Genomic DNA, 57671 nt, shown 5'->3' on the forward strand with positions numbered 1-57671 from the left:
CACCGGCGCGCGCGTCGCAGTCGCGCCGCAGGCGGCGCACCTCTCGGCCGTGGCCGACACCGGCGTCGAGACGTGGGCCCAACACGTCTCGCCGGTCGAGCACGGCAGTCACACCGGGTCGACGCTCGCGGAGGCGGTCTCCGACGCGGGCGCGACGGGCACGCTGATCAACCACTCCGAGAACCGGCTGAAGCTGGCCGACATCGACGCCTCGCTCGCGGCCGCCGAGCGCGCCGACCTCGAGACGGTCGTGTGCGCGAACAACCCCACGCAGTGCGGCGCGGCCGCGGCGCTCGGGCCCGACGCAGTCGCCGTCGAGCCGCCCGAACTCATCGGCGGGGACGTGTCGGTTGCGACCGCGGACCCGGCGATCGTGGAGGACTCCGTCGCCGCGGTGGAGGCGGTCGACGCCGACGTCGACCTGTTCTGTGGCGCCGGCGTCTCCACGGGAGAGGACGTCGCCGCCGCGGGCGAGTTGGGCGCGACCGGCGTACTGCTCGCTTCGGGTGTGGCGAAGGCGGACGACCCCGAGGCGGTGCTTCGGGACCTCGTTTCGGGACTGTAGATCGGCCCCGGAGAGGGGAGAGCTGTCGGTCGTGTTCCGACCGCTGTCATTCCCACCGAGCCCCGATCGGGGCTCAGCCCTGCCGAACCTCGTGGTCGAGGACGCCGACGCCCTCGACCTCCACCTCGACGCGGTCGCCGTCCGACAGCGGGCCGACGCCCGCCGGCGTCCCGGTCGCGACCACGTCGCCCGGCTCCAGCGTCATGTACGTCGTGATCTCCTCGACGAGTTCGGGGATGGAGAACATGAAGTAGTCGCGCGATGACGACTGCCTCGTCTCGCCGTTCACGCGGAGTTCGACCGCGGCGTCGTCGGGGACGTGTTCGGGATCGGCGATACAGGGGCCGATCGGCGCGGCGCCGTCGAACGCCTTGCCCCGCACCCAGTTCTGCTCCTCGTTCTGGTCGTCGCGGTTCGACACGTCGTCGAGGCAGGTGAAGCCCGCCACGTAGTCCATGGCGTCCGCGGCGGCGACGTCGCGCGCCTGCTCGCCGATCACGAACGCGATCTCCGCCTCGTGGTCGACGCGCTCCTTCCCGGCCGGCAGCGTGACCGTCGAGCCCGGGGTGGCGACGGCGTTCGGCGGCTTGAGGAACAGCAGCGGACGGTCGGGAACCTCGTTGCCGAGCTCCTCGGCGTGGTCGGCGTAGTTGCGACCGACGCAGACGATCTTCGACGGCTCGCAGGGCGCGAGCAGGTCGACGGCGTCGGCGTCGACGTCGTACGTCTCGCCGCCCGCGGTCACGGTGCCGTCTTCGTACGCGCCGCGGCGAACGCTGCCCGCCGGGTCGCGGATCCGTGCGTAGCGCATCGTCGGCCACTCGACTGGGCGGGGCTTATGCGTTGTGAGTCGAGCCCCCCTCGCGGCGAGGCCGCGAGGGGAACGCGAGAAACGAGAGAACCGAGAGAACCGCGGTGACCGTCGTGCTTACAGTTCGACCGCTTCCTTCTGTCCGAGCGACTCGGGGACGGTGAAGCGGATGGTCGTGGTCGCGCCGGCCATCGTGTTGATCTTGATCGTCACCTCGTCACCCTCGTTGAGGTTATTCGGTGCGTTCGTGTCACCGAACCCGTTGTCGTTCAGTTGGAACTCGATGTTGAACCGATCATCGGCGTCGTTGAGGACTGTGTTAGAGTTATCGGTGTTCTTGACTTGATAGGTCGAGAACTGCCAGTCCGTTCCGCTGGAACTGTCATGCGTCAGGGTCTCAGTCCCCTGCGGGCCGATCCAGTTGATCGTCGCGTTCGCGAGATCGATCTCGCCGGCACCGGGTGCCTGCGTCACGGTCACGTTGACGCTCTTGATCGTATCGTCGGTCGTATTGACTGTGCCCGTCGTGACGACCTCCTGCAGTCGGTTGCTGACCTGCTTACTGCTCTGTTGTCCCGTTTCCTGCGACTTGCTCTGGAGGAAGCCGGCGGTGTTGATGAGGACGCCGGCGGCGATCGCCGCCACCAGCACCATCGCGATGAACACGATGAGCGTCCCGATCCCAACCTGCCCGCGCTCTTCCTCGTCCGTGATGAACTCGAACATCTGTGGTTGTACTCCCGCGCGCCTTCACGCGCCGGTTATCGGACGGAAAGCGATTCTTCCACATATATCTCCGCCGCCAAGAATCAAGTCTGAATATCGGCGGCGGCGGAGGACGAGCGTTCACCGGACGGTCGCGTCCGTGATCCGCGCGAGCCGATCCGCGACGGCGTCGTCGAGACCCGACTCGGTGACGCGCCACCGCCAGTTTCCGTCGGTCGTCCCCGGCGTGTTGAAACGGGCGTGGCTGTCCAGCCCGAGCAGGTCCTGCAACGTCGTCACGGCGAGCGTCGCCTCGGAGTTCCACACCGCCTCGACGAGATCCCACTCGATCTCGACGCCGTCGGTGCCGAGGTTGTAGTGGAGGCAGTCACGCTGTCGGTCGCCGAGCGAGTCGTAGTAGCCGACGACGGTGTCGGTGTCGTGGGTGGAGGTGTAGGCGACGCAGTCCTCCGGGTAGTGCATCGGCTGATACAGGTGCCCCTGCTGGCACCAGTCGGCGTAGAGGGGAACGCGCATCCCCGGGAGATCGAACGCCTCCCGGAGCGCCGTGCTCCCGGCGTCGAGGAAGCCGAGGTCCTCGGCGACGAACGGGAGGCGATCGAACTCCCCGCGGACGGCCTCGAAGAACGCGTCCCCGGGCCCCTCGCGCCACTCGCCGTCGGCCGGGTCGTCGCTGTCGTCCGGGATCGCCCAGAACTCGTCGAAGCCCTTGAAGTGGTCGAGGCGGGCGTAATCGACGAGGTCGAACAGGCGGCGGAGCCGGTCGAGCCACCACTCGTACCCGGTCTCGGCGAGGTGGTCCCAGTCGTACACCGGGTTCCCCCAGCGCTGTCCGGAGTCCCCCGCGTTCGGCGGAACGCCCGCGACGGCGGCAGGACGACCGTCGTCGGTCAGGTCGAACGCCTCGGGCGCGGCCCACACGTCCGCGGAGTCGAGCGCGACGTAGATCGGGAGGTCGCCGAGGATCTCGATACCCCGGTCGGCGGCGTCCGCGCGCAGGTCGCGCCACTGCCGGTCGAACGTCCACTGGCAGAACGCCCGGAACTCGATCTCGTCGGCGAGGTCCTCGCGAAACTCCGCGAGCGCGTCAGGGTCGCGCGTCCGAGCCGGCTCGGGCCACTCCGTCCACAGCGTCCCGTCGAATTCGGCTTTGAGCGCGCGAAACAGCGTGTAGTCGGCGAGCCAGTCACCCTCGCGGTCGCGGAACTCGGCGAACCCCGAACGCTCGTTCTCGCTCGCGGTCTCGCGGAAGCGCTCGAAGGCCGCGCGCAGGCGTTCGAGCGTGAACGACTCGACGGCGTCGTAGCGCACCTCGTGGAGCGAGAAGTCGGCCTCGTCGCCGGCGTCCGGGTCGACCTCTTCCCCGGTCAGATACCCCCGGTCCGCGAGGTCGACGAGGTCGATCAACAGCGGGTTCCCGGCGAACCCGGAGAACGTCTGGTACGGGGAGTGGCCGTGGATCCCGACGGTGGGACCCAGGGGACACACCTGCCAGATCGACTGGTCCGCACGGTCGAGGAAATCGAGGAACGAGCGCGCGCCCGCGCCGAGATCCCCGATCCCGTGGCGACCGGGCAGCGCGGTTGGGTGGAGCAGGACGCCGCTTCGTCTGTCGAACCGCATCGGCTGTGCACTCACGCGCGATCGGTATCAACTATCGGGTTGTCACGCGGGCAGTCCGGAGTGTTCCGACGGATCGATCCTCCCGATCGACGCCAAGTGACTAAGTGTCGCACCCGCATTGTCCGACTCGATGCCGTATACCGTCCTGATGCTCGGGTGGGGGTTCCCGCCGAACGTGACCGGGGGACTGGACACGGCGGTCGGCGAACTGTTCGAGCGCCTCGGCGGTCGGGAGGGCGTGGAGGTGGAGCTTGTGTTGCCGGCGGAGTACGCCCCCGAGGGACGCGACGGGATCCACGGCGTTCCGACCGGCGACGGCGACATCATCACCCGGATCGGCCGCCTCTCGGGCACGTTCGTCGAGCGCGCGGCAGACGCCGACATCGTCCACACGAACGACTGGTTCGGCTACAACCCCGGATCGCGCGCGCAGTCGACCCACGACGTCGAGTGGGTGACGACGTTCCACTCGCTGTCGTCTGACCGCAACGCCGATCCGCCCGAACGCGAGAAGCGCACCGAGGAACGGGTGGTGAACCGCTCGGATCACCTCCTGGCGGTGAGCGAGTTCACCGCCCGCAAGATCGCCCACGAGTACGGCGGCGACGCGGAGGTCATCTACAACGGGTTCTCGCGGGTCGAGCCGACGGGGCGCGACCTGAAGGCCGAACTGGGGATCGACGGGGAGATGCTGTTCTTCGTCGGCCGCCACACCGACCAGAAGGGGCTGGCGTACCTCCTGTACGCGCTGCCGAAGGTCCGCCGGAACGACGTGACCCTCGTCATCGGTGGCACCGGTCACCTCACCGACCAGCTGAAGCGGTTCGTCGAGCTGCTCGGGCTCGGGGATCGCGTCGAGTTCGTCGGCTACGTCCCGGAGGAGGAGCTGGGCGATTACTACGCGAGCGCGGATCTGTTCGTCTCACCGTCGCTCGCGGAGCCGTTCGGTATCACCATCGTCGAGGCGCTGTCCGTCGGCACGCGCGTCGTCGCGGGCCCGAGCGGCGCCGCCGAGGTGCTCCCCGAGGACTGCCTCATCGAGGTCGAGCCGAACTCCGAGGCGATCGCCGCCGGCATCGAGCACGCGCTCTCGCTCGATACGCCGATCGAGTACGAGGACCGGACGTGGGACCAAGTCGCGGACGAGCACATGGCGTTCTACGAGCGGGTCCTGGACGGGGAACGCGACGATCGCGACGAGAAACAGTGACCCCTCGGGCCCTCACCTGAGCAGGCGGAAATCGGTGACGGGTTCGGGGTGGACGATCCGGAATCCGTCGGCGGTCGGTTCGAGTCCCACCCGGTCGGTCGCCGGGCCGCCTCGCTGGTACGGACTGTCGGACTGGCCGGGCGACTGGTAGGGGCTGTCCGTGTCGACCGACTGGTACGGGCTGTCGGTGCTCGCCGACTGGTAGGGGCTGTCCGACGATCGAGTACCCGTCCCACGGGCGTCCTGTCCCCCGGCGCCCGCCGACTCGGGCGGCCGGTCGAAGTCCTCCGGCGGGAGGTAGATCCGCTCGCCGGAGGCCGACTGGACCACGACCGCGGCGTCCCTGTCGCCCTCGACGACGATGACGGTCCGGCCGTCGGCGATCTCCACGTCGACGGAGACCGGACGGTCGCCCACAGCGTCGGCTCCGCGCTCGGAGTCTCCTCCGTGCTCGCCCCCTCCCGCGTCCCCGGCGTTCGCGTCCATACCGGAGGATCCACGGGCGGGCACTTAGCGATTCCCCGGAACCGATTGGAGCGGAACCGCCCTCCCGACGGCGAAGACCACGGCGGTCGACGACCGAACCGGACGACGAGAGAGCGAACCGGACGGCGAAAGAGCGAAACGGCTCCCGTTCGAGCGGCCTGCCATGGAACACCCGGGGCAACCGCGCGTGTGCGCGGCGGGCGAGGCCGTGGAACTCGCGCCGCGAGATCCGGACCCGAGCGTCGACTACGAGTGGAGCGTCGTCACCGCGCCGTCCGGGTCGAGGGCGGAACTCGGCGACGAGCCCGTCCAGTGGTTCGAGCCGGACGTTCCCGGCACGTACCTGCTTCGCCTCGCGGACGGTCGAACGACCCACGATCTCACCGTCCGGGCGTTCGGCGAGGGAACCGCCCCGAGCGCCGACGACGGCCGGTCCGCCAGCGGGAACGCCGGCGGCGACGAGCGAACGGAACGGCGCGAGGACGGGGCCGGCTCCGGCGACGAGGCCGGATCCGCGAGGCACGCGGGAGCCGTCAGCCGCGAGGGGGAGCCGGACCGCCCCCGCGTCCGCTTGGAGACCGCCGTCGACGGGGAGGAGGTCCGGATCCACGCGAGGCTCGATCCGGCGTCCACGAGCCGTGTCGAGTTCCTGCTCGACGACCGGGACGACATCGAGGAGTCCGACGTGACCGTCGAGGGGCGGACGCTCACATTCGAGCGATCCGTGCTCGCGGAGCGCGCTCGGGTGTACGCCGTCCCCCTCACCGACGACGCGTACGGCGTCCCCGACGCCGTCGACGTGCGGCAGTCTCCGTCCGCCGGTGATGACGACGGTGCCGTCGACAGCGCTCGCGGCACCGGAACCGTGAGCGTCGACCGACCGTACGACCCGCCGTCGTGGGCGCTCGACTCGACCATCTACGAGGTGTACGTGCGCACGTTCGGGGACGCGGACGCCGAGCGGTCTCGGTTCGCGGCGATCCGTGAGCGGCTCGACGAGCTCGACGAGCTGGGGGTCGAGACGCTGTGGCTCACGCCCGTCCTCCAACACGACGGGGCGCCACACGGCTACAACATCACCGACTTCCTCGCGATCGCGTCGGACCTGGGCGACCGCGAGGAGTATCGGGCGCTGATCGAGGCGGCCCACGACCGCGACATGCGGGTTCTCTTCGATCTGGTATGCAACCACTCCGCGCGCGACCACCCGTTCTTCGAGGACGCCTACGTCGACCCCGACAGCCCGTACCGCTCGTGGTACGAGTGGCAGGAGAACGGCGAGCCCGGGACCTACTTCGACTGGGAACTGATCGCCAACTTCGACTTCACCACGCTCGCGGTGCGCCGGCACCTCCTCGACGTGGTCGACGAGTGGGCGCCGCTCGTCGACGGCTTCCGCTGCGACATGGCGTGGGCGGTTCCGGACGGCTTCTGGCGGGAGGTGCACGACCGGGTGAAGGCGCACGACTCGGAGTTCTTCCTCCTCGACGAGACGATCCCGTACATCCCGGACTTCCAGGCCGGCCTCTTCGACATGCACTTCGACTCGACGACGGCCTTCTGTCTCCGGGAGGTCGGCGACGGCAACAAGCGGGCCGAGGAGGTCCTCGACGCCGTCGAGCAGCGCCGCCGCGTCGGGTTTCCGGACCACGCCTCGTTCATGCTGTACCACGAGAACCACGACGAGTCGCGCTATCTCGCCTCCTACGGCGAGGACGCGGCGTTCGCGTCGGCCGGCGCGCTGGCGACGCTCCCCGGCGCGCCGATGGTGTACGCCGGCCAGGAGACCGGCCAACTCGGGAAGCGCGACCGCCTGGACTACGAGAACGCCCGCGAGGACCTCGCCGAGCACTACCGCCGCCTGCTCGCCCTCCGCGACGAGCACTCGGCGCTCCAGCACCGAGCCGACCTGTCGCGAGTCGACTACGACGTTCGGACGGGAGCCGATGAGGCCGTCGTCGCCTACCGCCGCGAGGCCGCCGACGGCGAGGCGGTCGTCGTCGCGCTCAACTTCGCCGGCGGCGTCGCGACGGTCGCCGTCGACGCCGCCGTCGGGGACGAGGACCTCGTGACTGGGTCGACGGTCGGGACGGGCGACGGGGCGGTGGCTGTCGACGACGTGGTCGTCGTTCCGGTCCACGGGTAAGGAACGCGAGGATCGTCCCCCGTCGGTCGGTTCGGGGTGGCTCCGGTCGGTTCGGGCGGGTTCGCGACCCGATCAGAGGGGAGGGGAAGGAGTGTGAACTGCTCACGTACCGCGGAGACTTTAACCACGCGAGTAGTTTCACGGGTGAATGCGGCTGCGAACGGCACTCAACGACTACAAGCGCGACCGGGGTCACGGCTCGGCCGGCACCGCCAGCACCGTCCACGGCGCGCTGTCCGGACGCGGCGACCGGCTGGTCCACGTCGCCCCGACCGGCGGGATACGCGACTTCTCGTCGGCGCTGTCCGGCCTCTCGGGCATCGACCGCTCCCGGTTCGGGATCGAGACGGGCGAGCGAACGTACTGGTTCGACGAGCTGGAGACGGTCCGCCAGCACTACTACCGGGAGACGACCCTGGTGGAGACGGAGTACGACGCCGGCGAGTTCACCGTCCACCAGTACGACCTCACCCTCGGGCGCGAGCACGTCACACACGTCGAGTTGCGCGGGTCGATTCCGCCCGAGGCGCACCTCGTCGCCTTCCTCACGCTCGCGCCGGAGGGCCAGGAGACGCGCGTCGGCCGGCTCATCCACGAGGGCGACGGCCCGGTCGACGGCGACGCGGTGGAGGTGTTCCACCGCGAGGAACACGACTTCGTCACCGCCTCCACGGGCCTGGAGGACGTGCGCGCGCAGATCCCCGAGCGGTTCGAGGAGCTGCTCGATCCCGACCCCATCGCGCTCCCGCGCGAGGGCGCGCTCAACCGCTACGAGGACACGCACCTCAGCGGCGACGTGGTCGTCGCCGCCCCCCTGGAGCGCGCGGGTCGCGGGCTCCGAACGACGCTCGTGACCGCGCTGACCGACGGCGATGTCGAGCGCGAGCGGGCCCTCGCGGACCTCCGGGAGTGCGCGAGCGACCACGCCGACGCCGACGAGCTTCGGACCGTGGCGCGCGAGCGCGCCGCAGCCGCCGCGGTCGCCGACGCCGGTCCGCGGCGGGCGACGGTCCGCGCCGACATGCGGGCGCTGTCGCTGCTCGAGGCGCCCAGCGGCGCTCGCATCGCCGGCCCGGAGTTCGACCCGTTCTTCCGTAACTCCGGGGGGTACGGCTACACCTGGTTCCGCGACGACGCGCGGATCTCCCGCCACCTGCTGGAGACGAACGAGCCGCTCGGGCTGGAGCTGGACCCCGAGTCGCTCGTGCGGAGCGCCCGGTTCTACTGCGGGGCACAACAGCCCGACGGCTCCTGGCCACACCGGGTGTGGGCCGTCGACGGGTCGCTCGCGCCCGGGTGGGCAAACGCGCGCGTCGAGGGGCGCGAGGGATCCGACGAGTACCAGGCCGACCAGACCGCGATCGTCGTCGGGTTCCTCGCGGCGCTCCTTCGCGAGCACGGCGACGCGCTGTCGGCCGATGACGAGCGGCTGATCCGCGAAAGCGTCGCCGCCGGCGTCGACGCGCTCGACGACGCCCGTGGCGACGACGGACTCCCCCGGCGCTGTCAGAACCTCTGGGAGGACATGTCGGGGCGGTTCGCCCACACCGCCGCGACGTTCGTGGAGGCGTACGCCGCCGTCGCACGCGCGCCGGTGGACGACGCGCTCGCGGAGCGCTCGCGGGCGGCCGCGGAGGAGACGTTCGACGCGCTCGACGCGCTGTGGGTGGCCGACCGCGGGGCGTACGCGGTCCGGCTCGCCGACGGCGAACGGGACGACCGGCTGGACGCCTCGACGTTCTCGCTCGTCGACGCTCTCGCGGCCGTCGATGCCGTCGACGGGATCGACGTCGGGGACGGGACCCTCGACCGCGTGACAGAGCACGTCCGGACGTCGATCGAGGAACTGTATCGCGACCCGAGCGAGTCGGCCGTCGAGGGACTGATCCGCTACGAGGGCGACGAGTGGCGGACCGACGGCCAGGACGGCGAGAAGGTGTGGACGCTCGCGACCGCGATGGGCGCCGACGCGGCCGCGACGCTCGGGGGACTACTGGGCGACCGCGGCCGCGAGGAGACCGGCGCGGGGCTGCTCGACCGCGCGGCGGAGCTGTACGGGCTGCTCGAGGACGGCGGGCCCCTGACGACGGCGATGGGCTACCTCCCGGAGCAGTGGTACGACGACGGCACGCCCGACAGCGCGACGCCGCTGGGGTACGCCCACTGCTTCCGGCTGGGCGCGACAGCCGCGCTCGCCGAGCGGGACGCGTTGCCGAGCGCGGCCGCGGCGCCGTCGGCGCCCACCGACCGGCCGCGCTGGACCACCGGCGAGAAGTTCGGCGTCGGCACCGTCGCCGACCACGGCGAGCCTGACGCCTCCCGCGTCTGGTACACGCTGACGGAGGGGGCGCTCACCGAGGTCCGGTTCCCCCGCGTGGACCTGATGAACCTGCGCACGCTGGATTTCATCGTCTCGGCGGCCGACGACGACTACACGGTTCGGACGCACGTCGAGGGCCGGCGCAGCGACGAGGACACCGTCGATCGACGCGTTCGTCCGACCGCGGACGACGCGCTGGCGTACGAACACGTGATCACCGAGACGGGCGACGGTCGCGGCCACGAGTGGGAGCTCCGCGTCGAGTACGCGGTCGACCCGTCCCACGACGCGCTCGTCGCGGACGTGGACTTCCGCGCCGACGACGGGACCGAGTACCACGTGTTCGCGGCCGCGGACACCGCGCTCACGAACACGGGCACGCGCGACCGCGGCCTGCGCCTCGGCCAGCCCGGGAGCCACCACCTGGTCGCCCGCGACCCCGGCGCCTACACCGGCGAGCGGGACGACGCGCGGCTCGTCGACGAGGACGGCGACGGCTACTCCGTCGCCGTCGCGATGGCGACGGCCGACCGCTTCGACTGGGCGACCGTCTGCGCGGCCGGCAGCGACGAGCTGTCGGCGCTGTTCGCGACCGGCGAGGTGCCGCGGACGCGCTCGTCGATCGACGACGACAACGTCGTCCTCGTGGGGCGCCTCGGCGCCGGCAGACACACCAGCGAGACGCTCGCGCTCGGGTTCGCACGACAGGCGGACGCCTCGGCGGCGCTGGGCGAGGCGGTCGGGTCGCTCGCGACCGGGTACGAGTCGGTCGCGACGGCGTACCGCGAGTCGTGGCGGACGTTCCTCGCGGACCGGCCCCTGCCCGAGGCCGTCGCCGGCGACGACGACCTCGCGAACCAGTACCGCGCGGCGCTGATGACGCTGCGCGCCGTCGAGGACAAGACGTACCACGGCGCCTCCGTGGCGTCGCCGTCCGTCCCGTGGGGCGAGGCGGTCCACGCGGACGAGCAGAAGGGGTACGGCTACAACTTCGTGTGGGCGCGGGACCTGTATCAGGTGTTCACCGCGTCGCTGCTCACCGACGACCTCGACACCGCCGTCGACCAGCTGGGGTACATCTACGAGTACCAGCAGGACGAGGACGGCTTCATCCCCCAGAACACCTACCTGAACGGCATCACCCGGTGGGGCGGCGAACAGATGGACAACATCTCGTTCCCGGCGGTGATGGCCTACCAGCTGTGGGCGGCGGGCGTCGACTTCGCGGACACGCCGTACGACTACGAGCACGTCCGCCGGTCGGCCGACTACGTCGCCCGCAACGGTCCCGCCAGCGGGCAGGAGCGCTGGGAGGAGGAGGCCGGCTACTCGCCGTCGTCGATCGCCGCCGAGATCGCGGGACTGGCGTGTGCGGGGAAGCTCGCGCTGGAGGTCGGCGACGACGCCGACGCGCTCGTGTGGCTCGCGCTGGCCGACCGCTGGACCGACGAGGTGGAGACGTGGACGGCCACCGACTCGGGCACCGCCCGGCACACGCACACGCCGTACTACGTTCGGGTCACCCAGGACGGCGATCCGGAGGCCGGCCACCTGCGGACGCTCGCCAACGACGGCCCGCGCCTCGACGAGCGGGACGTCATCGACGCCGGCTTCCTCGAGCTCGTTCGCCTCGGGATCAAGCCGTGGGACGACGAGACGGTCCGCAACTCCGTGCGCGAGGTCGACGACACGATCCGGGTCGACCTCCCCGTCGGGGTCGCCTTCTACCGCTACAACGGCGACGGCTACGGCGAGCGCGACGAGGGCGACGTGGGCGCGCCGTGGTCGGTCGACAACCACGGGAAGGGCCGCCTGTGGCCCCTCCTGACCGGCGAGCGCGGCGAGTACGAACTCCGGGCGGACCCCGCGGAGACCGACCGTGAGCCGGAGTTGGAGCCGACCGCCCTCCTGCGAACGATGGAGCGGTTCGCCAACTCCGGCCGGATGATCGCGGAGCAGGTCTGGGACCGCGACTACCGGACGGAGTACGACTGGGGCTACGGTGAGGGAACCGGGAGCGCGACGCCGCTGGCGTGGTCGATGGCGCAGTTCGTCCGCCTCGCGCACGGCGTGGAGGCCGGCGAGCCGGTCGAGACGCCGGCGTTCGTTCGCGAGCGCTTCCTCGACAGGCGGCTCCACGACAGCGACGCGAAGCCCGCGCTGCGCGTCGACACGAACTTCCAGGGCAACACCGTCGTCGTCTCCGGCGAGACCACCGGCGTGCGCGTCGCCGTGACGACGCCCGTCGACTCCGCGGTCGTCACCCCCGAGGAGGGGGAGTTCGAGGCGACGCTCGACATCGGCTACGGCGAGAACGACATCACCGTCGCCGCCGCGGGCGACGAGGATCTGGAGACGGCCGCGACCACGGTCACCCGGTTCACGGTCTGAGCGTCGCGTCCGGCGGTCCTTCCCGCTTCGATTCTCGGTCCCGCCTCCGACCCCCGGTCGCCTCTCGGATCGGCGATCTGTCGTCCGTCCACCGCGATCACCTAGTAGGTGTTTATACACCCTCAGGGGTACCTTTACCACCGAACGAGTCAACCGACTCATATGACCGAGCCGGAGACCACGTACGTCGGGAAGGCGTGCGCGTACATCACCCGCGGCGGCTCGCAGCTACTGGTGTTCGAGGGACCGGGGCACGACGGGTTGCAGATACCGAAGGGAACGATCGAACCCGGCGAGCGTCCGCGGAGCGCGCTGTTCAGGGAGGTGCGCGAGGAGAGCGGGCTGGCGACGCTTTCGAGCGTCGACAGGGTGGCGACGGACGTATGGAACCGGCGCGAGTCGCCCCCGAAGGCGTACGTGCGGCACTTCTACCACGCGAGCGTCCACGAACCCCGCGACAGCTGGACGCACGTCGTCCGTGACGGCGGCGACGAGCACGGCAGCGAGTTCGAGTTCTCGTGGGTGGACATCGACGAGGCGCGCGACCGGCAGTTCGCGCTGGCGCTGGACGACTACGTCCACCGACTCTCCGAGCGGCCGAGCGCCGTCCGGGTCGCCGAGGCCGCCGACTGAACGTGGCCGGCTCGCGGGTCGCGGAGAACCGGCCGCGGGCGGACCGCCGCAACCGGCGGGTTCCGCCGACGGCGAACGGATTTATGTGTAATTCGACCGAACACACGGGTGCATGACACCCATGGACCTCACCTGGCACGGTCACTCCACCTGGACGGTCGAGATCGAGGACACCACCTTCCTGATCGACCCGTTCTTCGACAACCCGCACACCGACACCGACCCCGAGGAGGTCGACCCGGACCACGTCCTCCTCACCCACGGCCACGCCGACCACATCGGCGACGTGGACCGCTTCCGCGGCGCCCACGTTGTCGGGACGCCGGAAGTCACCGGCTACGTGACCGACGAGTACGGCGTCGAGGACACGACGGGGATGAACCTCGGCGGGACCGTCGAGCTGGGCGACGCGTTCGTGACCATGGTCCGCGCGGACCACACGAACGGCCTCGACACCGGGTACGGCGCCTCCGGCGGCACGCCGGGGGGCTACGTCATCTCCGAGACGAAGCCCACACAGGAGGCCGACCCCGACAGCACGACGTTCTACCACGCCGGCGACACCGCCCTGATGTCGGAGATGAGGGACGTGATCGCGCCGTTCCTCGAGCCCGACGCGGCGGCGGTGCCGGCGGGCGACCACTTCACGATGGGTCCGGCGCAGGCGGCCATCGCCGTCGACTGGCTCGACGTCGACTACGCGTTCCCGATGCACTACGACTCGTTCCCGCCGATCGAGATCGAGACGGACGACTTCGTCCGTGAGGTGCGCGCGACCGGCAGCGACGCCGAGCCCGTCGTCCTCGACGGCGACGAGACGTTCACGATCGGGGAGTAGTCGGTCGACTTCCCGGTCCGCGGCAGCTCTGCTCCCCGGTCCGTGGGTCCCGACTCTCCGGCCCCCGAAGGGTAGACCGTTCCTGCGTGGGTCACACACCGCAGTAACAAGGTTTACGCGCGAACCGCCCGTGGTCTCGGACGCATGTCAGACATCGAAACCTCAACCGTCAGCGAAGAGGGCTTCACCAGCACGAGCGAGGTCGGCGACTTCTCGCTCACCATCGACGCGCTCGGCGAGGACGGCCCCGATCCCAACTCGGTTCTGGTTGCCGACTACGCCTCCTGCTTCCTGCCCGCCTTCCGCGTCGGCGCCAAGCAGCGCGGGCACGAGGACCTCGGGAAGGTCCAGATCGACGCCGAGGCCGACCTCGACGACGACGACGACCTCGCCGCGATCCGCTTCGACATCCACGTCGAGGCCGACCTCGACGACGAGACGCTCGCCGACGTCGTCGAGCGTGCCGAGGGCATCTGTCACGTCCACGCGGCGCTGCGCGAGGAGCTCCACGCCGACATCAGGGCCCGCGCGGACGCCTTCTGAGGCGAGCGCTCCCGCTGAGGCGAGCGCTCCCGCTCGCGAACGTTTCCCGGTTTTTCGGAGATCGACCGTCCGAGAGCGACCCGTGCCGCCTGCGGACTCAGCGGCGGACGTCGTCGTCCCGGTAGGACCGGTACGTCATCGCGCGGCCGTCGATGATCACGACCTCCTCGTCGGTGTGGTCGCTCACGACCCCGATGGGGTCGTCAGGCTCGTCACGGAAGACGTACGGTGAGTCGCGCTCTTCCATGTCAACAAATAACACGCTATCTCATATAAACCTTCGTCAGACAGTACCACACATGATTCTCGGCGAGGCGACTGTTCACGGTTCCGCGAGCGGGTTCGATCGCGGGTGGACGGCTCGGCTCACGGGCCTCCCGTCGTCCTCCCGAGATCCTCCCGAGAACGCCCGGTCGCTCTATTCGTCCGCGGCGGCGGGCTCGACCCCGTGGTCGATGTCGGTGCCAAGCACGTCCAGGAACGCCGCGAGCCACTCGGCGTGGTCGGGCCACGCCTGCCCCGTGACGAGGTTCCCGTCGACGACGACCTCGTCGACCCACGAACAGCCAGCGGCCTTCATTTCCGGCTCGAGCGCGGGGTAGGCGGTGATCTCTCGACCGTCGAGCACGCCCGCGGCCGCGAGGATCTGCGGGCCGTGACACAGGGCCGCGACGGGCTTGTCCGCCTCGAAGAAGTGCCGAACCACGTCGAGCACGTCCGGGTTCGTCCGGAGGTACTCCGGGGCGCGCCCGCCGGGGACGACGAGCGCGTCGTAGTCGGCCGGGTCCACGTCCCCGACCGCGCCGTCGACGACGAAGTCGTGACCGCGCTCCTCGAGGTACGTCTGGTCGCCGCGGAAGTCGTGGATCGCCGTCTTCACCGACTCCCCCTCGTCCTTCTCCGGCGCGACGGCGTGGACCTCGTGGCCCACCGTCTCCAGCGCCTGGTACGGTACCATGACCTCGTAGTCCTCCACGAAGTCGCCCGCGAGTTCGAGGACGGTTCTGCCGCTCATGATCGGATCCCGTTCGATCGTATCAATCGAGCAATCAAAACTGTATCGGCGGGTCGGCCGCGGCTCGCTCGCGGATCGACTCCCGGCCGTCCACGGGTCGCCGGGGGATCGACTACCTGTCGTCCGCAACTGACGACCCGTCGAGCGAGCGGTCAGCTCCGGCGTCCGCCGCCGCCTCCGCGTCGAGCACGCGGTCGAGTTCGCTGAGGTCGTCGAGGACGTAGTCCGGGTCGTACGACGAGTCGGCGACGTCGGCGCGGTCGGTGACGCCCGTGAGGACGACCGCGGTCGTCATCCCGGCGTCGGCGCCGAGAGCGACGTCCGTGTCGAGCCGGTCGCCGACGACGAGGCACTCCTCGGCCGGGCGACCGATCCGGTCGAGGACCAGTTCGCGGGCGGCCGCCGAGGGCTTGCCCAGCACCGCCTCGGGGTCGTGGTCGAGCACGCCACGGACGGCGTTGATCACCGCACCCGACCCGGGGACGAACGCGTCGGACCCCGGGATCACCCGGTCCGGGTCGCTGCCGACGTAGGGCGTGCCGTCCTCGAGCGCCCACAGCGCCCGCGAGAGGTCGTCGTAGTCGAACTCGCGGTCGACGGAGATCACGCCCGCCTCCGCGTCGGCGTGGTCGTCGACGACCGTCAGGCCCGCCGCCTCGAGCTGCTCGACGAACCCGGACTCGCCGAGCACGTACAGCGCGTCGTCGGGGTGGTGCTCACGGAGGTACGCGACGGTGCTGTCGGCGGCGGTCACCACCTCCGTCTCGTCCGCGTCGATGCCGGCGGCGTCGAGGCGGTCGACGTACGCCGCCGGTCCCTTCGTCGGGTTGTTCGAGCAGAAGCAGACGTCGAACCCCGCATCGCGCAGGCGCCCCATCGCCGCCGGCGCTCCGGGGATCGGGTCGCGCCCCCGGACCACGGTCCCGTCCACGTCGAGCACGACTCCGCGTATCACGATCGCTCCTTCGGACGGGACGATCATGAAGCCGTCGCCGGGGGAACGGGGCGACGGCGGGTCGACGACCGGGGCGCACGCCCGGCGGGGGCGAGCGTCGGGGACCGGACCGTCACGGATCCGTGAACGGTAACGCGTATGTGTCGCCGCCCCCGGGATCGGAACACAGTGACCGCCGCGCAGCTGACGTTGGTGCAGATCGACAACTACGGCCCGTGGACAGTGACGCCGGAGCCCCGTCGGGAGATGGACCTCCAGACCCTCCAGTCGCGTCTCTTCGCGGACCTGGCACAGTACATCGGCAACCGCGGCGGGTACGTCTTCTTCACCCGCTTCGACAACATGGTCGCCGTGACGAACGGGCTCGACCGGCGGGACCACGAACTGCTTCAGGAGTCCGTGGGGAACCGATACCCCGTCACCGTGAGCCTCGGCGTCGGCGTCGACGAGGTGCCGATCGAGGCTCTGGAGACCGCGACCGAGCGCGTGCAGGCGGCCGGCTCCGCGCAGTCGTCGGACCGCAGCGAGGCGCTCGCCGGCGAGTTCCGCGACGGCGACGACGAGGGCGAGGGGGACGTGCACGTCGCGCACTTCGACGTGAACGACGCGACCGGCAAGTACACCGACCGGCTCAACGAGTTCGACTCGTTCATCAACATCGAGCAGGGGTACGCCTCGCTGATGAAGTACATGCGCGAGGAGCACGGCGCGCTCTCCTTCTTCGTCGGCGGCGACAACGTCATCGCCGCGTGCCCGGACCTCTCACACGACGAGTACATGGGCGCCATCGACCACGTGGCCGCGGACGCCGACGTCCAACTCAAGGTCGGCGTCGGCTCGGGCGAGACCCCCCACGAGGCCGGCTACGCCGCGAAACACGCCCTCGAGGACTGCCGGTACGAGGGCACGCTCGTCGAGTTCGCCTGAATCCCCGTTCTGCCGACCCTACTCGTCCGAGCGCCGCCCGCCCGATCCTCCTCTCCCGAGAACCCGCCCGTCCGGCACCGACACGGTTGTGTCCCCGGAACCCCGAGCCACCGGCCATGAGCGATCCCGACTCCGAACCGCCGCCGGCGATGGACCCGTCTGAGGCCCGCCGCGACCGCGCTCGGGCGAGTCTGCTCGGGCTGGCCTGCGGCGACGCGCTCGGCCGCCCCGTCGCCGGGGAACCCGCGGCAGCCGTCCGCGACCGCTACGGCCGCGTGACCGAGATGCTCGGCGCGGACGGCCGTCGGGCGGGGACGACCACCGCTCCCACGGCCGCCGCCGTCGCGGCCGCCGACCGACTTCTCGACCGATCCGGGGGTCCCCAGTCGATCCCTCCGACTGGCTCCGGATCGGCGACGGATGCCGCGTCGCTCCTCGCCGGCGTCCCCTACGGCGTTCTCACGGGGGACGCCGAGGACCGGGCGGCAGCGGCAGCCGAGGGCGCCGCCTCGACCGGGGCGGCCGTCGGAGCCGACGCGACGGAACCGGCAGCTGCGCTCGCGGTGATCGTCGGCGAACTCGTCGACGGCGAGTCGGTCGCGGATGCGGTGTCGACGGCGATGGCCGTCGCCGTGGCGCGCGACGCCCCGGTCACGCTGCGGGAGAGCCTGTCGGTCGTCGGCGACCGCGGCGCCGTCGCCATCGATCCTCACGGCGACCGGTCGGCGACGTTCGAGACCGCGCTCCACGAGGCGGTCGCCGCGGACGACGCGGAGGAGGCGATCGTCTCGGCGGTGAGCCGCGGGGGCAACGCGAGCGCGCTCGGCGCCGTCGCCGGCGCGGTCGCGGGTGCGCGCTTCGGCACGGACGCGGACGCGATCCCCCCGCGCTGGCTGAACGAGCTCGACGCGACGGAGGAGTACGCCGCGCTCGCCGACGCGCTCGTGGAGTCCGAAGTCGCGGCCCTGATCGGCACCGACGTGGACACGGACCTCTGAGGATCGGGCGGTCGTGAAGCGGTGGCACGGGTCCCGAAGATTCGTGAGGGGGGCCGCCCTCGACCCCGTCGTGTACCACGACTACCACGTCCACTCGACGTACTCGGACGGGTACTTCATCGAGTTCATGGCGGACGCCGCCGCGGAGGCGGGGCTGTCCGGGATCGGCATCGCGGACCACTGCGTCGTCTCGGAGGAGTCGGCGGAGGACCGCTACCGCCGCGAGATGGGGTTCAACCTCGATCTCACCTACGAACGCCGCCGCGACGCGATCGAGCGACTGCGCGACCGCGTTGACGTGCGCCTGTTCGACGCTGTGGAGTTGGACTACGAGCCCCGCGACGAGGCCGCGATCGCGTCGTTTCTCGACGAGGCGGGGTTCGACTACGCGATCGGGAGCGTCCACGACCTGGAGGACGTGAACGTCCACGTTCGCGACTACTTCGCGGACAAGTCCGAACCGGAGCGTCGCGCCCTCGTCGACGAGTACTTCGAGAAGTTGGTCGCGCTCGCCGAGTCGGAGCTGTTCGCGATCGCGGCGCATCCGGACCTCGTGGAGCGCAATCCCGCCCTGCGCGGGCTCGCGACCCGCGAGCACTACGAGCGCGCGGCCGCGGCGTTCGCGGAGTCGCGGACCGTCCCCGAACTCAACGCCGGGCGGGTGCTCGACGAGTACGGCGAGTTCCATCCCACGCCGGGGTTCCTCGACGCGCTGGCCGACCACGACGTCGCCGTCGCGGTGGGGACGGACAGCCATCGGCCCGACGTGATCGCCCCCCGCGTGGAGCGCATCGAGGCGGAGCTGTCGGAGCGCGGACTGGAGCCGGTACGGGTGGTTGACGGAGCGGAAACGGCCTGAAAAACCGGGTCGCCGGCGTTACTGGATGTGGCCTTCCTCGCGAAGCTGCTGGGCGTCGTCGGACTCGTAGCGCCAGACGACCTCGGCCTTCTCGTCCTGCCAGTCCCACGGCTCGGCGATGACGATGTCGCCCTCCTTGACCCACGTTCGGAACCGCATCCGGCCGGGGATCCGGCCCATGCGCTCCTCTCCGTCCGCACAGCGAAGCGTGACGCGCCGGCCGCCGAGCATGTCGGTGACGGTGGCGAACACCTGGTTGTCGTCGGGCATCCTGAGTGGCTTCCGGTTTCCTGTGTCGTCGCTCATGGCCATCGGTAGGTGACCGAGTGGGATAAGTACGTGTATTCGATCGGCGCCCGACGCCGGCGTCGGTGGTCGGTTACCCCGTTCCCGACCGCCTGAATCCCTCGGTGGACACGGCGATCGACGGGTGGAGGAGCCGGGTGAGGCCGAGTCGGTGGGTGTTGGTGAGAGCCGAGTCGACGGGCGGCGGTCGGCGATGGGTCGGTTCCATGAGAGCGGATCGCCGGCCGCGAGGAACCGAGTCGGCGGCCGAGTCCCGCGGTTTTCGCTCGTCCGCTAAAACTCCGTTTAGGGAGGCTTTTTCCCGCGTGGACCCATACCGGTAAGTGATGACCGCACTCGCGACGACGATTCACGTCGGTGATGACCGATGAGGGGGAACGACCAGCAGGCCTACGACCGCGGTACGTCGCTGTTCTCCCCCGACGGCCGGATCTATCAGGTCGAGTACGCCCGCGAGGCCGTCTCGCGCGGCGCGCCCTCGGTCGGCGTTCGAACGAGCGAGGGTGTCGTGCTCGCAGCGCAGGCGCAGGCGTCCTCCTCGCTGATGGAGTCGGAATCGATCGAGAAGCTCCACAAGCTCGACGAGCACGTCGGGACCGCCAGCGCCGGCCACGTCGCCGACGCCCGTCAGCTCATCGACTACGCGCGTCGGATGGCGCAGGGGAACCGCCTGCGGTTCCAGGAGCCGGTCGGCGTCGAGACGCTGACGAAGTACATCACCGACCACATTCAGGAGAACACCCAGCGCGGCGGCACGCGCCCGTACGGCGCCGCGCTCCTCATCGGCGGCTTCGAGGACGGTGTCCCGCGCCTGTTCGGCGCCGACCCCTCGGGGACGCCCCACGAGTGGAAGGCGACCGCCATCGGCGGCTCCAGACAGGAGATCCAGGAGCTGCTGGAGGACGAGTGGGACGAGGACCTCACGCTCGACGACGGCATCGGGCTCGCGCTGCGCGCGCTGTTCGAGATCAACGACGAGCTCACCGCGGACGACGTGTCGCTCTCGACGGTCTCGGCCGACGGCTACACCGCCTTCACCGCGGACGAGATCGCGGACCTCGTCGAGGGTCTCGACCTGGCCACCGACGAGGACGCGGACGGCGACGAAGACGACGAGGAGTAACGCGACCTCCGCCGACCCGACCGCGACGCGGTCCGATCCGGTTCCCGTTCTTCCGATCCGCGCCCCGTAGACGGCGACGGCGCTGTCGGCGCTTGAGATCACGCTGTCGACAGCGACGGCTCCATTGTCGCCGGCAACAGCGACGACCCCATCGCCGCCGACCGACCGATTCAACCGCGACGGCGTCGTACAGCGGACGATGACCGAGGACGCGCTCGCGACGACGCTCGATCGGATCCGGGTGTTCCCGATCAAGTCGCTCGACGGAGTCGACGTGGACGCCGCCGAGCTTGCGCCGGGAGGCGGGCTCTCGCGGGACCGGGAGTTCGCCCTGGTCGACGCCGACGGCGACTACGTGAACGGAAAGAACGAGCGGCGGATCCACCGCGTGTCCGCGTCGTTCGACCTCGACGCGCGGACCGTCACGCTGGACGCCCCGCACGACGCCGACGCCCCCGCGGCCGCGGCGTTCGACCTCGACGACCCCGTCGACCGGGAGGAGATCGCGTCGTGGGTCGGGGAGTTCCTCGGCTACGACGTGGATCTGATCGGCGAGCGAACGGGCGGCTACCCTGACGACACGAAGCTGACGGGACCGACGGTGGTATCGCTTGGGACGCTCCGCGAGGTCGCCTCGTGGTTCGACGGCGTGGGCGTCGACTCGATGCGCCGGCGCCTCCGCGCGAACGTCGAACTCGCGAGCGATGAGCCGTTCGCCGAGGACCGACTCGTCGCCGACCTCGGCGAGCGGGTTCGCGTCCGCGTCGGCGACGCCGAGCTGTTCGGGGTGAACCCCTGCCAGCGCTGCGTCGTCCCCTCTCGAAACCCCGACACAGGGACGGAACTCGACGGCTTCCGAACCCGATTCATCGAGCGACGCGAGGAGACGATGCCCGACTGGAGCGGCGGCGACCGCTTCGACCACGCCTTCCGGCTGATGGTGAACACGGTCGTTCCCGAGGGGAGCGTGGGCGGGTCGCTCCGCGTCGGCGACGACGTTCGGACCCTCGGCACCGAGGCCGAGTAGCGTCGACCGCCGATCGGTGGGGCCGCGACGGGTGCCTACTGTGTGGCCGAGACGGGTGCCTATTGCCCGTGCTTCTCGTACTCCTCGGGCGTGTACGTTTTGATCTCCAGAGCGTGCACTTCCTGCGTCATCGCGTCGCCGACGGCGTCGTACACCAACTCGTGCTGGTCGACGAGCGACTTCCCCTCGAAGGCGGGCGAGACGACGACCGCGGCGAAGTGCGCGTCCTCGTGGTCCTCGTCGGGCACCCGCGGCGTCGTGACCGTCGCCTCGCAGTTCTCGATGCCCGCCTCGATGGCCGCCTCGACCTCGTCCGTGCTCATGCTCATGCCTCGAAGTCGGCGTCGCCGCGGCAAAAAGTGGTCGGTGGCGGCGGACGCCGCGGCGCCCCGTCGCGGTACCCCGGTGCCGCGGTTCCCGATGCGCTTACAATCGGCGGCGTTGACCGGGTTACCCAATGACCGGACGACCATGACCGCGGACGGGCGTGACGCCGGCCCCGAAGCCGCAGTCCGGGAGCGACTGCTGGCCGAACACGGCCCCCTGTTCGACGCCGTCGACGCCGTCGCCGACGCGGTCGCGGACCGGTGGACCGACGGGGAGACCGCCGACGGACGGACGACGACCGACGACCGCGACGCCGTCGTCCCCGCGATGCGGGAGGCGCTCGAGGCCGCGGGCGCGCTCGAACATCTCCCAGGGCTGCTCGCGACCGGCGCCGACGCGCTCGGGGTCGGGCTCCCGGCGTCGCCGGTCGCCGCGCCGCCGTACCTCGTCGTGACTGCGACCGGGCCGGTCGTCCGGGCGACGCTCCCCGACGCGGGACGCCTCGTCGTCACGGTCAGGGTGTTCACCGTCGACCGCGTCGGCGACTCCCCAGTCTACCGACGGATCGAGCGCGACGCGCGGGAGGCGCTCGCGGTCGAACTCCGATAGCTCGGGCGACCCGAGAGGCCGACGCGACACCTGTGGAGTTTTCACTCGTGGCGCGAACTCGGGGACATGACCGAGATCGTCGACTACGAGCTGTACGCGGTGCCGCCGCGGTGGCTGTTCCTGAAGTTGGAGTGTGCCGACGGGTCCGTCGGCTGGGGGGAACCGGTCGTCGAGGGACGGGCGCGGACCGTCCGGGGCGCCGTCGAGGAACTCGTCGAGGAGTACCTCATCGGCGAGGACCCCGCGCCCGTCGCGGACCACTGGGAGCGACTGTATCGCGGCGGGTTCTACCGCGGCGGCCCAGTCCTCATGTCCGCCATCGCGGGGATCGACCAGGCGCTGTGGGACCTGAAGGGGAAACACCTCGGCGCCCCCGTCCATGAGCTTCTCGGAGGCCCGGTCCGCGAGCGCGTCCGGGTGTACCAGTGGGTCGGCGGCGACCGCCCCGAGGGCGTCGCGGAGGCGGCCGCCGAGAAGGTCGACGCGGGCTTCACCGCGCTGAAGATGAACGCCACGCCCGAACTGGAGCGCGTCGAGTCGCCCGACACGGTCGAGCAGGCCGCCGAGCGCCTGCGCACGGTCCGAGAGGCCGTCGGTCCGGAGGTCGACATCGGCGTCGACTTCCACGGACGGGCGAGCAAGACCGCGGCGAAACAGCTCGCCGCGGCGCTCGAACCCCACGACCCCTTCTTCATCGAGGAGCCGGTGCTCCCCGAGCACAACGACGCGCTCGCCGACATCGCCGCGAGCACCAGCACCCCCATCGCGACCGGGGAGCGGATGTTCCACCGCACCGACTTCAAGCAGGTGCTGGAGGAGAACGCGGTCGACGTCATCCAGCCGGATCTGAGCCACGCGGGCGGCATCACCGAGTGTCACCGCATCGCGTCGATGGCCGGGGCCTACGACGTGTCGGTCGCGCCGCACTGCCCGCTCGGTCCGGTCGCGCTCGCGTCCTGTCTTCAACTGGATGCGGTCGCGCCGAACGCCCTGATCCAGGAGCAGAGCCTCGACATCCACTACAACGAGACGAGCGACGTACTCGACTACCTCTCGGACCCGTCGGTGTTCGAGTACGAGGACGGCTTCGTTCCGGTTCCGGACGGGCCGGGACTCGGCGTCGACATCGACGAGGACGTGCTGCGGGAACGCGACGGCCACGACGACTGGCACAACCCCGTCTGGCGCCGCCCGGACGGGAGCGTCGCCGAGTGGTGAGCCGACGCCGACGAGCCGAGCGCGAACCAATCATCAAGTCACCCGACCGAGACAGCGTACACACTCGATGACCAGCTTCGACACCTCCGCCATCGACGAACTCGAACCGCGATCCAGATACGACGGGACGGTCGCCGTCGTCACCGGCTCGACCCGCGGTATCGGCGCGGGCGTCGCGAAACGCCTCGCGGCCGAGGGCGCCCGCGTCGTCGTGACCGGCCGCAGCGAGGACGCCGGCGCCGAAACTGTCGCCGACATCGAGGACGCCGGCGGCGAGGCCGTCTTCGTCCGCGCGGACATGCGCGACCCCGACGACATCGCGGCGCTGTTCGAGGCGACCGTCGAGGAGTTCGGTCGCCTCGACGTGCTCGTGAACAACGCGGGCGTCGAGACGTACACCGCCGCCGACGAGGCGGAGCTGGACGACTGGAACTTCGTGCTCGAGACGGACTTCCGCTCGTACTGGCTGTGTGCCAAACACGCCCGCGAACACATGGACGAGGGTGCCATCGTCAACATGTCCAGCAACCACGCGTTCGCGACCACGCCGAGCATCTTCCCGTACAACGCCGTCAAGGCCGGCATCAACGGGATGACCCGCTCGATGGCGATCGACTTCGGCCCCGAGGTACGCGTCAACACGGTGAACCCCGGGTGGGTCGCCATCGACCGCACCACCGGCGACATGGACGAGGAGCGCCGCGAGGAGCTCGCGAGCATCCATCCGACCGGCCGGATCGGCGTCCCCGAGGACGTCGCCGCGGCGGTCGCGTTCCTCGCCAGCGACGAGGCGGGGTTCGTCACCGGCGCGAGCCTCACGATCGACGGCGGGCGGTCCGCGGTGCTGCAGGACGACTTCCTACCGGACTATCGCGAGCGCCGCGAGGAGTGAGTCGCCGCGAGGAGTGAGTCGCCGCGAGCGGCGGGTGGATCGCCGCGTATCGTGGGCGACCCGAGCGCCGACGACTCCGGCGAAGGTTTACGCCCGGCGCTCCTTTCGGCGGGTATGAACCCCGACGAGGTCCGGGAGGACTGGGCCGAGCGCGAGGGCGAGTTCTCCCCGCGCTACTACGCCGAGAAGGGACCGGACGAGGTGAGCGAGACGATCCGGTCGGCGATCGAGTTCTACGTCGGCACGGACGCACGGGTGCTCGAACTCGGTTGCGGGTCGGGTCGTCACCTCGAACACCTCCGCCGCGGCGGCTTCGACCGCCTCGCCGGCGTCGACATCAACGACGAGTCGTTCGACGTGATGGGCGAGTACTTCCCGACGCTCGCGGAGACCGGCGAGTTCCATACGGGGGCCATCGAGGACCTCCTGCCGGCGTTCGACGACGACGAGTTCGATGCGGTGTACTCCGTCGAGACGCTCCAGCACGTCCACCCCGACGACACGTGGGTGTTCGAGGAGGTCGTGCGGATCTGTGGCGACCTGCTCGTCACCGCCGAGAACGAGGGCAACGGCGCGAGGCGCGGGCGCGAGGGCGCCGAGGTGAGCTACGTCAACGACGAGTTCCCGCTGTACCATCGGAACTGGCGGGACGTGTTCTCCGGGTTGGGCGGCGTGCAGGTCGTGAACGAGCCGACAAAGCGCGACACGATCCGGGCGTTCAAGCTAGCATAGGGCCGTCGGGAGCGTTCACGGGACCGCGGGTCTCAGTCGTCTTACCGATCTACTGGGCGGCTCGGCCCGGGGACCTCGCCGTTCACGAGACCTGCGGTCTCGTGAGCTCACAGAGCGCGCAGCGATCTGTGAACGCCGCTATACCGAGACCTCGTTCGCTCCGCTCACTCGGTCTCGCTTATTTACTGGGCGGAGCGGCACACGGACCGCTCCGCCGCTTCCCGAGGTTCGCGGCGTTGCCGCGAATCTCGCTTACTTCCCCTCGAACTCCGGCTCCTCGTCGGACATGAACGCCATCACGCCCTCCATGAGGTCCTCGGTGTTCATCAGCTGGCCGAACGCCTGCGCCTCGATCTCCAGTCCGGCGTCGGTGTCGTCGCGCCCGGCGAGCATCGCGCGCTTCGTGTAGCGCTGGGCGACCGGCGGGCCGGCGGCGAGATCCTGCGCCAGATCCATCGCCGCCTCCTCGAGCTCGTCGTTCGCCACGAGCTCGTTGATGAAGCCGTAGTCGGCCATCGTCTCCGCGTCGTAGCGGTCGCCGGTGAAGATGATCTCCTTGGCGCGCCCCTCGCCGACGATGTGACGGAGGCGTTGGGTGCCGCCCCAGCCCGGAAGCAGGCCGAGGTTGTGCTCGGGCTGGCCCAGTTCCGAGCGCTCGGAGGCCACCCGCATGTCCGCGCAGGTGGCGAACTCCATGCCGCCCCCGAGGCAGTAGCCGTCGATGCCCGCGACGACCGGCAGGTCCGAGGCCTCGAACTTGCCGAACGTCGACTGGCCCTTCCGGGAGAGCTCGACCGCCTGCAGCGGGTCTCCGCCGCCGCCGGCCATGCTCTGCACGTCGGCGCCGGCGGAGAAGGCGCGCTCGCCCTCGCCGGTGACCAGCACCGCACGCACCCCGTCGTCGTCCTCCAGTTCCTCGATGGCGACACCGAGCTCGTCGAGCAGTTCGCCGGAGATCGTGTTCATCCGGTGGGGACGGTCGAGGACGATGTGGCCGACCCGGCCCTCGCGCTCGATCCGGATCGTCTCGAAGTCGACCGCGTCCCCGGCGTCGTCGCCGTCGCCGTGGAAGCCGCGACCCTCCTCGACGAGCTCGCGGAGGTGGTCGACGGCCTCGTACCGCTCGGCCCCCGTCTCCTCGTGGCGCTCGTCGAGCGTCGAGAGCAGCGCGTCGAGGCCGGCCGCGTCGGCCATCTTCGCGGGGCCGTCGGGGAAGCCCGCCCCGAGCTTCACCGCCTGATCGATGTCGCCGGCGTCGGCGACGTCGTTGCCGATCAGGCCGGCGACCTCGTTGGCCATCACCGCCAGCAGGGCGTGCTTGACGTCCTCGTCGACCTCGTCAGAGGGGACCTCCGCGCCGGACCCGTCCTCGTAGTCGTAGAAGCCCGTCCCAGTCTTCTTACCCAGGTTCTCGTTGTCGACCTTCTCGGTGAGCAGCGGACACGGCTCGTAGGCGTCGCCGAGCACCTCGTGCATGTACTCGAGCACGTGGACGCCCACGTCGATGCCGACCTGGTCGGCCAACTCGAAGCTGCCCATCGGGAGGCCCATGTCGTACTTGGTCGTGGAGTCGACCGACGCGACGGTCGCCTCGCCCCCGTGGACGAGCCACGCCGCCTCGTTCATCAGGGGGACGAGCACGCGGTTGACGATGAAGCCGGGCGAGTCCTTGCGGACGCGCACCGCCGTCTTGCCCATCCGCTCGGCGACGTCCTCGACGAGATCCATCGTTTCGTCGGCGGTGTGGGCGCCGGAGATGACCTCGACCAGCTGCATGCGCACCGGCGGGTTGAAGAAGTGCATCCCGCAGAAGCGCTCCTCTCGGTCGGTCACCTCCGACAGCTCCGTGATCGAGAGGCTGGAGGTGTTCGAGGCGAACACGGCGTGGTCCGGCGCGGACTCCTCGACCTCCGCGTACACGTCCTTCTTGATGTCCATCTTCTCCGGCACCGCCTCGATCACGAGGTCGGCGTCGGCGACGGCGTCCTCGACGGGGACGACCGGCGTGACCCGGTCGAGCGCCGCGTCGGCGTCGCTCTCGGAGATCTGGTCCTTCTCGGCGAGCTTGCCGAGCGACCACTCGATCTGGTCGTAGCCGTTCTGTACGAACTCCTCGTTGATGTCCCGCAGGTTCACGTCGAACCCGGCGAGCGCGGCGACCTCCGCGATCCCGTGACCCATGTTCCCTGCGCCCAGCACCGCGACCGTCTCTACGTCATCAACGTCCATGTGCGTCGCGTCGGAGTCCCGCCGATTCAACGTTTCCCTCCGTCGCGACGCAAACACGACACCAGTTTTCCGGAGTTGCACGCCACGGAGTCCCGGGGGGCCGTCGTCGCCTCGTCGACTGTCCGCGCGGGAGCGCAGTCGCTCCCCCGAAAGCCGTTTCTCGCCGGCGCACGCATCACGGCGTATGCCAGTGGACGCAGACGCCGACGCGCTCGACGACCTCGACCCGTCGGATCGCGAGGCGCTCGGGACGCTCCGCGGGGACGAGCTCCTCGGCCCGGTGATCGACCGACACGGTCCGCTCACGATCGACCCCGCCCCGGACCCGTTCGAACGGCTCGTCGTGTCGATCCTCCGTCAACAGGTGTCGATGGCGTCCGCGGAGGCGACGCGCGAACGCCTGTTCGACGCCGTCGATGTGACGCCTGAGGGACTGCTCGCGGCCGACGAGGCGACGCTGAAGGACGCGGGACTGTCCCGACAGAAGACGCGGTACGTCCGAAACGTCGCCGAGGCGTTCGCCGACAACGACTGGACCTCCGAGACGTTCGCCGCGATGAGCGACGACGAGGTACGTGCGGAGCTGACAGCGATCACCGGTGTCGGCGAGTGGACCGCGAACATGCAGCTGCTGTTCACGCTCGGCCGGCCCGACGTGTTCCCCGTCGGCGACCTCGGCGTCCGAAAGGGAATGGAGGAACTGTACGGCCGCGAGATGAGCCGTGGAGAGATGGTCGAGGAGGCCGAGCGATGGGCGCCGTACCGCAGCTACGCGTCGCTGTACCTGTGGCGCGCGAAGGAGGACATCGCCGCCAGCGTCGACGAGGTCGTCGGGGAGGAGTAACGTCGGGGACACCGAGACGACACTCGCCGTGCCGGTGGCACCGCTACTTGGCGTCGGACGGTGCGAAAGAACGGAAGAACGGAAGCCGGCTTACAGCTCGACGGCCTGCTTGTTGCTGAGCGATTCGGGCACGGTGAAGCGGATGCTGGTGGTCGCACCAGCCATCGTGTTGATCTTGATGGTCACTTCGTCGCCCTCGTTTAGGTCACTGGCGAACGTGCTGACATCGAACACGAGGTTGAGTCGGTCATCTGCGTCGTTGAGGACGTTGTCGGAGCCGTCGGAGTCCTTCACCGAGATGTAGGAGAACTGATCTCCACTCAGGGTCGTCTGTGAGTAGTTCTGTGTCGTCGATGTCAGCTGGTAGGTCCCGCTGGGACCGATCCACGTGACGGTGGCGTTCTGGATGTCGATCTCGCCGGCGCCGGGCGCCTGCGTCACCGTCACGTTGACGATGTCGATCTGGTTGCCGTTGACGTTGCCGACGGTGGCGACTTCCTGCACGCGGTCACTGACTTGCTTACTGCTCTGTTGTCCCGTTTCCTGCGACTTGCTCTGGAGGAAGCCGGCGGTGTTGATGAGGACGCCGGCGGCGATCGCCGCCACCAGCACCATCGCGATGAACACGATGAGCGTCCCGATCCCCACCTGCCCGCGCTCTTCCTCGTCCGTGATGAATTCGAACATTGGTTTCGTTTCGACCCGTCCGCGACGGCGTCCGGGTATATCGAGAAAGGGGCCAAGCACGTTGATATACCTTCTCCGCCGGATTTCAAGAACGATACTCGGGGGACGGGGTCGAGTTCGGACGGGCGTCTCCGACGTCGGAATAGGAGAGAACTGAACGACATCGCGTGGCGGTCGAGCGCCGCCGGCCGGGGTGCGCGACCTCGGTCCGGGTGCGGTCAGAACCGGACCGGCCCGCCGGTCACTCCTCGTCGTCGTCGCCGTCGTCCTTCATCGTCTGGAGCTGTGAGACCAGATCGTCGGTGGACGCGCCCGCCTCGAAGCTCGCCTCGCCCTCGTGGTCGTTCTCGTGAGCGTCGACGGTCGAGCCGTCGGCCGCGTCGGCGCCGTCGCTCTGTTGCCGTTCCTGCTCGGATTCATCGTAGCTCCCGAAGCCCATGTCATACCGTGGTGACCCGAGAGGGAAAAGCGGTCCGGCCCGTGCGCCCCGTGTGAGTCGCTGTCGCGTGCTACTCCTCGGTCCCCTCCTCCTCCTCCTCGTCGCTCTCCGCGTCCCGTCCCTCGTCGGCGCGGCGCTGTACGTCGACGCGGTAGTGTTGGAGGATGTCGCGTCCGAGGAGGAGCGGGTACTCCATGTGCGAGCGGTCCTCGACGCTGGCGGTGACGGTGTGTTGTTCGCCCCCGATGCCGACGACGAGGTCGACGACCGGCCGGGCCTTCCCGGACTTCACCGAGCCGGACTTGACTCGGGTCATGCTCTTGATCGGCCCGGCGCCGATCTCGGCGGCGAGCTTCGTGTCGATCGACGAGCGCGTCGCGCCGGTGTCGGACTTCGCGTACGCCTGCGTCGCTCCCTGCGTCCCGGCGACGTTGACCTGCTCGATGTAGCCGATGATCGGGGTCTGCCCGTCGTTGATCCGCCGAGCGGCGGGCATACACGCCGGCGTCGAGTCGTCGAACACCGCCGACAGCTCCGTCACGCGCTCGTCGTCGACGCTGCCGCCGCCGCGCTCGATCGCGAGCCGGGCCATGTGGGGCGCCGGCGAGCGTCCGCTGGCCTTGAACAGCCCTTTGAACCCGGCGGTCGGGTTGACCTCGAGAACGTACCAGCCGTCGTACCCCTGCACGAGGTCGACGCCGGCGAAGTCGAGCCCGACGGTCTCGGCCGCCTGCAGCGCCATCTCGCTCGCCTCCTCGTCCAGCGAGGCCGTGGCGTCCTCCACGTCGCCGCCGAGCGCGACGTTGGTTCGCCAGTCCCCCTCCGGGGCGTACCGGTTCATCGCGGCGACGATCTCGCCGCCGACGACGTACACGCGGGTGTCGTGGTGCCGCGCGTCGTCGCGGTCGATGAGGTCCTGCAGGAACGCCTGTCGGTTCCCGACCATCGGATTGACAGGCTCCTCGAGGTCGATCTTCCAGGTGCCGCCGCCGTGGGTGCCGATCGCCGTCTTGTACACGCCCTCCGTGCCGAAGCGGTCGCGGCCCCGGTTGAGCCGGTCGTTCGACAGCGCGAGCAGCGCGTCGGGGACGCGGACGCCGTCCTCCGCCAGCGCGACGGCGGAGGCGAACTTGTGCATCGCCGTGAGGACGGCCGAGGGGTCGTTGAGGATCGGTCGGGCGCGGCCGAACGTGTGCGCGAGCCCGAGCCCCTCCGCCGGCTGTTCGATGTTCGACAGCAGCATTCGGTTGGCGACCACGTCGACGTCCGGCTCGACCGAGACCTCGCCGTCCTCGATGCTGACGGCCGCGTTCTCGCGACGAAGCCACACGGGCTCGTGCCCCAGCGCCTCGACCGCGTTGCAGATCGCCTTCGTCTCCTTGCTCGTGTGAAGCGAGAGCACCCCGACTCGCACCGGATCGTCAGTCATACCGATCGCCTCTGCCGGAAGTATCAAATGTGTCCCGGTCGGCCGAACGGCGTGCGAATCCGAGGCACGCGTCCACGTCGGGTACCCGGGCGGTCGGACGCCGTTCCGGCGGCGACGCCGTCCTTTATACCGCTCGGTCGCACACCGACGACCATGACTGCCGCCGACGCCTTCACGTACAACGGGGGCCGGGTGGATCCGGGGGAGCGACAGAACATCCGGTTCGTGGTGTCGGAGACGTATCTCGGCGACCCCGTCCGTATTCCGGTGACGATCATCAACGGCGAGCGACCGGGACCGACGGCGTTCCTCTCGGCGGCCGCCCACGGGGACGAGCTCAACGGGATCGAGGTCGTCAGGGAGGTGGCCCACGAGTGGGATCTGACGGAGCTGGCTGGCACGCTCATCTGTCTGCCCGTGTTGAACGTCCCGGGGTTCCTCGCCCAACAGCGCTACCTCCCGGTGTACGACCGGGACCTGAACCGCTCGTTTCCCGGCTCGGCCGACTCGACGAGCGCGAAGCGGATGGCCGCGCGCATCTACACCAACTTCATCGATCCGTGCGACTTCGGGCTGGACTTCCACACGTCGACGCGGGGGCGGACCAACATGATCCACGCCCGCGCCGACATGGGCGACCCGGACGCCGCCCGCCTCGCCCGCGCGTACGGCACGAACGTGATAATCGACAGCGAGGGCTCCTCCGGGATGCTCCGAACCGAGGCGGTCACCGACGGTATCGCCGCGATCACCGTCGAGATGGGTGAGGCTCACCGGTTCCAGCGGGCGCTCATCGACGAGGCGCTCGCGGGGGTCCGCTCGACGTTCGCCGAGTACGGGATGCTCGAGGCCGAGCAGGTCCGGTGGCCCGGCTGGCGCACCGTCATCACCGACGAACGCGAGAAGACGTGGCTTCGGGCCGACACCGGCGGGATGGTCGACATGCACTTCGAACGGGGGGCGCTGGTCCACGAGGGGGACGCGGTCTGTACCATCACCAACCCGTTCAAGAACGACAACGTCGCCGTCGAGGCCCCGTTCACCGGACTCCTCGTCGGCGTGCTGGAGAACCCCGTTGTGTACCCCGGAAACCCGCTGTGCCACCTCGTGGAACTCGGTGAGCGGACCCGGCGGGTCGTCGAGTTGAACCAGAGCCCGTCCGGAACCGCCCGATAGCCTCCCGCTCGTCGCGAGTCGCCCGTTTCCTCACGATAGCCCGCGGCGGGCTCCGTGTTTCCCCGCGATGACTCGACAACGACGCCGCGGATCGACCCGGTCAATCGACGACGCCCAGATCGGGGGCGACGACGACCCGGTCCCCGCCGTTTGGGGGGTCGAAGGCGACGGACCCGTCGCCCTGCGGATCCGCCGACCACGAGAGGAAGGCCCCGAACCGTCGCCAGGCGGCATCGCCCTCGTCGTTCCCCGCTGCGGCGCAGTCGTCCGAGTCCCGTTCGCCGCTCGCCGCGTCCGTCCCCGACGCTGATCCGTCGTCGTTCGGTAGACGACGGGCGCCGACCCCGTCGGCTCCGGGGTTCCCGAACAGGGGATGGGTCACGCGCCCGCGACCACACGTCTCGCACACGATCTCGGCGAGGACGGGGTACGACGCCAGACAGTCGGGACAGATCCCCTCGGGTTCGTGATCGAGACACCGCCTGAGTCGGCCGTCGACGTCGCCGCCGCACTCCAGACAGATCCCGTCGATCATGGGTCGGAGTCGCCGTTCGAGCACCCGGTGTGCCCGACGGAACAGCGGGGTCGGATCCAGCCGCTCGACGATCGTCGGCGGAAGGACGATCCCCGTGAGCGTGCCGGGCGGGCACTCGTCGGCGCCGAAGAGCCCCTCACACGCCGAACAGCAGGTGAACAGGTGATGGTCGGCGTAGATCACGTGGACGTCGCCGCCACAGCGGGGACATCGCGCGTCGACCTGCTCGGCGTCGAGATCGATGTCGTCGTCGACGATACCGCGCTCCAGCAGTCGGACCGTCTCCCAGCCCGGTTCGAGCAGCCGGTACCCGCCGGGCGTCTTCGCGACGAATCGACCGGTGAGCTTCCCGAGGTGATAGCTGAACTTCCCGCTGTCGCGTTCGCCGACCGCGCGCCGCAGGTCGCTGTACGCCATCGGGTCGGTTCGGGGGCCCGCACGCGACTCGCGGTCGGCGAGCGTGCGGAGGATCGAGAGTCGAAGGCCGTCACCGAGGAAGGAGAAGGCGTCGACGGCGCGGTCGGTCGGGCGATCGGTCACTGTCTGGCGTGTGACGTACACCGTCATAACAGTCACGCAGTCGGACAGGTTCGCCGATCGATCGGAGCGTCGGCGGGTGCGGGGCGCTCGGGACGGGGCCGCCGCCGAACCGTGGCGCGGACACGCCGATCCGTCGCTCGCGCGTGCGAGTGCGTCACGTAACTACTATACCCCCATAGGACCGAGCGACGGACGTATGAGCCAGTCGTATGACAGGGGCCTCGTCGAGGACTTCGGCCGGTGGCGGGAGTTCTCGGCGGGAATGTGGGCCTGGGTGTTCCACAAGTTCACGGGCTGGGTGCTCGTGGGATACCTGTTCACCCACATCGCCGTGCTGAGTACCGCCATCTCCGCGGCCGGGCAGACGCAGGCCATCGCGGCCGAGAACGACGTGTACACCACCGTCATCGTCGCGCTGGAGAGTCTGCTGGTCGTTCGCATCCTCGAGGTCGGGCTGCTCGCGGTGGCCGTCTTCCACATCCTGAACGGCTGCCGCCTGCTGCTCGTGGATCTGGGAGTCGGCCTCGAGAGCCAGGACAAGAGCTTCTACGCGTCGCTGATCCTGACGGGCGCCATCGTCGTCGCGTCGGTGCCGACGTTCCTCGCGGGGGTGTTCTGAGATGGCCGAGCGCTACTCCTCGTTCGAGAAGGGCGGACGGCGGTGGCTGTGGCAGCGCATCACCGCCGCGTTCCTCGTGGTGGTGCTCGCGTTCCACTTCTTCCTGCTGCACTTCGTCAACCACGCCGACGAGGTGTCGTTCCTCGCCTCGAGCGCGCGGATGACGGACCTCACCTACTACTCGCTGATGGTGCTGTTCCTGATCACCGCGACGTTCCACGGGGTCAACGGCGTCTACAACGCGCTGGAGAACCAGGGACTGAGCGGCACCAAGAAGCGGGTCGTCAAGTACACGCTGATCGCGGCGAGCGTGGTGCTCGTCGTGCAGGGGATCCGCACCGCGAACGCCTGGGCGGGCCTCCCCACCTTCTGACAATGAGCACGCAAGTTCCAGAGACGGAGACGGAAACCGAGGCAGAGACCGACGTCGAGCACAGCGAGCCGCTCGCGCCCGCACAGGAGGAGCGGATGCGCAAGAAGGCCGAGGCCCGCGCCGACCGCGAGGAGCGCGCACGTCGCGAGGCCGCCGAGCGTGCGGACGACGACGAGGACACCTACCATCTGAAGGTGTTCCGCTTCGACCCGGAGGTCGAGGGGAAACAGGAGCCCCGCTTCGACGACTTCCACGTCCCCTACGAGAAGGGGATGACCGTCCTCGACGCGCTCATCTACGCCCGGGACACGTTCGACTCCTCGCTCACGTTCCGGCACTCCTGCCGGCAGGCGATCTGCGGGTCGGACGCGCTGTTCATCAACGGTCGCCAGCGGCTCGGCTGCAAGACGCAGCTGTCCGACCTGGACCAGCCGGTTCGCGTCGAGCCGCTCCCGCACGCGGACGTGGAGAAGGACCTCGTCGTCGACATGGACCACTTCTACGACCAGATGGAGGCGGTCGAGCCGTACTTCGACGCCGACGAGCTTCCCGACGGCGAACTGGAGGAGCAGCGGCAGACGCGGGAGAACCGCGAGAAGGTGAAGATGTCCACGCGGTGCATCTGGTGTGGCGCGTGCATGTCCTCGTGCAACATCGCCGCGGGCAACAACGAGTACCTCGGTCCCGCCGCGATCAACAAGGCGTACCGCTTCGCGATGGACGAGCGGGAGGGCGAGGACCGCAAGCAGCACCGGCTGAACATCCTCGAGCAGGAGAACGGCGTCTGGCGGTGTCAGACCCAGTTCTCGTGCACCGAGGTGTGTCCGAAGGACATCCCGCTGACCGAGCACATCCAGGAGCTCAAGCGGGAGGCGGTCAAGAACAACCTGAAGTTCTGGTAGGCTCACCCCGGTCAGCCACCCGAACCGGCACGCGATTGAAGTAGCCCGAACCCCAAGCGGATCCAACGACGAACCGTGGGGTTCGGCGACGACGGACGACCATCGAACGCAGCGACACCGACCGAACGCAGCAACACGGACACAACACACGACACATGTACGAACACGACGTCATCGTGGTCGGCGCCGGCGGCGCGGGTCTCCGCGCGGCCATCGCCGCCCAGGAGGAAGGCGCGGACGTGGCCATCGTCTCGAAGCTCCACCCGGTGCGCAGTCACACCGGCGCCGCGGAGGGCGGCATCAACGCGGCCCTGCGCGAGGGGGACTCGTGGGAGGACCACGCCTACGACACGATGAAGGGGTCGGACTACCTCGGCGACGCCCCCGCCATCGAGACGCTCTGTAAGGACTCCCCGAAGGAGGTCATCCAGCTCGAACACTGGGGCATGGCGTTCTCCCGCGAGGACGACGGTCGCGTCTCCCAGCGACCGTTCGGGGGCCTCTCGTTCCCGCGGACGACGTACGCGGGCGCCGAGACGGGCCACCAGCTGCTCCACACGATGTACGAGCAGCTCGTCAAGCGCGGCATCACCGTCTACGACGAGTGGTACGTCTCGGATCTGGCCGTCACGGACGAGGAACGTCCGGAGGACCGCACCTGTCACGGCGTCGTCGCCTACGACATCCAGAGCGGCGAGCTGTCGGGATTCCGCGCGAAGGAGGGCGTCATCCTCGCGACCGGCGGGCTCGGGCAGGTGTTCGAACACACCACCAACGCCGTCGCCAACACCGGCGACGGGGTGGCGATGGCCTACCGCGCCGGCGTGCCCATCGAGGACATGGAGTTCATCCAGTTCCACCCGACGAGCCTGCCGAGCACGGGCGTACTCATCTCCGAGGGCGTCCGCGGCGAGGGCGGCATCCTCTACAACGCGGAGGGCGAGCGCTTCATGTACGAGTACGGCTACGCGAGCAACGACGGGGAGCTGGCCTCCCGCGACGTCGTCGCCCGCGCGGAGCTGAACGAGGTGGGCGAGGGCCGCGGCATCGACGACGAGTACGTCCACCTGGACATGCGCCACCTCGGCGAGGAACGCATCACGGACCGGCTCGAGAACATCCTCCACCTCGCGAAGGACTTCGAGGGCGTCGACGGGCTGGAGGAGCCGATGCCCGTCAAGCCCGGCCAGCACTACGCGATGGGCGGCATCGAGACCGACGAGAACGGCGAGACGTGCGTCGGCGGCCTGTACGCCGCTGGCGAGTGCGCCTGCGCGTCCGTCCACGGCTCGAACCGCCTCGGCGGCAACGCGCTGCCGGAGCTCATCGTCTTCGGGAAGCGAGCGGGCGCCCACGCCGCGGGCAAGGACCTCGGCACCGCCGAGATCGAGACCGGCCAGCGCGGCGACTACGAGCTCGGCGAGCTCGACACCCCGGTCCAGCCCGGCGAGGTCGAGCCCGCCGGCGGCGAGGGAGACGCGGTCGCCGACGGCGGCGTGGCCGCCGAAACCGGTTCGGGTGACGGCCACGACATCGTCGAACGCGCGGTCGTCCGCGAGCGTGAGCGCGTCCAGTCGCTCATGGAGAAGGACGACGGCGTCCAGCACGCGGAGATCCGCTCCGACGTGCAGGACTCGATGACCGAGCACGTGAACGTCTTCCGCGAGGAGGACGGCCTCAAGCAGGCGCTCGAGGACATCGCGGAGGCGCGCGAGCGGTATCAGGACGTGTTCGTGAAGGACCCCTCGCGCACGTTCAACACCGACCTCATCCAGACGCTGGAGACGCGCAACATCCTCGACCTGGCGGAGGCGATCACCCTCGGCGCGCTCGCACGCGACGAGTTCCGCGGCGCCCACTGGCGCGCGGAACACCAGGAGCGCCGCGACGAGGAGTGGCTCAAGCACACGATGCTGTCGTGGAACGACGGCACGCCAGAACTCTGGTACAAGCCGGTCCTCCTCGAGGGCGAGGACAAGGAGTACGAGCCGAAGATCCGCTCGTACTGAGTCGTCCCGCCGTCGCACCTCACGGGAGCTGAGTTCCGATTCTCCCCGTTCGCCTCGCCGTCAGGAGTCGAAACTGGGGACCGCTGACGGTCGGTCGAGTATTATTTCGAGACGGAGTACATCTCTCTATCCGGTTGTTTCGACAGTTTCGGGGGGCTCTCGAACGGATTTCGACGAACGACGTACCACAGTTTTACAGGTGTCGAATCCCACGTCGGATCCACGATGGTTACTACGCACGCTGACGGCGCGGATGCGGCCGACACCGCCGACACCGCGACCGCCGACGGCGACGCGGAGACGCCGATGACGACGCTTCCCGACGGAGTCTCCTCCCCCCGGGGAAAGCTGGTGTACCTCTATCTCGCGACCCACGGCGCGGTCCGCGAGGACGACCTTTGTGAGGGGTTGTCGATGAAACGGATCTCGCTGTACTCCATCCTGGGGGCGCTCCGGGAGGCCGGGCACGTCGAGAAGGCGGACGGCCGCTACGCGCTGGCATAGGCGGGCAAGCCGGAACAGGGTCGGCCCGTCCGGATCGGGACGAATCGACTCGACTGGTGTCCGAGGGAGCTACCCGCCGAGGAAGTCCTTGCGGACCTGTTCGTCGTTCAACAGGGCGTCCCCCTCGTCCACGTACGCGTTCTCGCCGTTGACGAGGACGTAGCCGCGGTCACAGCGACGCAGCGCCTGTTTGGCGTTCTGTTCGACCATGAGGACCGCGGTGCCCTCCTCGTTGATGCGGTCGATGCGGTCGAACATCTCCTGAACCAGATCGGGCGCGAGCCCGGCGCTCGGCTCGTCGAGCAACAGGAGATCCGGATCGAGCATCAGCGCGCGGCCCATGGCGAGCATCTGTCGTTGCCCGCCGGACATCGTCCCGGCGCGCTGGTCCGAGCGCTCCCGGAGGATCGGGAAGCGGTCGTACACCCACTCGATCTGGTCCTCGGGGACCTCGTCGAGGATGTACGCGCCCATCTCCAGGTTCTCGCGCACGGAGAGGCTCTCGAAGATGTTGTCGTTCTGGGGCACGTAGCCGATCCCCTCGTGGATGATCTCGTCGGGCTGGAGGCCGTGGATCGGCGTCTCCGCGAACTCGATGGTGCCGCCCATGTAGCTGGTCAGCCCGAACACCGATTTCATCACCGTCGACTTGCCCGCGCCGTTCGGACCGACGATGGTGACGTACTCGCCGTCGCCCACGTCCAGGTCCACGTCGGTGAGGATCTGGAGGTCGCCGTAGCCGGCGTCGAGGTCGCGGACGCGGAGCAGGCTCTCCTCCGGAAGCGCGGCGTCGGCCGAGCGGGTCGCCCCCGCCGTCGCGGTTCCGCCGTCGGCGACGACCGGTGTCTCGGCGGTCGGGTGCGTCGAGGACTCGCGCTGCTCGTCCTCGCTGGCCTCGCGGGTCGGTCCGCTCCCCGCTCGGTTCGAGGCCTCCCTGCGGTCGGCCTCGCTCCTCATACGTCGCCTCCGAGGTACGCCTCGACGACGCGTTCGTCGCTCGTGACCTGTTCGGGGGTGCCCTCCGCGAGCACCGACCCCTGGTGCATGACGATGACGTGTTCGCAGTTGTTCATGATGACGTCCATGTCGTGTTCCACGAGCAGGAACGTGTTCCCACGCTCGCGGAGCTCGTGGATCCGGTCGAGCAGCTTCTCCTCCAGCGTCGGGTTGACGCCGGCGAGCGGTTCGTCGAGCAGCACGACCTCCGGGTCGGTCATCAGCGCGCGCGCCATCTCCAGCAGCTTGCGCTGACCGCCCGAGAGGTTGCCCGCGTACTCCTCGGCGAGGTGGTCGATCTCGAAGAACTCCAGTTGCTGCCACGCCCGCTCGAGGAGTTCCTCCTCCTGTTCGACGACGCGATCGCGCAGCCCCGGCACGAGCGCGTTCGTGAGCCGTTCGCCGACTTGTCCCTTCGGCGCGAGCATCATGTTCTCCAACACGGTCATCTCCGGCAACTCGCGGGCGATCTGGAACGTCCGCACGAGCCCCTGCTGGGCGATCTCGTGGGTCGCCATTCCGGTGATGTCCGTCCCGTGGAACGTCACCCGTCCGGAGGTGGGCTCGTGCACGCCGGTGATGCAGTTGAACGTCGTCGACTTGCCCGCGCCGTTCGGGCCGATCAGCCCGGTGAGCGAGCCCTCCGCGACCGAGAAGCTCGCGTCGTCGACGGCGGTGATCCCGCCGAACGTCTTGCGGAGGTTCTCGACCACGAGCGGGTGATCGGCGGCGTCGCGCGCACCCTGTGCGGTCGCCTCCGACGGCTCAGCGTCGGCGGCGTCGCCGTCGGTCGCATCGGCGGCGACCGAGTCGTCGGCGCTCATCGTGCACCTCCGTCGCCGTCGGCCTCACGTCCGCCGTCCGCGACGGCGTCGCCGTCGGCGGTCGTCGAGCCGCCTCCCCCGCCGCCGCCCGGTCGGGTCAGCGATATCGCCGCCGCCTCCTCCTTCCGGTGGCCGAGCAGTCCCTCGGGGCGCCGCTGCATCAGCGCCACGAGGATGACGCCGACGAGGATGAACCGCAGCGCCGAGACGTTGTCGAGGAGGAACGCGAGGAACGGGAGCACCTCGCCCTCGACGAACGGCGCGACCGCCCCGGGGAACGTGCTCGGGGTGGAGCCGAAGTCGACGTAGTTGGTGACGACCCGTCGGACGTACACGGGCCCCTCCCAGAGGGCACCCGCGAACAGTGCGCCGCCGAGGACGCTCCCGGTGTTGGAGCCGGCGCCGCCGATGATCAGCGCGACCCAGATGTAGAACGTGATGATCGGCCGGAACGCGCCGGGGTTGGTGAACCCCTGGCTCCCCTGCCAGAGGATGCCGCCCAGCCCCATCAGCCCGCAGCCGAACATGAACGCGACGATCTTGAAGCGGTTCGTGTCCTTGCCGAGCGACTTGGCGACGACCTCGTCCTCGCGGATCGCCTTCAGCACGCGACCGAACGGGGAGTTCCCCGTACGGACGAGCAGCACGTAGAACAGCGCCACGAACGCCGAGAGCACGACCACGTACGCCCAGTTGCTGATGACCGACGGCTGGACCGCCAGATCCAGCGTGAACGCCGGCAGCGGGACGACCCCGAGCCACGACGACCCCGGCGGGATCAGCTCGATCCGAAGGCCGCGGAACAGCGGGAACAGGACCGACCCCAACAGCGCGGGTTCGGCGCCGGCGCCGAACCCGTCGTAGAAGAGGAGCCTGACCGGGTTCCCCGGCATCGTGATGCCGGTCGCGCCGCCCGTGCCGGTCGTGACGCCGGCGATCGTGAACTCCTGGAGCGTTCGCGAGTTCAACGTGAGTCGGATGATCTCCGAGAAGGCCACGGTGACGATGGCGAAGTAGTCCGCCCGCAGTCGGAGCGCCGGAAGCGCCGCGACCAGCCCGACGATCGCGGCGGCGAGCACGCCGCCGAGGATGCCGATCGGGAGCGGGAGCCCGAGTCCGGGTACCGACGCCGCGCCGGCCTCCGTGGGCGAGGAGAGGATCGCCATCGCGTACACGCCGACGGCCATGAACCCCGCGATACCGATGTTGAACACCCCGGCGTACCCCCAGTGGAGGTTCAACGCCAGCACCATCATCGCGTACACGGCGGTGAAGAACAGCACCGAACTGAGCGCGCCCATGAGCCCGTTGAACGGGAGGCCGAGCGCGACCGCAAACACGAAGAAGACGACGACGACGTGCCCGAGGACGATGAGCAGTTTGTCGACGTCGGACTCCATCCAGCGGTCCTCGAGCCACGCGACGTACGGCTCGGCCGGCGGCGCCGTGGCGACGTACAGCGCCGCGACGGTGACCGAGAGGTACACGAACCAGACGAGGCTCCCGCCGATCGGGAGCGTCCCGAGGTCGAAGCCCGCCACGAGCGCGAACAGCACGCCCCCGACCAGCAGGTGGCCCAGCGCGGTCGCCCACGCCGTGGCGCCGCCCTCGCTCCACCGGTCGCGGAACCACTCGCGGTACGGCGTCCAGCCGGGGATCTCCCGGCCGTCGTCGCCGGCAGCGGCGTCGTCGCCGGCGGCGTCCTCGGTCGGGTCGACGGACTCCGTCGGGGAGCTCACGCGGTGGTCACCCCCGAGAAGAGGCCGTCGGGCTTGAACAGCAGCACGAAGATCATGACGGCGAAGGCGGCGACCGTCGAGAACTCGCTGGGCAGCCACACGAGCGAGATGCTCTGTGCGATGCCGATCGTGATGCCGCCGAACATCGCGCCGTAGATGGAGCCGATACCGCCGAGGATCACCGCCGCGAAGATCAACAGGAGGAGCACCCACCCGAACTGGAAGTTCATCGCGCCGCGTTCGAGCGCGATGAGGAAGCCCCCGGCGCCCGCGAGGCCGCCGCCGATGATCCAGGTGAACCGGACGACACGCTCGGTCGGGATCCCGGTGACGCGCGCGAGGTCCTCGTTGTCGGCCATCGCCCGCATCGCCTTCCCGAGCTTCGTCGTCTGGAGCAGGAAGTGCACGGAGAGCATCAGCGCCGCCGCGATGACGACGAGCGCGACCTCGTGTCCGCCGACCCCGAACCCGCCGGCGATCGCGATGTCGGGCACCGACTGCGCGTCGGTGAGTCCGCGGGTGCGCTGCCCGAAGACGATGTAGATCGTGTATCGCAGCGCCAGCGCGACGCCGATCGACGCGATGAGCAGCGAGATACCGCCCTCGTCGCGCATCGGTCTGTACACCAGCCGGTCGATGACGAGCGAGAGGACGATCGTGGCGGCCGCGGCGACGAGCAGCCCGACGACGATCGCGAGCGGGGTCGCGAACGCCGACACGCCCAGGTCCCTCGTCGAGACGGAGCCGATGAACAGCAGCGTCGTCAGGTCGAACTGTCCGGCGCCGGCGATCACCCACGTCACCGCCCAGCCGGCGAACGCGCCGGACGTGACGTAGTCGCCGTGGCCGAAGTTCGCGAAGTTCAGAATGCTGTACGTCATCGAGAGGCCGACGCCGGCCAACCCGATCGAGAGCCCGACCACGAGCCCGTCCCACAAGTATCCGACGAGCTGTGTGGTCGAGAGGCCCCCGGGCGTCGCGATCTGGCGAACGAGATCCAGCGCCAGAAGCGCGACGATGCCGGCGACGATGAGGACCGACGGTCGAGAGGTGACGAGGTCCCTGCCGCGTGTGTACGTTTCGCTAATGCCCATTGATATTCCTTCTCACGAATCGAGAGGTAGCCCGACGCACTTAACCATTCTCTCACCCGCATCTCAGCGTCGTCGAGTCGACACGACGGACGGTCGGGCACAAGGGCCAAGCCGAACGCGGCCGTCCGATCGACAGGATGCCCGCCGACCCCTCGGACGCCGACGCGCGCGACCGTTCCCGGCTCGACACCGGTGGGGCCGACGGGAACGAAAGCGAGGACGGTGAGACCGACGAGGAGGAGACGGACGGGCCCGCCGACAGCGTCCGGATCGAGGACGGAACGATGGACGACGTCGACGCGGTGGCCGACCTCTGGGTCGCCCTCGCGGACGGGCAACGATCGCACGGCACCCACCTCATGGCCGCCGGGAACCGCCCCGACGCGGCCGACGCCGCGGCCCACGCGGTCGTCACCGACGGGCTCGTCGTCGCGCGGGTGGGGGACACGGAGTCGACGGCCACGGAGCCCGGGGACCCGGACGCGTCGGACTCCGACGTCGCTGACATGTCGGGAACGAACGACAGGGGGATCGTCGGGTTCGTGTCCTTCGGTGTCGAGTCGGGACGGTACGACCTCGACGTGACGCGCGGAGTCGTGTACAACCTCTTCGTTCGCGAGCGGCACCGTGACGCGGGCGTCGGATCCCGGCTGCTCTCGGCCGCGGAGTCCTCGCTCGCCGACGCGGGCGTCGACGTGGTCTCGCTGGAGGCGATGGCCCAGAACGAGGACGCGAGACGGTTCTACGAGCGGCACGGATACCGTCCGCATCGGGTCGAACTGGAGAAGCCGGTCCGGGGGGACGGAAGCGATACCGATTAAACGGAGGGGCCAGTACGCCCCCAGTACGCGCCGGGGGAGCATGGGCGGTGCATGCACTCGACTTGTAATCGAGACTTCGCGGGTTCGAATCCCGCCCCCGGCTGTTCTGCCGAACGAACAGATGTGAACGCCCGCCGGAGGGGGGTCAGGTCCCACTCCCGTCGTTCGGGTACCGATCCGCACCCGGGAGCGATCGCTGGCCCGAACGCCCCCACCGAGACGGGTGTCGGGGATCGACTCATCCGATCGTTGCGTCGAGAACTCCCGCGTTCCCGGTAGGTTCGGCTTTCGAGCGACGCGGTTCGGGTCGGGTCGAACTACCGCACCGTATCGGTGTCATAACTTTCCATGGGCGTTTCGAACGCCGGACCCGACACGTCCGGGGCCGGGCGTGCGACACCATCATGCCGCATACGGACACGCCGTCGATCCGACCGAGCACGCGAAGCCCCGTCGACGCCGTCGACGGCCGGAATCCGACCGAGGAGCGGACTCACGTCCGCTCGTCCCCCGAGAGAGGCGGGGGCACGCCCCCGTTGGCGACGCGAACGACAGGGGGGGACGAATGAGCGATCGGAGTCCCGGCCGGCCGCCGCTCGTGGCCGTCGTGGCGGTGTCGCTCTGTGTCGTGCTCGCGGCGGGTATCGTCGGCGTCTCCGACGCCGTCGAGGGCACCGACTCCGTCGAGAACGTCCGATCCACCGTGTTCGGGTCCGATGAGGTCGACGACACCGCGCTCGCCGACCTCGACACCGTTCAGGCGGACGCCGACCGCGGCGGTCTCCCCGACGAGAACACGTCGACGCTCGAGGTGATCGCCGCCGATGGCGACCGGTTCAGGTACCGGATCGTCGTCGAGAGCGGAGCCAGACCTGCGGTCGTCGACGGTCACTCCGCCGACCGAGAGGACACGATCCGGTACAACGGCGACGGAACGGTCACGATCGACGGCGCGACCGGCGACGGGTCCGGTGACGCCTACGTCGTGACCGGCGAGGTCCGCTCCGTGCAGGTGTTCGGCAACGTCTCGCAGTACCGGATCGAACTGGACGGGGAACGTGTGACCGACGACCCCCTGCCCGCTGCCAACGGAAGCGACGCGGGCAACGGCGACGGCGACGGAGTCGACGAGGACGACGACACGCCCGACGCCGGCGACGATGGCGAGTCAGGGCCACCGGACGGCAGTGAGGCGGGCCCCCCGGACGACGGCGATGCAGGCGCTCCCGACGACGCCGATCCCGACCCTCCGGAGAACGACACCCAGACGCCGGCGAGCACGACGGAACCACCGACGGACACCCCGGATCAGCAGGACGGGACTCCGGAGGCCGGCGAGGACTCGGATCCGAACCAGCCCGCCGAGACGCCTGACGACACCTCCGACCAGTCCGGCGATTCCCCCGCCCGCGAGATCGACGCCTGTACCGTCGTCGACGAGCCGGGGCGGTACGAGTTGGCCGACGACCTCGGGGTTGACGGCGACGGCGGCGACAGCGACGACGGCGTCTGCCTCCACGTTCGCGCCCCCGACGTGGTCCTCGACGGGAACGGGAACTCGGTCGTCGGCGACGGGAGCGAGGACTCCATCGGCCTCCTCCTGCTCAACGGGACTCCCCGCAGCGGCGACGTGGGCGACCCGCTGACGAACGTGACGGTGCGGGACGTGCGCGTAACAGGGTTCGACACCGGCGTCCAGGCAGGCTCGTTAGACGCAGTCGGGACGAGCTTCACGCTCGTCGAGGTCAACGCCTCCGGCAACGCGGGCTCGGGGGTCTACTTCAACGAGGTTGACGACTCGACGCTCCGGAACGTGACCGCCAGCGACAACGGCATCGGCGTCCACCTGTGGGAGACGTACGACATCGAGGTGCGCGGGCTCGCTGTCGAGGACAACGACGCTCAGGGCCTCTACCTCGCCCAGAACGTCGGTCGGAGCACGTTCTCGGACGTCCGCGCGGTCGGCAACGGTGACGGCGACGACAACCGCGCAGCGATCCGCCTCAGTACCGACGTAGTGGACAACCGAATCGTCGACAGCGTGGTCGCGGACAACGGCGGTCCCGGGATCGGGTTCTCCGACAGCCGCGACAACGTGGTCCGCGACACGACGATCGAGGACAACGTCGCTCCCGGCGTCGTCGGCGACTTCGCCGGCGCCGACCGGCTGGAGCGGGTCACGATCCGGGGGAACGGCGACGCGCAACTCCGCGTGAAGCGCGGCGAACTCGGCGTGACGGAGCTCGCGGTCGGAGACGCCCTGACCGTCTCGTTCGTCGACGGCGTCGCGGACCTCGGCTTCGGCGGCGACGACCCGTTCGAGTTCGACACGCTCGAGCGCGAGTCACTCCCCGGCGACCCGCCGGGAACTCCCGTCGCGAGGGAGGCCTTGTCGGTCTCGGGGGCGGCCGTTCCGACGGAACTCTCGTTCGAACTCGACGGGACGGCCGACCCGGATGCCGTCGACCTCTGGCGGTACGACGGCGACGACTGGCACCGAGTCGCCGACGGAACCGTGACCGACGGGCAGTTCACGGCCACGGTCAACGACGGCGGCGTCCTCGTCCCGCTCGAGTCCACGCTCGACACCGAAGAGGAGGGCACGACCGAGACCACGACTGGGACGCCGGAGGCCCCCGAGGACAACGAAACCGCGACGCCGGCGACCCCCGAAGACGATCAAACTGCGACCGCGACCGCGACGCCGGGTACTCCGGAGGAAACCGAGACGGGCACGGGAACGCCCGGGGGTGACACGAACGAAACGGAAGCCTCGGGAACCGAGGAGGGAACGGAGACGCCGGGGGCGGACGATTCGGAGACGGCCACGCCCGAGACGGCCGATTCGGAGACGGCCACGCCCGAGACGGCCGATTCGGAGACGGCCACGCCCGAGACGGCCGATTCGGAGACGGCCACGCCCGAGGCGAACGAATCGGAGACGGAGACGGCCACGCCGTAGGAACCCGCAGACCTCCGGCCGCGAGGAGAGCCACCAGTCTCGGTCGGTGACACCTATCGTCACCGGTCCGTCGGGCTGTGTGGTCATCTACAGATGAGCAAGGCGAGTGCCTCGGGGCTTGACCCCGAGGCAGTTCAGGGTGCGAGGTCGCCGCGGAGCACCGCCACCCTCGCGAGCCGCTTCACGTCGTTCGGGGGCGGCTCGCGGACGAAGCCGAACGCGTCCCGGACGAACTGCGCGGCGGTTCCCTCCACCGGGCCCCCGGCGGCGACGGCGGGGGTTCCCTCGCTCCGACCTGGATCCGTCCGCTGCGCGTCGCTCACAGAGCTGTCGGACGACCTGGCGCGCGTCGACGGCGATCATCGACGCCGTCGTCGGAAAGAATGGGGGCCGGGTTGGGGAGTCCGGATCCGCTACCGTGTGTCCATGCTGGCCTGTCGCGACCACTTCCGGGTCCGAACCGCGATCCGTGGTCGCCGTGGGTTCTCGCGGCCGGCGCGGGAGCACACCGCCGCGAGCGAACGTTCGGTGGCCCCGGAGACGCATAGTAATCGGGTGCATAACCGGACGAACGCGGACGGTATCCGGACGAGCGCGCCACCGCGGGAGTGGTCGGTTCGCGCGCGGTCTTCCCCGTGACGGAACCGTTTTGTCGCCTCCGCACCCGGCGTAGTCCGTGCGACTGGAGGTCCACGACACGACCGTCCGCGGCGTCGACGTCGGCCCCGAAACCCGGTGTGCCCACTACGACGGACGGACCGACGTGATCGCCCTACGTTTCGGCTGTTGCGGGCGGTTCTTCCCGTGCGTCGAGTGCCACGACGCCGTCGCCGACCACGACCCCGAGCCGTGGCCCCGCGAGCGGTTCGACGAGCCCGCGGTGCTGTGTGGCGTCTGCGGATCGACGCTCTCGGTCGACGAGTACCTCGACGCCGAGTTCGTCTGTCCGGCGTGTGACGCCCCGTTCAATCCCGGCTGCGCGGCCCACTACGACCGGTACTTCGAGGGCGTCAGTTCGCATCGATCGTAGACGGCGCCTCCGCGGCCGGACTCGCGAGCCCGCCCGACGGGCTCACGCCTCGATCTTCTCGGCGAACTTCTCGCGCACCTTGTCGATCTTGGGCTGGGCGTGCATCGAACAGTAGGCGTCGTTGGGGTTCTTCGCGAAGTAGTCCTGGTGCTTCTCCTCGGCCCGGTAGAACGTCTCCAGCGGTTCGAGCTCGGTGACGACCTCGTCGTCGTATCCGCCCTCCTCGTCGAGCGCCTCGATGTACGACGCCGCGAGCTCGCGCTGCTCGTCGTCGTGGTACAGCACGATCGACCGATACTGGGTTCCGACGTCCGGCCCCTGCCGGTTCAGCTGCGTCGGGTCGTGGACGGTGAAGAACACCTCCAACAGCTCCTCGTAGGTGATGACGCTCGGGTCGTACGTCACCTGAACGACCTCCGCGTGTCCCGTCGTGCCCGCGCAGACCTCGCGGTACGACGGGTCCTCGGCGTGACCGCCGGCGTAGCCGGAGGTGACCCCGTCGACGCCGTCGATCTCCTCGAACGCCGCCTCGATACACCAGAAGCAGCCGCCGCCGAACGTCGCGGTCTCCGTCATGGTGGAACGTACGGTCGCGAGCAGTATGTACCTGCCGTCGGTCGCGACCCAGGGCGGTCGATCAGTCACCGCCCATCGCGGTCCCGTGCAGGTCAGACTCCTCGAAGCAGCCGCCGGAGGAAGCGATCCTGATTCGGCAGGTCCTCGCGTTCGTCGCGGTCGTCCGACAGCGCGAGCCACCGCAGCACGACCACGAGGTCGTGGTCCGGGTCGACCCAGACGACGTTCTGGCCGTGGCCGAGCATCGCGTAGGCGGACTCGGGCGCCGACGGCCACAGCGTCCGATCGGCGTTGAGCCACAGCAGGAACCCGTAGTTCGAGTTCACCTCGCAGGGGTCGGTCGCGCGTTCGACCCACTCCTCCGAGAGGAGCCGCTGTTCTCCCCAGCGCCCTCGATTCAAGAGGAGATGACCGGCCCGCGCCAGATCGCGAGCCGATCCCCAGAAGCCGCCGCCCCAGTGACCGCCGCCGGAAACGGACTTCATCGTTCGGCCCTCGATCGCCACGTCGGAGTTGTGGTAGCCGTGCCACTCCCACGTCCGCGTCGCGCCGGCGGGGTCCAACACCTCGTGTGCGAGCACGCGTGGGAGCGGCTTCGCCCATAGCCGGAGCAGCGACAGTGCGAGGCGGTTGATCCGCACGTCGTTGTACTCCCAGTGGGTTCCCGGAGCCTCCAGGTCGCGATGTTCGCCCTTCCCCGGGCCGCCGGTCTTGCCGACGCCGCGATTGCGGTCGATGCTGTCCGGGCGGTCGAACAGCGTGCCCTCCCACTCGCTGGTCTGCTGCAGGAGGTGCCGCCACGTGATCGGCGCGTTCTGGTCGGACTCGAAGCCGCCGTCGTCGCCGTGACCCTCGGCGTCGGCCACGCGCCCGTCCAACTCGAACAGCCCGCGGTCCCACGCGGCGCCCGCGACGATCGAGAGGAACGACTTCGCCACCGAGAAGGAGTGGTCGACGCGGCGGGTGTCGCCCCACTCGGCGACGAGTCGGCCATCCTTCAGGATCACCCCCGCGGGGCCGCCGCGGCGGTCGGGCATCGGCCCGAGCGTGTAGCCCATCTCCCCCTCGGACTCGTCCCACGGCTCCTGGTTCGAGAAGTCGTACGCGACCTGTTCGGGCGGGGTGCCGGTGGTCAGGTGGAACTCGACGGCGTCGCGGACGGCGTCGGGGTCGAGGCCGACCGCCTCGGGGTCCACGGCGTCGAAGCCGGCATCGCCGGCGTCTGGAAACTCCATACCCCCCGGTTCCGGCGCCGGGACAAAAACCGCCGGGAGCCGGTGGACGACACCGGGGATCGAACCCGGAAGCCGGCGGGCGACCCCGGGGATCGCACCGGGACGGCCGAGCCCGGGACCGTCGGAAACGAGCGGACTTACAAGGCGCCTCACAGAAGGGCGAGGACATGAGCGATCGCGACCCGAGCGACGACAGCGAGGACCCGAACGACGAGGTCCAGTACCACATCGAGGTCGGCCCCGACGACGTGGCCGACACGGTCCTGCTCCCGGGCAACCCCGAGCGCGTCGACAAGGTGACCGCGCTGTGGGACGACCACGAGGAGGTGTCCCAACACCGCGAGTATCGAACGGCAACCGGCAGCTACGACGGCGAGCCCCTCTCGGTCACCTCGACGGGGATCGGATCCCCCTCGGCGGCCATCGCCGTCGAGGAGTTGGCTCGCGTCGGCGCGGACACGTTCATCCGCGTCGGCTCCTGTGGCGCCATTCAGGAGGGGATGGACGTGGGCGACCTCGTCATCACCTCCGGCGCCGTCCGTCAGGAGGGGACGAGCAAGGAGTACGTCCGCGAGGACTACCCCGCCGCGACCGACCACGAGGTCGTCTCGGCGCTCGTCGCCGCCGCCGAGCGCCTCGGTTACGACTACCACGTGGGTATCACGATGTCCGCGGACTCCTTCTACGCCGGCCAGGGCCGCCCCGGCTTCGAGGGGTTCGAGGCCGCCGGCAGCGACGCGCTCGTCGACGAACTGCGCGAGGCGAACGTGAAGAACATCGAGATGGAGGCCGCGGCGATCACGACGATCGCGAACGTGTACGGGCTCCGCGCCGGCGCGGTCTGCACGGTGTACGCCAACCGCGTCACCGGGGAGTTCCGTACCGAGGGGGAGTCGCGGGCGGCCGAGTGCGCCAGCCTCGCCGCCGCGTTGCTCGCACGGATGGACGAGGTGAAGCGCGATGCGGGCGTCGACCGGTGGCACGCCGGCCTGTCGCTGGAGTAGTCGGCGGCCACGTCTGATCGCAACCCTGAACCGCCCGTTGCTGGCGGTTTCAACACGCATTTATCCTCCGACCGGAAACGGACAGCCATGAGTCAGCAGGTCGTCGTCGTCGGAGCCGGGTACGCCGGCGCCGGGACGGTGAAGGCGTTCGAGGACGCGATCGAACCGGGCGAGGCCGAGTTGACGTGGGTGTCGGACACCGACTACCACCTCGTGCTCCACGAGGCCCACCGAGTCATCCGCAAGCCCGAGGTCGAGTCCAAGGTCGCCATCCCCGTCGAGGAGATCAAGGGCGACGACACGGACTTCGTTCGGGGGCGCGTCACCGAGGTCGACACCGACGAACGCGTGGTCCACACCCACGACGGCGACGAGATCGACTACGACTACCTCCTCGTCGCCGTCGGCTCGGCGACCGCGTTCTTCGGGATCGACGGGCTGCGCGAGCACGCGCTCACGCTCAAGTCGCTCGACGACGCCCGCGAGATCCATCAGGCCGTCAAGACCGCCGGGCAGGAGGCGACGACGACCGATCCCGCGAAGGTGTTGGTCGGGGGCGCCGGCCTCTCCGGGATCCAGTCGGCCGGCGAGATCGCCGAGTACCGCGACGACCACAAGGCGCCCATCGACATCGAGCTCGTCGAGGGGCTCGACTCCGTGTTCCCGAACAACGACCCCGAGGTACAGGGCGCCATCCGGAAGCGTCTCGACGGGAAGGACATCGGGGTCTCGACGGGCGAGTTCATCTCGAAGGTCGACGAGAACGCCGTCTACCTCGGCGGCGCCGAGGAGGAGTACTACGGCGAGGACGGCGACGGCGACGGTCCCGAAAAGGAAGACATCGACTTCTCGGACGACCTCGTGATGGACTACGACGTGCTGCTGTGGACCGGCGGCATCACCGGCCAGCCGGAGGTCGACGACTTCCACCTCGACGCCGACGACCGCTCCAACCGCGTGTATGCGGAGTCGACGTTCGAGACGAGCGACGACCGCGTGTTCGCCATCGGCGACACCGCGCTCGTCGACCAGGGCGACGACGACGTCGCCCCGCCGACGGCGCAGGCCGCCTGGCAGGCCGCCGAGGTCGCCGGCGAGAACCTCGCACGCGCCGTGCGCGGCGCGCCGCTGAAGTCGTGGCGACACGAGGACAAGGGGACGCTCATCTCCGTCGGCGAGGAGGCCGTCGCCCACGACGTGAAGGCCGGCGGGGTCGAGTTCCCGATCAACACCTTCGGCGGCCCGGCCGCCAAGGCCCTGAAGAAGGCGGTCGCGAGCCGCTGGATCGCCGACGTCTCCGGGTACGGGCGCGCGCTCAACGCCTGGAACGACATGTAACTCACAGGACAGTAGCCGCTGACGCGCGGCGCCGTCCGTTCTCGCGGTCCGTCTCTCCCTCAGCCGCGCCGCCGTCGACGCGGGGCTCCGACAGTTACTTCTCCCGGTTGTCGAGGTGCCGGCTCCGGGCATGGCCGCGCAACACGTCGGCCACGAACCGCACGATCGCTCGCGTTCGCTCGCGGATTCGCCCGAGCACGCCCGACTGCCGATCCGTGGGTCGGTCGTCCGTCATCCGTGAGCGATTCGGGGGGTACTCCCGTCGATTCGCGATCAGTGCGCGGACGGCTCCGCCGGCGCCTCCATCCCGTCGATCTTGAGGATGAGCACGGAGGCGGTGTCGTCCTTGCCGTCGACCGTCCCGTCGATGACGAGCTTCGACAGCGGCGTCGGACCGACGCTGACGGAGTCGCCCTCGTGGAAGTCGCGGACCGAGGCCTGGACGTGGATCTCCGCGCGGCACAGCTCCGGGTGGTGGACCGACGTGAGGTTGATCTCCTGGACGTTCACGTCGTCGAGGCGCTCGCCCTTGTGGAACAGCGGCGTCGCCGCCGGCTCGTCGAGGTTCTGCAGGTCCAGCGCCTCGAAGGCGGTCGCGGTCGGCTTGTACCCGCCCTTCGGTCCCGGTACGCCCTCGACCAACTGCAGCGCCTTCAGGCTCTGCATCTGGTTGCGGATCGTGCCCGCGTTCCGGCCGACGGCGTCGGCGATCGTTTCGCCCTTCACCGCGTCCTCCTCCTCGCGGTAGAGGTTCACCAGTTCGTTGAGGATCTTCCGCTGACTGTCTGTGAGTTCGATGGACGACATTTGTTCATGGTCGTCCGGGAACCCGCTTAAAACCACGGACCCGAACCACCCGAGAGGGTGATCCTCATGGACGTGATCGGTTCGACGTTCGGTTCGACGCTCGCGGAGACAGATCTGACGACGGCGAGCCGTCGCAGTCACACCGTCTGCGACGACGACTGTTTCCGGGGGTCGGTCAGATATCCCTCGATCGAGGACGGATCGGCCTCCTCGGCCGACGGACCCTCGGCGTCATCGCCTCCGGGACCGTATGGCACATCAGTCAACCGACACGGCTTTTTGCCCGGGAGGACCCACGCCGAGTATGAACGACGCACGCGTGCTGGTCACCGGCGGCGCGGGGTTCATCGGATCGAACCTCGCGAACACGCTGGCCGCGGCCGGCAACGACGTGATCGCGCTCGACAACGAGTACCTCGGAACCCCTGAGAACCTCTCGGACGCCGTCGAGTACGTGAAGGCGGACGTGCTCGACGACGACCTCCCGACGGACGTGGACGTGGTGTTCCACCTCGCGGCGCTGTCCTCGCGACAGATGCTCGAGGAGAACCCCCGGCAGGGCGCCCGCGTCAACATCGAGGGGTTCGTCAACGTCGTCGAGCAGGCCCACGACGACGGCTGCGACACGATCGTGTACGCCTCGACGTCCTCGGCGTACGGTAGCCGGACGGAGCCGAGCCCCGAGGACATGGACCTGGAGGCGTCGACGGGGTACGACGCGTCGATGCTCGGGCGCGAGCGCTATGCCGAGTACTACAACGACTTCTACGACGACCTGACGTGTGCGGGCGCGCGGTTCTTCTCGGTGTATCAGGGGTACGGCGGCGCCGAGGGGCACAAGGGCGAGTACGCGAACACCGTCTCGCAGTTCACCGACGACATCGCCAACGGCGAGTCGCCCGTGCTGTGGGGCGACGGGTCACAGACGCGCGACTTCACCCACGTCGACGACATCGTCCGCGGGCTGGAGGCGATCGCGGATCACGAGGTGGCCGGCGTGTACAACATCGGGACGGGCGACCCGTACTCGTTCAACGAGATGATCGAACTGATCAACGACGCGCTCGGCACCGACGTGGAGCCGGAGTACGAACCGATCCCGCTCGAGAACTACGTCCACGACACCTGCGCCGACATCACGAGGATCCGCGAAGCGACCGGCTGGGAGCCCGAGATCGGCTTCGAGGAGGGCGTCCGGCGGGTGTGCGCGCCGTACCTCGACGACGAGTAGCCGACCCCGACGCGACCGACGACCCCATCCGCGGGAGCAAGGCAGGGACGCTCACGAGGGGTCACGCGTCGTCACCATTCTTGTCAGCCACCCGGTTGTTCTGAACACGATCCGTTTGAGACAGCAGCAGCACCCGCCGGTCGGTCGTCGCCGCGCGCCGTCTCGACGAGTCGATCGTGACGGGGTGTTCGGACGACGACCACCGTGCAGTGCCCGGATTCTTTTTCAACTCGAGTGTTCAGTATCTATAATCAGTTTCGGATAACTACATTTTACCCTGACAGGTTCGGGACATATGTCAATTAGCGTCACAGTACAGTAGTTTTAATATCTGATGTATGTCAGCCGCCGGCAAATGGGAGCAGTAGACAGGGTCCGGGGAGTACTCGCTGGGGAACGACTGCGGAACGGGAACGTCTCGGGGTGTGTTCGGCCGTGACACGAACGCGACGCCGTGTCGGGGCGGTCCTCGCGTGTCTGTTGATGGTGGTCGGCGCGGCAGCGCCGGCGGTCGGAGCCGGGGGAGCGGGAGAGTCCCCGGTTGAGGGGCCGAGCGATATCGGCTCCGAGGCGACAGCTGATTCGAGCGGGTCCTCGACGAACGACGTGACGCGTAACTCGACCGACGCCGACCGAGCGGAGTTGTCCGATCCGCTCCGACTACAACTGTCGCAGGTCGACGACGGCGAGCGGATCCCCGTGCTCGTCGTCTTCGAGACGCAGCCCGAGGAGTCACTCCCGTTGGGATCGCTCTCGGCGACGGAGGCACGAACGCAGATGAAGCAGCTCGCACGGAGCGAACAGGACCGCGCCCGGAGCGTCCTCGCCGAGGAGCGCGCCGCCGGTTCGGCCGGCGAGGTCACGACCTTCTGGAGCCGGAACGCACTGGCGGTCAGTGCGACCGAGGACGTCATCAAGCGGTTAGCCGGGCTTCAGTCGGTCGAACGGATCGTCTATGACCGGCAGGTGACGGTGTCGGACGCTAACTCGACCGGGATCCCAGCGGTCGACCGGATCCTGTCCGACTACAACACGTCGGCGACGCCGGCCGGCTACGAGCGCTCGACGAGCGGTGAGGCCGCGTGGGGCGTCGAGTACATCGGCGCCGACGAGGTCCAACAGCGCGGTGTGACCGGTGAGGGTGTCAACGTCAGCGTCGTCGACACCGGGATCGACGACGACCACCCGGCGCTGCAGGGACAGGTCGTGAAGTGGAAGGACTTCACCGGGAACAACGCCTCCTCGCCCGTCGACCCCGACGGGCACGGCACGCACGTCGCCGGGACCGTCGCCGGCCGTCCGGACGCCGAGCGCGCCGTCGGGGTCGCTCCGGGCGCGAACCTCTTCGGCGCCCGCGCGCTGGGTGCCGACGGCAGCGGCAACTTCTCCGACGTCATCGCGGCCTTCGAGTGGAGCGCCGAGCAGGACGCGGACGTCATCTCCGCGTCGCTCGGCGCACCGCCACTCACCTCCGAGACGGCCGGAAACGCGACTGCTCCCGGCGTCGGTGGCACATCGAGTCACGAGTTCGAGGTGGTGTCGAACGCCTCCGTCGGAACGAACGGTAGCGACGGAGCCGCCTACAAGCCGTCGTACGTACTCGTGATATTGGAGCCGACGGCGATCAATGGCACCACAATCGACGCCAGCCGGGAGCCGGAGCGTGCCGGTCAGGCCGTTCGGAACCTCTCCGTACGAGCGCTGGATCCGAACGGCGACCGCTCGCTCGATCAGTCCTCCGCCGGCTTGGTTTTCCGGACCGGGGAGGTGCCTCCCGGGCTCATCGTCCGGAAGTTCAAGCCGTCGAGCGGCCGGATCGACGAAGCCGGGAACTGGACGCTCTCGGTTCAGAACAACAACGACGTCAATGTCACGTACCAGTACACGACGCTTACCGTCTACCCGACGAACGGCTCAGACATCGTCTCCGAGGCAGTCAACGAGATCGCCCGGACCCACGACGTGGTTCCGGTCATCGCGGCCGGCAACTCCGGAGCGCTCTTCGGCAACCGGACGATCGAAACCCCGGGAGCGGCCGAAACGGCGATCACCGTCGGCGCGACCGAGTTCCGCTCGCAGGCCGTTGTGGCCTTCTCCAGCCGCGGGCCGGTCGGGTACGGGTCGGAAGCCAGGCCGGGTGTCACCGTCACTGCACCCGGAACGAGCGTCCTTTCAACATCGTCCCTGGAAGACGGGAACGGAAGACAATACGAGTCGTTCAGCGGAACCTCGATGGCGACGCCGCACGTCTCCGGGACGATCGCGCTGATGCTGGCGGCGAACCCGAACATGACGCGCTCGGACGTCCGTGATACGCTCCGGGCGACCGCGCAGGACACGCCCGCCCCGGACGCCGCGGAGGGCGCCGGCGTCACCGACGCCTGGGCGGCGGCGAACGCGTCCGCCCCCAGCGGACTTAACGAGACCGGGACGCCGCCGCAGGGTATCCGTGATCTGTTCGCCGGTATCGGCGACACCGGCGAGGAGTTCGTCGATCTCCGGGTGGACCCCGTCAGCGATCCCGCGGGGGACTCGAGCAGTGCGCCCGACCTGCGGTACGCGAACAAGCAGTTGTTGGGCAGCCGTCTCGAACTCGGCTTCGCCGACGCCGGCACCGCGAACGCGACCGTCGAGGTGTACATTGATGCCGACCAGAACGACTCCACCGGCGATCCCGACCAGTCCGGAGCCGAGTTCAGAGCGATAATCAATCGCACGTTCGACGGCACGAGCTACGGCGCGGTGGTGCGGAGCCGGCAGTACAACGAGACGGCGGGCGCCTACGAGTCTACCCGGAACTTCTCCGCGCAGTACAGGACTGTCAGTGGCGAGTTCATCACGCTCTTCCCGTCCATCACCGACGGTCCGTACGAGAACACTGGCCCCGTCGACTTCCATGTCGTCTCCAGCGACGAGTCCGGGAGCGCCTCGGACAGGCTCCCCGATTCGGGACAGCTAACCGACGGAAACGCAAGCAAGACGCTGAAGACCGTCGCTGTGGCGTGGAACTCCTCCGCGGGACAGCCGGCCACTGACGCGCCAGTGACGTTCCGAGTAATCGATGAAGATACCGACCCGGACACGGTCGTCGCGAACGCGACCATGCTGACGGACTCGGAGGGTCGTGCCGTCCGGAACTTCTCGGTCGGGGTCGGCGACTACCGAGTCGAGGTGACCGACGAGCGCGGCAACCGGATCACGCAGTCGTACAGCCTCCGTGACGCTCGTGTGGAATCCTTGGTTCAGCCCGATGGCTTCCCGAACCACTCGGTCGACGACCGCCTCTACACGGTGGAGTCTAACAGTACGCTGACGGTCAACGTCCCCGTGTACGCCGATAACGAGTCCATGACGCCGTACGAGGGTCCGGCATCGGTCGCCGTCGGGCCGTACTCGGACGCCGGGTTCACGGTGAACGATCTCGTCGCTGACGACGGCGTCGTCACCTTCACCGTTGATCTCTCGCAGCATCGTCTCGACGAACTCGACGACGACATCAACGTTCGTCTCGCCCTCACCGGAAACTACAGCAATGCGTCACAGTACGTCTCCGCGGCGTACATCGACATCGCAGCCGACGGGGCGGTCCAGACGCGCCTCGGTCCGGAGACGACGACCGTCGTGCCCGGCGGAACCGCGACGTTCAGCTTCCAGCACGCCGCACGGGACGGGAACGCCGTGAACGCGACGGCGGCGTACGAGGTGACGTGGATCACTGACCGGATGGTCGCGTCACTATCGAGCGAGCTCCCGACCGCCACACTCGGCCGGCTGAAGACGGTCGTCCAGACGGGCGGTCAGCAGGGCGAACTGACCTCGGCCGACCGGCGGGCGATCCGCACGGCGCTCGAGAACATCTCCGCCAGTCGGACTGCACGGACGGTCGTGACCGGTAGCGCCGCGCCCGAACGCCACGGAGTCGGCACCTTCTCGGTCGAGGCCCCGGTCGACGCCCGGTACGGCTTCGTCACCGCGCAGGCGGCCACGGAGGGCGCCGAACCCACGACCGCCGTGGTGGCGATCGAAGGGCGGACCTCGCAGTACTACGACCGGCGCACGGAGCCGGCAGAGGACAGCAGGCGGTACAACCTCGACGTCTACTCGTACTCGAACGACTGGGGCGAACACAAGGAGGGCGACTACCTCGTCCCGAACGACACGTACGACGTCCACGTCTCGCTGTACGACTACAAGACGGACAGCTACGTCGACAACAAGACGGTGAACCTCTACACCGACGGCGGCGACGTGTACACCGTCGAGCTGAACGGGAGTGACACGGTCGTCACTGTCGACGCACCCGACACGGACTGGGTGAACGCCTCGTTCGACGAGCGCGAACAGCAGGTGTACGGCGTCGTGAACAACGCGACCCGTCCGGACGGGACGGCGGTCGCGGAGACCGATTACATCTATCCAACCATCCGTGAGGCGACGGGCGGGGACGG

Annotated in this window: 52 protein-coding genes and 1 tRNA gene (2 of these 53 cut by a window edge); 31 read left to right on the plus strand and 22 right to left on the minus strand. The window is 69.4% G+C overall.

What is annotated here, in order from left to right:
• Positions 1-565, plus strand: partial view of a triose-phosphate isomerase gene (gene tpiA / locus GRX01_RS13555; protein WP_321168107.1) — the 3' portion only. The gene continues 95 nt to the left of window position 1, outside the view; 565 of the gene's 660 nt are visible here — the last part of the coding sequence; the start codon falls outside the window, past its left edge; it ends in the stop codon at positions 563-565.
• A 73-nt stretch (positions 566-638) separates the two neighbouring features.
• On the opposite strand, the gene GRX01_RS13560 is transcribed toward tpiA, so the two are convergent.
• From GRX01_RS13560 to malQ, 3 genes are all read right to left on the minus strand, one after another.
• On the minus strand, positions 639-1376 hold the full coding sequence (locus GRX01_RS13560; RefSeq protein ID WP_159668451.1) for a fumarylacetoacetate hydrolase family protein: 738 nt from the start codon (positions 1374-1376) through the stop codon (positions 639-641).
• 117 nt (positions 1377-1493) lie between these two features.
• A complete protein-coding gene (locus GRX01_RS13565) occupies positions 1494-2102 on the minus strand; it encodes an archaellin/type IV pilin N-terminal domain-containing protein (protein WP_159668454.1) in 609 nt (202 codons plus the stop codon).
• A 120-nt stretch (positions 2103-2222) separates the two neighbouring features.
• Positions 2223-3725, minus strand: coding sequence for a 4-alpha-glucanotransferase (gene malQ, locus GRX01_RS13570; RefSeq protein ID WP_159668458.1), 1503 nt, complete (start codon positions 3723-3725; stop codon positions 2223-2225).
• A gap of 130 nt (positions 3726-3855) precedes the next feature.
• Here malQ and GRX01_RS13575 point away from each other — a divergent pair, with 130 nt between their 5' ends.
• Entirely contained in the window at positions 3856-4935 is a 1080-nt protein-coding gene (locus tag GRX01_RS13575; protein WP_159668462.1) for a glycosyltransferase family 4 protein, read from the plus strand.
• Positions 4936-4947: 12 nt separating this feature from the next.
• Here the strand turns inward: GRX01_RS13575 and GRX01_RS13580 are convergent, their stop codons facing one another.
• Positions 4948-5421: a DUF7510 family protein gene (locus GRX01_RS13580; protein ID WP_233741032.1), complete on the minus strand. Its 474-nt coding sequence runs from the start codon at positions 5419-5421 to the stop codon at positions 4948-4950.
• 163 nt (positions 5422-5584) lie between these two features.
• On the opposite strand from GRX01_RS13580, the gene malA reads away from it, so the two are divergent.
• From malA to GRX01_RS13605, 5 genes are all read left to right on the plus strand, one after another.
• The gene (gene malA, locus GRX01_RS13585) at positions 5585-7567 is read left to right on the plus strand and encodes an alpha-amylase MalA (protein WP_159668466.1); all 1983 of its coding nucleotides are present in this window, start codon (positions 5585-5587) and stop codon (positions 7565-7567) included.
• Between the two features lie 148 nt (positions 7568-7715).
• Positions 7716-12278: a glycoside hydrolase family 15 protein gene (locus GRX01_RS13590; RefSeq protein ID WP_159668469.1), complete on the plus strand. Its 4563-nt coding sequence runs from the start codon at positions 7716-7718 to the stop codon at positions 12276-12278.
• 162 nt (positions 12279-12440) lie between these two features.
• The gene (locus tag GRX01_RS13595) at positions 12441-12911 is read left to right on the plus strand and encodes an NUDIX hydrolase (RefSeq protein ID WP_159668472.1); all 471 of its coding nucleotides are present in this window, start codon (positions 12441-12443) and stop codon (positions 12909-12911) included.
• A gap of 121 nt (positions 12912-13032) precedes the next feature.
• A complete protein-coding gene (locus tag GRX01_RS13600) occupies positions 13033-13749 on the plus strand; it encodes a metal-dependent hydrolase (RefSeq protein ID WP_159668645.1) in 717 nt (238 codons plus the stop codon).
• A gap of 144 nt (positions 13750-13893) precedes the next feature.
• Positions 13894-14292, plus strand: coding sequence for an OsmC family protein (locus GRX01_RS13605; RefSeq protein WP_159668475.1), 399 nt, complete (start codon positions 13894-13896; stop codon positions 14290-14292).
• Between the two features lie 97 nt (positions 14293-14389).
• Here the strand turns inward: GRX01_RS13605 and GRX01_RS18905 are convergent, their stop codons facing one another.
• From GRX01_RS18905 to GRX01_RS13615, 3 genes are all read right to left on the minus strand, one after another.
• Complete coding sequence (locus GRX01_RS18905) at positions 14390-14539, minus strand: hypothetical protein (RefSeq protein WP_201289602.1); 150 nt, start codon at positions 14537-14539, stop codon at positions 14390-14392.
• 171 nt (positions 14540-14710) lie between these two features.
• Complete coding sequence (locus GRX01_RS13610) at positions 14711-15307, minus strand: DJ-1/PfpI family protein (RefSeq protein ID WP_159668478.1); 597 nt, start codon at positions 15305-15307, stop codon at positions 14711-14713.
• 112 nt (positions 15308-15419) lie between these two features.
• Positions 15420-16265, minus strand: coding sequence for an HAD-IIA family hydrolase (locus GRX01_RS13615; protein ID WP_321168119.1), 846 nt, complete (start codon positions 16263-16265; stop codon positions 15420-15422).
• Positions 16266-16430: 165 nt separating this feature from the next.
• Here GRX01_RS13615 and GRX01_RS13620 point away from each other — a divergent pair, with 165 nt between their 5' ends.
• From GRX01_RS13620 to GRX01_RS13630, 3 genes are all read left to right on the plus strand, one after another.
• Positions 16431-17189, plus strand: a complete 759-nt coding sequence (locus tag GRX01_RS13620) for a GTP cyclohydrolase IIa (RefSeq protein ID WP_321168108.1) — start codon at positions 16431-16433, stop codon at positions 17187-17189.
• A gap of 116 nt (positions 17190-17305) precedes the next feature.
• Positions 17306-18187: an ADP-ribosylglycohydrolase family protein gene (locus GRX01_RS13625; protein WP_159668488.1), complete on the plus strand. Its 882-nt coding sequence runs from the start codon at positions 17306-17308 to the stop codon at positions 18185-18187.
• Positions 18188-18230: 43 nt separating this feature from the next.
• A complete protein-coding gene (locus GRX01_RS13630) occupies positions 18231-19046 on the plus strand; it encodes a PHP domain-containing protein (protein WP_321168110.1) in 816 nt (271 codons plus the stop codon).
• Positions 19047-19064: 18 nt separating this feature from the next.
• Here GRX01_RS13630 and eif1A read toward each other — a convergent pair whose 3' ends face one another.
• A complete protein-coding gene (eif1A, locus tag GRX01_RS13635; RefSeq protein WP_159668491.1) occupies positions 19065-19352 on the minus strand; it encodes a translation initiation factor eIF-1A in 288 nt (95 codons plus the stop codon).
• A 367-nt stretch (positions 19353-19719) separates the two neighbouring features.
• On the opposite strand from eif1A, the gene psmA reads away from it, so the two are divergent.
• Positions 19720-20475 carry an archaeal proteasome endopeptidase complex subunit alpha gene (gene psmA / locus GRX01_RS13640; protein ID WP_159668493.1) on the plus strand — a complete coding sequence of 252 codons (756 nt, stop codon included), beginning with the start codon at positions 19720-19722 and terminating at the stop codon, positions 20473-20475.
• A gap of 199 nt (positions 20476-20674) precedes the next feature.
• A complete protein-coding gene (locus GRX01_RS13645; protein ID WP_159668496.1) occupies positions 20675-21502 on the plus strand; it encodes an MOSC domain-containing protein in 828 nt (275 codons plus the stop codon).
• 59 nt (positions 21503-21561) lie between these two features.
• Here GRX01_RS13645 and GRX01_RS13650 read toward each other — a convergent pair whose 3' ends face one another.
• Complete coding sequence (locus GRX01_RS13650) at positions 21562-21825, minus strand: BolA family protein (RefSeq protein ID WP_159668651.1); 264 nt, start codon at positions 21823-21825, stop codon at positions 21562-21564.
• A gap of 148 nt (positions 21826-21973) precedes the next feature.
• Between GRX01_RS13650 and GRX01_RS13655 the strand changes: the two genes are divergently transcribed.
• From GRX01_RS13655 to GRX01_RS13670, 4 genes are all read left to right on the plus strand, one after another.
• A complete protein-coding gene (locus GRX01_RS13655) occupies positions 21974-22438 on the plus strand; it encodes a hypothetical protein (RefSeq protein WP_159668499.1) in 465 nt (154 codons plus the stop codon).
• Positions 22439-22504: 66 nt separating this feature from the next.
• Positions 22505-23656 (plus strand): galactonate dehydratase, encoded by a 1152-nt coding sequence (gene dgoD, locus GRX01_RS13660; protein ID WP_159668502.1) that lies wholly within the window; start codon positions 22505-22507, stop codon positions 23654-23656.
• Positions 23657-23723: 67 nt separating this feature from the next.
• Entirely contained in the window at positions 23724-24548 is an 825-nt protein-coding gene (locus tag GRX01_RS13665) for an SDR family NAD(P)-dependent oxidoreductase (RefSeq protein ID WP_159668505.1), read from the plus strand.
• A gap of 114 nt (positions 24549-24662) precedes the next feature.
• Complete coding sequence (locus tag GRX01_RS13670; RefSeq protein WP_159668508.1) at positions 24663-25280, plus strand: class I SAM-dependent methyltransferase; 618 nt, start codon at positions 24663-24665, stop codon at positions 25278-25280.
• A 252-nt stretch (positions 25281-25532) separates the two neighbouring features.
• Here GRX01_RS13670 and GRX01_RS13675 read toward each other — a convergent pair whose 3' ends face one another.
• On the minus strand, positions 25533-27509 hold the full coding sequence (locus GRX01_RS13675) for a 3-hydroxyacyl-CoA dehydrogenase/enoyl-CoA hydratase family protein (protein ID WP_159668511.1): 1977 nt from the start codon (positions 27507-27509) through the stop codon (positions 25533-25535).
• A 184-nt stretch (positions 27510-27693) separates the two neighbouring features.
• Here GRX01_RS13675 and GRX01_RS13680 point away from each other — a divergent pair, with 184 nt between their 5' ends.
• Positions 27694-28353, plus strand: coding sequence for a DNA-3-methyladenine glycosylase family protein (locus GRX01_RS13680; RefSeq protein WP_159668514.1), 660 nt, complete (start codon positions 27694-27696; stop codon positions 28351-28353).
• Positions 28354-28443: 90 nt separating this feature from the next.
• Here the strand turns inward: GRX01_RS13680 and GRX01_RS13685 are convergent, their stop codons facing one another.
• The 3 genes from GRX01_RS13685 to GRX01_RS13695 form a co-directional block, all read right to left on the minus strand.
• Positions 28444-29040, minus strand: coding sequence for an archaellin/type IV pilin N-terminal domain-containing protein (locus GRX01_RS13685; protein WP_159668517.1), 597 nt, complete (start codon positions 29038-29040; stop codon positions 28444-28446).
• A 241-nt stretch (positions 29041-29281) separates the two neighbouring features.
• A complete protein-coding gene (locus GRX01_RS13690) occupies positions 29282-29479 on the minus strand; it encodes a DUF5786 family protein (protein WP_159668520.1) in 198 nt (65 codons plus the stop codon).
• A 70-nt stretch (positions 29480-29549) separates the two neighbouring features.
• The gene (locus GRX01_RS13695; RefSeq protein ID WP_449271453.1) at positions 29550-30914 is read right to left on the minus strand and encodes a RimK family alpha-L-glutamate ligase; all 1365 of its coding nucleotides are present in this window, start codon (positions 30912-30914) and stop codon (positions 29550-29552) included.
• 147 nt (positions 30915-31061) lie between these two features.
• Here GRX01_RS13695 and GRX01_RS13700 point away from each other — a divergent pair, with 147 nt between their 5' ends.
• Positions 31062-32084: a succinylglutamate desuccinylase/aspartoacylase family protein gene (locus tag GRX01_RS13700; protein WP_159668526.1), complete on the plus strand. Its 1023-nt coding sequence runs from the start codon at positions 31062-31064 to the stop codon at positions 32082-32084.
• Positions 32085-32184: 100 nt separating this feature from the next.
• Here GRX01_RS13700 and GRX01_RS13705 read toward each other — a convergent pair whose 3' ends face one another.
• Positions 32185-33159, minus strand: coding sequence for an ArsR/SmtB family transcription factor (locus tag GRX01_RS13705; RefSeq protein WP_159668529.1), 975 nt, complete (start codon positions 33157-33159; stop codon positions 32185-32187).
• A 196-nt stretch (positions 33160-33355) separates the two neighbouring features.
• Between GRX01_RS13705 and sdhC the strand changes: the two genes are divergently transcribed.
• From sdhC to GRX01_RS13730, 5 genes are all read left to right on the plus strand, one after another.
• Positions 33356-33778: a succinate dehydrogenase, cytochrome b556 subunit gene (gene sdhC / locus GRX01_RS13710; protein ID WP_159668532.1), complete on the plus strand. Its 423-nt coding sequence runs from the start codon at positions 33356-33358 to the stop codon at positions 33776-33778.
• A 1-nt stretch (position 33779) separates the two neighbouring features.
• Positions 33780-34151, plus strand: coding sequence for a succinate dehydrogenase hydrophobic membrane anchor subunit (locus tag GRX01_RS13715; protein ID WP_159668536.1), 372 nt, complete (start codon positions 33780-33782; stop codon positions 34149-34151).
• 2 nt (positions 34152-34153) lie between these two features.
• Positions 34154-35053, plus strand: coding sequence for a succinate dehydrogenase/fumarate reductase iron-sulfur subunit (locus tag GRX01_RS13720; protein WP_159668539.1), 900 nt, complete (start codon positions 34154-34156; stop codon positions 35051-35053).
• 155 nt (positions 35054-35208) lie between these two features.
• Positions 35209-37062 (plus strand): FAD-binding protein, encoded by a 1854-nt coding sequence (locus GRX01_RS13725; protein WP_159668542.1) that lies wholly within the window; start codon positions 35209-35211, stop codon positions 37060-37062.
• 225 nt (positions 37063-37287) lie between these two features.
• Complete coding sequence (locus GRX01_RS13730; RefSeq protein ID WP_233741033.1) at positions 37288-37566, plus strand: helix-turn-helix domain-containing protein; 279 nt, start codon at positions 37288-37290, stop codon at positions 37564-37566.
• A 69-nt stretch (positions 37567-37635) separates the two neighbouring features.
• Here the strand turns inward: GRX01_RS13730 and GRX01_RS13735 are convergent, their stop codons facing one another.
• From GRX01_RS13735 to GRX01_RS13750, 4 genes are read right to left on the minus strand one after another with little or no spacing between them, the layout of a single operon-like run.
• On the minus strand, positions 37636-38523 hold the full coding sequence (locus GRX01_RS13735) for an ABC transporter ATP-binding protein (protein WP_233741034.1): 888 nt from the start codon (positions 38521-38523) through the stop codon (positions 37636-37638).
• On the minus strand, positions 38520-39386 hold the full coding sequence (locus GRX01_RS13740; protein ID WP_159668545.1) for an ABC transporter ATP-binding protein: 867 nt from the start codon (positions 39384-39386) through the stop codon (positions 38520-38522). Before GRX01_RS13740 ends, GRX01_RS13735 begins: the two co-directional genes overlap by 4 nt.
• Entirely contained in the window at positions 39383-41125 is a 1743-nt protein-coding gene (locus tag GRX01_RS13745; RefSeq protein WP_321168111.1) for a branched-chain amino acid ABC transporter permease, read from the minus strand. The genes GRX01_RS13740 and GRX01_RS13745 overlap by 4 nt, the downstream gene beginning before the upstream one ends.
• Entirely contained in the window at positions 41122-42219 is a 1098-nt protein-coding gene (locus GRX01_RS13750; protein ID WP_159668548.1) for a branched-chain amino acid ABC transporter permease, read from the minus strand. The genes GRX01_RS13745 and GRX01_RS13750 overlap by 4 nt, the downstream gene beginning before the upstream one ends.
• Positions 42220-42503: 284 nt before the next feature.
• Here GRX01_RS13750 and GRX01_RS13755 point away from each other — a divergent pair, with 284 nt between their 5' ends.
• The 3 genes from GRX01_RS13755 to GRX01_RS13765 all read left to right on the plus strand — a co-directional run bounded on the left by GRX01_RS13755 (position 42504) and on the right by GRX01_RS13765 (position 46002).
• Positions 42504-43040, plus strand: a complete 537-nt coding sequence (locus GRX01_RS13755; protein ID WP_159668663.1) for a GNAT family N-acetyltransferase — start codon at positions 42504-42506, stop codon at positions 43038-43040.
• Between the two features lie 29 nt (positions 43041-43069).
• Positions 43070-43143: transfer RNA gene (locus tag GRX01_RS13760), tRNA-Thr, on the plus strand.
• A gap of 462 nt (positions 43144-43605) precedes the next feature.
• Positions 43606-46002, plus strand: coding sequence for a right-handed parallel beta-helix repeat-containing protein (locus GRX01_RS13765; RefSeq protein ID WP_159668551.1), 2397 nt, complete (start codon positions 43606-43608; stop codon positions 46000-46002).
• Positions 46003-46136: 134 nt separating this feature from the next.
• Here GRX01_RS13765 and GRX01_RS13770 read toward each other — a convergent pair whose 3' ends face one another.
• On the minus strand, positions 46137-46325 hold the full coding sequence (locus GRX01_RS13770; RefSeq protein ID WP_159668554.1) for a hypothetical protein: 189 nt from the start codon (positions 46323-46325) through the stop codon (positions 46137-46139).
• Positions 46326-46678: 353 nt separating this feature from the next.
• Here GRX01_RS13770 and GRX01_RS13775 point away from each other — a divergent pair, with 353 nt between their 5' ends.
• Positions 46679-47032, plus strand: a complete 354-nt coding sequence (locus GRX01_RS13775) for a CHY zinc finger protein (protein WP_321168112.1) — start codon at positions 46679-46681, stop codon at positions 47030-47032.
• Between the two features lie 42 nt (positions 47033-47074).
• On the opposite strand, the gene msrA is transcribed toward GRX01_RS13775, so the two are convergent.
• Positions 47075-47608, minus strand: a complete 534-nt coding sequence (gene msrA / locus GRX01_RS13780) for a peptide-methionine (S)-S-oxide reductase MsrA (protein WP_159668557.1) — start codon at positions 47606-47608, stop codon at positions 47075-47077.
• A 92-nt stretch (positions 47609-47700) separates the two neighbouring features.
• Complete coding sequence (locus GRX01_RS13785; protein WP_159668560.1) at positions 47701-48843, minus strand: serine hydrolase domain-containing protein; 1143 nt, start codon at positions 48841-48843, stop codon at positions 47701-47703.
• Positions 48844-49010: 167 nt separating this feature from the next.
• On the opposite strand from GRX01_RS13785, the gene GRX01_RS13790 reads away from it, so the two are divergent.
• Together GRX01_RS13790 and GRX01_RS13795 are read left to right on the plus strand one after the other, a co-directional pair.
• Positions 49011-49847, plus strand: coding sequence for a nucleoside phosphorylase (locus GRX01_RS13790; RefSeq protein ID WP_159668563.1), 837 nt, complete (start codon positions 49011-49013; stop codon positions 49845-49847).
• Positions 49848-49934: 87 nt separating this feature from the next.
• On the plus strand, positions 49935-51185 hold the full coding sequence (locus tag GRX01_RS13795; RefSeq protein ID WP_159668566.1) for an NAD(P)/FAD-dependent oxidoreductase: 1251 nt from the start codon (positions 49935-49937) through the stop codon (positions 51183-51185).
• 273 nt (positions 51186-51458) lie between these two features.
• Here GRX01_RS13795 and GRX01_RS13800 read toward each other — a convergent pair whose 3' ends face one another.
• Positions 51459-51992, minus strand: coding sequence for an HTH domain-containing protein (locus GRX01_RS13800; protein ID WP_159668569.1), 534 nt, complete (start codon positions 51990-51992; stop codon positions 51459-51461).
• A gap of 304 nt (positions 51993-52296) precedes the next feature.
• Between GRX01_RS13800 and GRX01_RS13805 the strand changes: the two genes are divergently transcribed.
• Positions 52297-53223, plus strand: coding sequence for an NAD-dependent epimerase/dehydratase family protein (locus GRX01_RS13805; RefSeq protein WP_159668572.1), 927 nt, complete (start codon positions 52297-52299; stop codon positions 53221-53223).
• Positions 53224-53658: 435 nt separating this feature from the next.
• On the plus strand, positions 53659-57671 hold the 5' portion of the coding sequence (locus tag GRX01_RS13810) for a S8 family serine peptidase (protein ID WP_159668575.1). The gene runs 3112 nt beyond the window's last position; only the first 4013 of its 7125 coding nucleotides appear in the window; its start codon is at positions 53659-53661; its stop codon lies beyond the right edge, outside the window.

Origin of the sequence: Halobaculum saliterrae (assembly GCF_009831625.1) — an archaeon.
In the GTDB taxonomy this organism is placed as follows: domain Archaea; phylum Halobacteriota; class Halobacteria; order Halobacteriales; family Haloferacaceae; genus Halobaculum; species Halobaculum saliterrae.

Coding starts and splice junctions, on each gene's coding strand:
- GRX01_RS13675 (WP_159668511.1), bottom strand. CDS start 27,509: ATGGACGTTGATGACGTAGAGACGGTCGCGGTGCTGGGCGCAGGGAAC.
- malQ (WP_159668458.1), bottom strand. CDS start 3,725: ATGCGGTTCGACAGACGAAGCGGCGTCCTGCTCCACCCAACCGCGCTG.
- GRX01_RS13590 (WP_159668469.1), top strand. CDS start 7,716: ATGCGGCTGCGAACGGCACTCAACGACTACAAGCGCGACCGGGGTCAC.
- GRX01_RS13595 (WP_159668472.1), top strand. CDS start 12,441: ATGACCGAGCCGGAGACCACGTACGTCGGGAAGGCGTGCGCGTACATC.
- GRX01_RS13560 (WP_159668451.1), bottom strand. CDS start 1,376: ATGCGCTACGCACGGATCCGCGACCCGGCGGGCAGCGTTCGCCGCGGC.
- sdhC (WP_159668532.1), top strand. CDS start 33,356: ATGAGCCAGTCGTATGACAGGGGCCTCGTCGAGGACTTCGGCCGGTGG.
- GRX01_RS18905 (WP_201289602.1), bottom strand. CDS start 14,539: ATGGAAGAGCGCGACTCACCGTACGTCTTCCGTGACGAGCCTGACGAC.
- GRX01_RS13565 (WP_159668454.1), bottom strand. CDS start 2,102: ATGTTCGAGTTCATCACGGACGAGGAAGAGCGCGGGCAGGTTGGGATC.
- GRX01_RS13790 (WP_159668563.1), top strand. CDS start 49,011: ATGAGCGATCGCGACCCGAGCGACGACAGCGAGGACCCGAACGACGAG.
- GRX01_RS13750 (WP_159668548.1), bottom strand. CDS start 42,219: ATGGGCATTAGCGAAACGTACACACGCGGCAGGGACCTCGTCACCTCT.
- GRX01_RS13720 (WP_159668539.1), top strand. CDS start 34,154: ATGAGCACGCAAGTTCCAGAGACGGAGACGGAAACCGAGGCAGAGACC.
- GRX01_RS13610 (WP_159668478.1), bottom strand. CDS start 15,307: ATGAGCGGCAGAACCGTCCTCGAACTCGCGGGCGACTTCGTGGAGGAC.
- GRX01_RS13805 (WP_159668572.1), top strand. CDS start 52,297: ATGAACGACGCACGCGTGCTGGTCACCGGCGGCGCGGGGTTCATCGGA.
- GRX01_RS13575 (WP_159668462.1), top strand. CDS start 3,856: ATGCCGTATACCGTCCTGATGCTCGGGTGGGGGTTCCCGCCGAACGTG.
- GRX01_RS13685 (WP_159668517.1), bottom strand. CDS start 29,040: ATGTTCGAATTCATCACGGACGAGGAAGAGCGCGGGCAGGTGGGGATC.
- GRX01_RS13600 (WP_159668645.1), top strand. CDS start 13,033: ATGGACCTCACCTGGCACGGTCACTCCACCTGGACGGTCGAGATCGAG.
- GRX01_RS13800 (WP_159668569.1), bottom strand. CDS start 51,992: ATGTCGTCCATCGAACTCACAGACAGTCAGCGGAAGATCCTCAACGAA.
- malA (WP_159668466.1), top strand. CDS start 5,585: ATGGAACACCCGGGGCAACCGCGCGTGTGCGCGGCGGGCGAGGCCGTG.
- GRX01_RS13605 (WP_159668475.1), top strand. CDS start 13,894: ATGTCAGACATCGAAACCTCAACCGTCAGCGAAGAGGGCTTCACCAGC.
- GRX01_RS13680 (WP_159668514.1), top strand. CDS start 27,694: ATGCCAGTGGACGCAGACGCCGACGCGCTCGACGACCTCGACCCGTCG.
- msrA (WP_159668557.1), bottom strand. CDS start 47,608: ATGACGGAGACCGCGACGTTCGGCGGCGGCTGCTTCTGGTGTATCGAG.
- GRX01_RS13740 (WP_159668545.1), bottom strand. CDS start 39,386: ATGAGCGCCGACGACTCGGTCGCCGCCGATGCGACCGACGGCGACGCC.
- GRX01_RS13625 (WP_159668488.1), top strand. CDS start 17,306: ATGAGCGATCCCGACTCCGAACCGCCGCCGGCGATGGACCCGTCTGAG.
- GRX01_RS13715 (WP_159668536.1), top strand. CDS start 33,780: ATGGCCGAGCGCTACTCCTCGTTCGAGAAGGGCGGACGGCGGTGGCTG.
- GRX01_RS13765 (WP_159668551.1), top strand. CDS start 43,606: ATGAGCGATCGGAGTCCCGGCCGGCCGCCGCTCGTGGCCGTCGTGGCG.
- GRX01_RS13725 (WP_159668542.1), top strand. CDS start 35,209: ATGTACGAACACGACGTCATCGTGGTCGGCGCCGGCGGCGCGGGTCTC.
- GRX01_RS13665 (WP_159668505.1), top strand. CDS start 23,724: ATGACCAGCTTCGACACCTCCGCCATCGACGAACTCGAACCGCGATCC.
- GRX01_RS13755 (WP_159668663.1), top strand. CDS start 42,504: ATGGACGACGTCGACGCGGTGGCCGACCTCTGGGTCGCCCTCGCGGAC.
- GRX01_RS13645 (WP_159668496.1), top strand. CDS start 20,675: ATGACCGAGGACGCGCTCGCGACGACGCTCGATCGGATCCGGGTGTTC.
- GRX01_RS13650 (WP_159668651.1), bottom strand. CDS start 21,825: ATGAGCACGGACGAGGTCGAGGCGGCCATCGAGGCGGGCATCGAGAAC.
- GRX01_RS13580 (WP_233741032.1), bottom strand. CDS start 5,421: ATGGACGCGAACGCCGGGGACGCGGGAGGGGGCGAGCACGGAGGAGAC.
- eif1A (WP_159668491.1), bottom strand. CDS start 19,352: ATGAGCGACGACACAGGAAACCGGAAGCCACTCAGGATGCCCGACGAC.
- GRX01_RS13795 (WP_159668566.1), top strand. CDS start 49,935: ATGAGTCAGCAGGTCGTCGTCGTCGGAGCCGGGTACGCCGGCGCCGGG.
- GRX01_RS13735 (WP_233741034.1), bottom strand. CDS start 38,523: ATGAGGAGCGAGGCCGACCGCAGGGAGGCCTCGAACCGAGCGGGGAGC.
- psmA (WP_159668493.1), top strand. CDS start 19,720: ATGAGGGGGAACGACCAGCAGGCCTACGACCGCGGTACGTCGCTGTTC.
- GRX01_RS13670 (WP_159668508.1), top strand. CDS start 24,663: ATGAACCCCGACGAGGTCCGGGAGGACTGGGCCGAGCGCGAGGGCGAG.
- GRX01_RS13730 (WP_233741033.1), top strand. CDS start 37,288: ATGGTTACTACGCACGCTGACGGCGCGGATGCGGCCGACACCGCCGAC.
- GRX01_RS13700 (WP_159668526.1), top strand. CDS start 31,062: ATGACTGCCGCCGACGCCTTCACGTACAACGGGGGCCGGGTGGATCCG.
- GRX01_RS13655 (WP_159668499.1), top strand. CDS start 21,974: ATGACCGCGGACGGGCGTGACGCCGGCCCCGAAGCCGCAGTCCGGGAG.
- GRX01_RS13785 (WP_159668560.1), bottom strand. CDS start 48,843: ATGGAGTTTCCAGACGCCGGCGATGCCGGCTTCGACGCCGTGGACCCC.
- dgoD (WP_159668502.1), top strand. CDS start 22,505: ATGACCGAGATCGTCGACTACGAGCTGTACGCGGTGCCGCCGCGGTGG.
- GRX01_RS13690 (WP_159668520.1), bottom strand. CDS start 29,479: ATGGGCTTCGGGAGCTACGATGAATCCGAGCAGGAACGGCAACAGAGC.